Annotated in this window: 54 protein-coding genes, 1 tRNA gene and 1 pseudogene (2 of these 56 only partly in view); 16 read left to right on the forward strand and 40 right to left on the reverse strand. The window is 51.4% G+C overall.

The window, feature by feature from the left end:
- The 6 genes from allE to ACI1P1_RS05285 all read right to left on the reverse strand — a co-directional run.
- On the reverse strand, window positions 1-495 hold the 5' portion of the coding sequence (gene allE / locus ACI1P1_RS05260) for a (S)-ureidoglycine aminohydrolase (protein WP_416215327.1). The gene continues 279 nt to the left of window position 1, outside the view; the window shows 495 of its 774 coding nt (coding positions 1-495); it begins with the start codon at window positions 493-495; its stop codon lies off the left edge, out of view.
- Window positions 496-822: 327 nt separating this feature from the next.
- Window positions 823-2,094, reverse strand: a complete 1,272-nt coding sequence (locus ACI1P1_RS05265; RefSeq protein WP_416215328.1) for a M20 family metallo-hydrolase — start codon at window positions 2,092-2,094, stop codon at window positions 823-825.
- A gap of 36 nt (window positions 2,095-2,130) precedes the next feature.
- Window positions 2,131-3,510 carry an allantoinase AllB gene (gene allB, locus ACI1P1_RS05270; RefSeq protein WP_416215329.1) on the reverse strand — a complete coding sequence of 460 codons (1,380 nt, stop codon included), beginning with the start codon at window positions 3,508-3,510 and terminating at the stop codon, window positions 2,131-2,133.
- 73 nt (window positions 3,511-3,583) lie between these two features.
- Window positions 3,584-4,711: an ABC transporter substrate-binding protein gene (locus ACI1P1_RS05275; RefSeq protein ID WP_416215330.1), complete on the reverse strand. Its 1,128-nt coding sequence runs from the start codon at window positions 4,709-4,711 to the stop codon at window positions 3,584-3,586.
- Between the two features lie 27 nt (window positions 4,712-4,738).
- Window positions 4,739-5,602, reverse strand: a complete 864-nt coding sequence (locus ACI1P1_RS05280; RefSeq protein WP_416215331.1) for an ABC transporter permease — start codon at window positions 5,600-5,602, stop codon at window positions 4,739-4,741.
- 13 nt (window positions 5,603-5,615) lie between these two features.
- Window positions 5,616-6,341 (reverse strand): ABC transporter ATP-binding protein, encoded by a 726-nt coding sequence (locus tag ACI1P1_RS05285; protein WP_416215332.1) that lies wholly within the window; start codon window positions 6,339-6,341, stop codon window positions 5,616-5,618.
- A 197-nt stretch (window positions 6,342-6,538) separates the two neighbouring features.
- On the opposite strand from ACI1P1_RS05285, the gene ACI1P1_RS05290 reads away from it, so the two are divergent.
- Complete coding sequence (locus ACI1P1_RS05290) at window positions 6,539-8,185, forward strand: PucR family transcriptional regulator (RefSeq protein WP_416215333.1); 1,647 nt, start codon at window positions 6,539-6,541, stop codon at window positions 8,183-8,185.
- A gap of 5 nt (window positions 8,186-8,190) precedes the next feature.
- Here the strand turns inward: ACI1P1_RS05290 and sda are convergent, their stop codons facing one another.
- From sda to ACI1P1_RS05305, 3 genes are all read right to left on the reverse strand, one after another.
- On the reverse strand, window positions 8,191-8,343 hold the full coding sequence (sda, locus tag ACI1P1_RS05295; protein ID WP_416215334.1) for a sporulation histidine kinase inhibitor Sda: 153 nt from the start codon (window positions 8,341-8,343) through the stop codon (window positions 8,191-8,193).
- Window positions 8,344-8,653: 310 nt separating this feature from the next.
- Window positions 8,654-9,646, reverse strand: coding sequence for a phospholipase D-like domain-containing protein (locus ACI1P1_RS05300; protein ID WP_416215335.1), 993 nt, complete (start codon window positions 9,644-9,646; stop codon window positions 8,654-8,656).
- Window positions 9,647-10,172: 526 nt separating this feature from the next.
- Entirely contained in the window at window positions 10,173-10,376 is a 204-nt protein-coding gene (locus tag ACI1P1_RS05305) for a cold-shock protein (protein WP_416215336.1), read from the reverse strand.
- Between the two features lie 138 nt (window positions 10,377-10,514).
- On the opposite strand from ACI1P1_RS05305, the gene ACI1P1_RS05310 reads away from it, so the two are divergent.
- Window positions 10,515-11,399, forward strand: coding sequence for a tyrosine-type recombinase/integrase (locus ACI1P1_RS05310; protein ID WP_416215337.1), 885 nt, complete (start codon window positions 10,515-10,517; stop codon window positions 11,397-11,399).
- A gap of 94 nt (window positions 11,400-11,493) precedes the next feature.
- Here the strand turns inward: ACI1P1_RS05310 and ACI1P1_RS05315 are convergent, their stop codons facing one another.
- Window positions 11,494-11,853: a HesB/IscA family protein gene (locus ACI1P1_RS05315; protein ID WP_416215338.1), complete on the reverse strand. Its 360-nt coding sequence runs from the start codon at window positions 11,851-11,853 to the stop codon at window positions 11,494-11,496.
- An 83-nt stretch (window positions 11,854-11,936) separates the two neighbouring features.
- Complete coding sequence (locus tag ACI1P1_RS05320; RefSeq protein ID WP_416215339.1) at window positions 11,937-12,146, reverse strand: aspartyl-phosphate phosphatase Spo0E family protein; 210 nt, start codon at window positions 12,144-12,146, stop codon at window positions 11,937-11,939.
- Between the two features lie 286 nt (window positions 12,147-12,432).
- Here ACI1P1_RS05320 and mqnE point away from each other — a divergent pair, with 286 nt between their 5' ends.
- The 3 genes from mqnE to ACI1P1_RS05335 all read left to right on the forward strand — a co-directional run bounded on the left by mqnE (window position 12,433) and on the right by ACI1P1_RS05335 (window position 15,598).
- Complete coding sequence (mqnE, locus tag ACI1P1_RS05325; protein WP_416215340.1) at window positions 12,433-13,533, forward strand: aminofutalosine synthase MqnE; 1,101 nt, start codon at window positions 12,433-12,435, stop codon at window positions 13,531-13,533.
- A gap of 29 nt (window positions 13,534-13,562) precedes the next feature.
- Entirely contained in the window at window positions 13,563-14,465 is a 903-nt protein-coding gene (locus ACI1P1_RS05330; RefSeq protein WP_416215341.1) for a M23 family metallopeptidase, read from the forward strand.
- A gap of 68 nt (window positions 14,466-14,533) precedes the next feature.
- The gene (locus tag ACI1P1_RS05335; RefSeq protein ID WP_416215342.1) at window positions 14,534-15,598 is read left to right on the forward strand and encodes an NAD(P)/FAD-dependent oxidoreductase; all 1,065 of its coding nucleotides are present in this window, start codon (window positions 14,534-14,536) and stop codon (window positions 15,596-15,598) included.
- Here the strand turns inward: ACI1P1_RS05335 and ACI1P1_RS05340 are convergent.
- On the reverse strand, window positions 15,586-15,822 hold the full coding sequence (locus tag ACI1P1_RS05340; protein WP_416215588.1) for a YuzB family protein: 237 nt from the start codon (window positions 15,820-15,822) through the stop codon (window positions 15,586-15,588). The genes ACI1P1_RS05335 and ACI1P1_RS05340 overlap by 13 nt on opposite strands.
- A 98-nt stretch (window positions 15,823-15,920) precedes the next feature.
- On the opposite strand from ACI1P1_RS05340, the gene ACI1P1_RS05345 reads away from it, so the two are divergent.
- On the forward strand, window positions 15,921-16,163 hold the full coding sequence (locus tag ACI1P1_RS05345) for a NifU family protein (RefSeq protein WP_416215343.1): 243 nt from the start codon (window positions 15,921-15,923) through the stop codon (window positions 16,161-16,163).
- 72 nt (window positions 16,164-16,235) lie between these two features.
- Here ACI1P1_RS05345 and ACI1P1_RS05350 read toward each other — a convergent pair whose 3' ends face one another.
- The 3 genes from ACI1P1_RS05350 to ACI1P1_RS05360 all read right to left on the reverse strand — a co-directional run bounded on the left by ACI1P1_RS05350 (window position 16,236) and on the right by ACI1P1_RS05360 (window position 19,613).
- Window positions 16,236-16,964 carry a Cthe_2314 family HEPN domain-containing protein gene (locus ACI1P1_RS05350; RefSeq protein ID WP_416215344.1) on the reverse strand — a complete coding sequence of 243 codons (729 nt, stop codon included), beginning with the start codon at window positions 16,962-16,964 and terminating at the stop codon, window positions 16,236-16,238.
- Between the two features lie 22 nt (window positions 16,965-16,986).
- Entirely contained in the window at window positions 16,987-18,747 is a 1,761-nt protein-coding gene (locus tag ACI1P1_RS05355; protein ID WP_416215345.1) for a UbiD family decarboxylase, read from the reverse strand.
- Between the two features lie 518 nt (window positions 18,748-19,265).
- Complete coding sequence (locus ACI1P1_RS05360) at window positions 19,266-19,613, reverse strand: thioredoxin family protein (RefSeq protein ID WP_416215346.1); 348 nt, start codon at window positions 19,611-19,613, stop codon at window positions 19,266-19,268.
- A 158-nt stretch (window positions 19,614-19,771) separates the two neighbouring features.
- On the opposite strand from ACI1P1_RS05360, the gene ACI1P1_RS05365 reads away from it, so the two are divergent.
- Both ACI1P1_RS05365 and ACI1P1_RS05370 read left to right on the forward strand, forming a co-directional pair.
- Window positions 19,772-20,614, forward strand: coding sequence for an SPFH domain-containing protein (locus ACI1P1_RS05365; protein WP_416215347.1), 843 nt, complete (start codon window positions 19,772-19,774; stop codon window positions 20,612-20,614).
- 21 nt (window positions 20,615-20,635) lie between these two features.
- Window positions 20,636-20,821: a type II toxin-antitoxin system antitoxin gene (locus tag ACI1P1_RS05370; protein WP_416215348.1), complete on the forward strand. Its 186-nt coding sequence runs from the start codon at window positions 20,636-20,638 to the stop codon at window positions 20,819-20,821.
- 112 nt (window positions 20,822-20,933) lie between these two features.
- Here ACI1P1_RS05370 and ACI1P1_RS05375 read toward each other — a convergent pair whose 3' ends face one another.
- Window positions 20,934-22,382, reverse strand: coding sequence for a copper amine oxidase N-terminal domain-containing protein (locus ACI1P1_RS05375; RefSeq protein ID WP_416215349.1), 1,449 nt, complete (start codon window positions 22,380-22,382; stop codon window positions 20,934-20,936).
- Window positions 22,383-22,780: 398 nt separating this feature from the next.
- Here ACI1P1_RS05375 and ACI1P1_RS05380 point away from each other — a divergent pair.
- A pseudogene (locus tag ACI1P1_RS05380) lies at window positions 22,781-23,683 on the forward strand (DUF2515 family protein); the annotation flags it as partial.
- A 154-nt stretch (window positions 23,684-23,837) separates the two neighbouring features.
- Here the strand turns inward: ACI1P1_RS05380 and ACI1P1_RS05385 are convergent.
- The 9 genes from ACI1P1_RS05385 to ACI1P1_RS05425 form a co-directional block, all read right to left on the reverse strand.
- Complete coding sequence (locus ACI1P1_RS05385; protein ID WP_416215350.1) at window positions 23,838-25,502, reverse strand: putative polysaccharide biosynthesis protein; 1,665 nt, start codon at window positions 25,500-25,502, stop codon at window positions 23,838-23,840.
- Between the two features lie 43 nt (window positions 25,503-25,545).
- Window positions 25,546-26,028: a DUF456 domain-containing protein gene (locus ACI1P1_RS05390; protein WP_416215589.1), complete on the reverse strand. Its 483-nt coding sequence runs from the start codon at window positions 26,026-26,028 to the stop codon at window positions 25,546-25,548.
- Window positions 26,029-26,039: 11 nt separating this feature from the next.
- Window positions 26,040-26,804, reverse strand: a complete 765-nt coding sequence (locus tag ACI1P1_RS05395; RefSeq protein ID WP_416215351.1) for a Cof-type HAD-IIB family hydrolase — start codon at window positions 26,802-26,804, stop codon at window positions 26,040-26,042.
- 296 nt (window positions 26,805-27,100) lie between these two features.
- The gene (gene asnB, locus ACI1P1_RS05400) at window positions 27,101-28,975 is read right to left on the reverse strand and encodes an asparagine synthase (glutamine-hydrolyzing) (protein ID WP_416215352.1); all 1,875 of its coding nucleotides are present in this window, start codon (window positions 28,973-28,975) and stop codon (window positions 27,101-27,103) included.
- A 174-nt stretch (window positions 28,976-29,149) separates the two neighbouring features.
- Window positions 29,150-31,228, reverse strand: coding sequence for a peptidoglycan D,D-transpeptidase FtsI family protein (locus tag ACI1P1_RS05405; RefSeq protein ID WP_416215353.1), 2,079 nt, complete (start codon window positions 31,226-31,228; stop codon window positions 29,150-29,152).
- 121 nt (window positions 31,229-31,349) lie between these two features.
- Entirely contained in the window at window positions 31,350-33,410 is a 2,061-nt protein-coding gene (locus ACI1P1_RS05410) for a peptidoglycan D,D-transpeptidase FtsI family protein (RefSeq protein WP_416215354.1), read from the reverse strand.
- A gap of 9 nt (window positions 33,411-33,419) precedes the next feature.
- Entirely contained in the window at window positions 33,420-34,127 is a 708-nt protein-coding gene (locus ACI1P1_RS05415) for an HAD-IA family hydrolase (RefSeq protein WP_416215355.1), read from the reverse strand.
- Between the two features lie 121 nt (window positions 34,128-34,248).
- Entirely contained in the window at window positions 34,249-35,376 is a 1,128-nt protein-coding gene (locus tag ACI1P1_RS05420; RefSeq protein WP_416215356.1) for a transglutaminase domain-containing protein, read from the reverse strand.
- Between the two features lie 68 nt (window positions 35,377-35,444).
- A complete protein-coding gene (locus ACI1P1_RS05425) occupies window positions 35,445-35,885 on the reverse strand; it encodes a hypothetical protein (RefSeq protein ID WP_416215357.1) in 441 nt (146 codons plus the stop codon).
- Window positions 35,886-36,064: 179 nt separating this feature from the next.
- On the opposite strand from ACI1P1_RS05425, the gene ACI1P1_RS05430 reads away from it, so the two are divergent.
- Both ACI1P1_RS05430 and ACI1P1_RS05435 read left to right on the forward strand, forming a co-directional pair.
- A complete protein-coding gene (locus tag ACI1P1_RS05430) occupies window positions 36,065-37,345 on the forward strand; it encodes an MFS transporter (protein ID WP_416215358.1) in 1,281 nt (426 codons plus the stop codon).
- A gap of 690 nt (window positions 37,346-38,035) precedes the next feature.
- Window positions 38,036-38,146: a sporulation protein YjcZ gene (locus ACI1P1_RS05435; protein WP_416215359.1), complete on the forward strand. Its 111-nt coding sequence runs from the start codon at window positions 38,036-38,038 to the stop codon at window positions 38,144-38,146.
- A 153-nt stretch (window positions 38,147-38,299) separates the two neighbouring features.
- On the opposite strand, the gene ACI1P1_RS05440 is transcribed toward ACI1P1_RS05435, so the two are convergent.
- Together ACI1P1_RS05440 and ACI1P1_RS05445 are read right to left on the reverse strand one after the other, a co-directional pair.
- A complete protein-coding gene (locus ACI1P1_RS05440) occupies window positions 38,300-38,614 on the reverse strand; it encodes an AzlD domain-containing protein (protein WP_416215360.1) in 315 nt (104 codons plus the stop codon).
- Window positions 38,611-39,342, reverse strand: a complete 732-nt coding sequence (locus ACI1P1_RS05445; RefSeq protein ID WP_416215361.1) for an AzlC family ABC transporter permease — start codon at window positions 39,340-39,342, stop codon at window positions 38,611-38,613. Before ACI1P1_RS05445 ends, ACI1P1_RS05440 begins: the two co-directional genes overlap by 4 nt.
- Window positions 39,343-39,457: 115 nt before the next feature.
- Here ACI1P1_RS05445 and ACI1P1_RS05450 point away from each other — a divergent pair, with 115 nt between their 5' ends.
- The 4 genes from ACI1P1_RS05450 to ACI1P1_RS05465 all read left to right on the forward strand — a co-directional run bounded on the left by ACI1P1_RS05450 (window position 39,458) and on the right by ACI1P1_RS05465 (window position 42,083).
- A complete protein-coding gene (locus ACI1P1_RS05450; RefSeq protein WP_416215362.1) occupies window positions 39,458-40,078 on the forward strand; it encodes a nitroreductase family protein in 621 nt (206 codons plus the stop codon).
- Window positions 40,079-40,691: 613 nt separating this feature from the next.
- Entirely contained in the window at window positions 40,692-41,183 is a 492-nt protein-coding gene (locus ACI1P1_RS05455; RefSeq protein WP_416215363.1) for a YbaK/EbsC family protein, read from the forward strand.
- A 36-nt stretch (window positions 41,184-41,219) separates the two neighbouring features.
- Window positions 41,220-41,948, forward strand: coding sequence for an SOS response-associated peptidase (locus tag ACI1P1_RS05460; RefSeq protein WP_416215364.1), 729 nt, complete (start codon window positions 41,220-41,222; stop codon window positions 41,946-41,948).
- A gap of 61 nt (window positions 41,949-42,009) precedes the next feature.
- Window positions 42,010-42,083, forward strand: a tRNA-Arg gene (locus tag ACI1P1_RS05465).
- A gap of 160 nt (window positions 42,084-42,243) precedes the next feature.
- On the opposite strand, the gene ACI1P1_RS05470 is transcribed toward ACI1P1_RS05465, so the two are convergent.
- A complete protein-coding gene (locus ACI1P1_RS05470) occupies window positions 42,244-42,390 on the reverse strand; it encodes a hypothetical protein (RefSeq protein ID WP_416215365.1) in 147 nt (48 codons plus the stop codon).
- Window positions 42,391-43,964: 1,574 nt separating this feature from the next.
- Between ACI1P1_RS05470 and ACI1P1_RS05475 the strand changes: the two genes are divergently transcribed.
- Entirely contained in the window at window positions 43,965-44,339 is a 375-nt protein-coding gene (locus ACI1P1_RS05475) for a transposase (RefSeq protein ID WP_416215366.1), read from the forward strand.
- 129 nt (window positions 44,340-44,468) lie between these two features.
- Here the strand turns inward: ACI1P1_RS05475 and ACI1P1_RS05480 are convergent, their stop codons facing one another.
- The 12 genes in view from ACI1P1_RS05480 to ACI1P1_RS05535 are tightly spaced (at most 47 nt apart) and all read right to left on the reverse strand, a layout consistent with a single transcriptional unit that may run on beyond the window.
- Window positions 44,469-45,482 (reverse strand): hypothetical protein, encoded by a 1,014-nt coding sequence (locus ACI1P1_RS05480; RefSeq protein ID WP_416215367.1) that lies wholly within the window; start codon window positions 45,480-45,482, stop codon window positions 44,469-44,471.
- 47 nt (window positions 45,483-45,529) lie between these two features.
- Window positions 45,530-45,763 (reverse strand): acyl carrier protein, encoded by a 234-nt coding sequence (locus tag ACI1P1_RS05485; protein WP_416215368.1) that lies wholly within the window; start codon window positions 45,761-45,763, stop codon window positions 45,530-45,532.
- Window positions 45,748-47,535 carry an ABC transporter ATP-binding protein gene (locus ACI1P1_RS05490; protein ID WP_416215369.1) on the reverse strand — a complete coding sequence of 596 codons (1,788 nt, stop codon included), beginning with the start codon at window positions 47,533-47,535 and terminating at the stop codon, window positions 45,748-45,750. Before ACI1P1_RS05490 ends, ACI1P1_RS05485 begins: the two co-directional genes overlap by 16 nt.
- Complete coding sequence (locus ACI1P1_RS05495) at window positions 47,529-49,298, reverse strand: ABC transporter ATP-binding protein (protein ID WP_416215370.1); 1,770 nt, start codon at window positions 49,296-49,298, stop codon at window positions 47,529-47,531. Before ACI1P1_RS05495 ends, ACI1P1_RS05490 begins: the two co-directional genes overlap by 7 nt.
- Window positions 49,288-49,746: a hypothetical protein gene (locus tag ACI1P1_RS05500; protein WP_416215371.1), complete on the reverse strand. Its 459-nt coding sequence runs from the start codon at window positions 49,744-49,746 to the stop codon at window positions 49,288-49,290. The genes ACI1P1_RS05495 and ACI1P1_RS05500 overlap by 11 nt, the downstream gene beginning before the upstream one ends.
- Before the next feature lie 21 nt (window positions 49,747-49,767).
- Window positions 49,768-51,075 (reverse strand): hypothetical protein, encoded by a 1,308-nt coding sequence (locus ACI1P1_RS05505; RefSeq protein ID WP_416215372.1) that lies wholly within the window; start codon window positions 51,073-51,075, stop codon window positions 49,768-49,770.
- A gap of 1 nt (window position 51,076) precedes the next feature.
- Window positions 51,077-52,258 carry a RidA family protein gene (locus tag ACI1P1_RS05510; RefSeq protein ID WP_416215373.1) on the reverse strand — a complete coding sequence of 394 codons (1,182 nt, stop codon included), beginning with the start codon at window positions 52,256-52,258 and terminating at the stop codon, window positions 51,077-51,079.
- 15 nt (window positions 52,259-52,273) lie between these two features.
- Complete coding sequence (locus tag ACI1P1_RS05515) at window positions 52,274-53,605, reverse strand: amidohydrolase family protein (protein ID WP_416215374.1); 1,332 nt, start codon at window positions 53,603-53,605, stop codon at window positions 52,274-52,276.
- Window positions 53,606-53,616: 11 nt separating this feature from the next.
- Window positions 53,617-54,231, reverse strand: coding sequence for an HAD-IA family hydrolase (locus ACI1P1_RS05520; RefSeq protein WP_416215375.1), 615 nt, complete (start codon window positions 54,229-54,231; stop codon window positions 53,617-53,619).
- Between the two features lie 23 nt (window positions 54,232-54,254).
- Entirely contained in the window at window positions 54,255-55,721 is a 1,467-nt protein-coding gene (locus tag ACI1P1_RS05525; RefSeq protein ID WP_416215376.1) for a coproporphyrinogen-III oxidase family protein, read from the reverse strand.
- A 29-nt stretch (window positions 55,722-55,750) separates the two neighbouring features.
- Window positions 55,751-57,232: a coproporphyrinogen-III oxidase family protein gene (locus tag ACI1P1_RS05530; protein WP_416215377.1), complete on the reverse strand. Its 1,482-nt coding sequence runs from the start codon at window positions 57,230-57,232 to the stop codon at window positions 55,751-55,753.
- A protein-coding gene (locus ACI1P1_RS05535) for a radical SAM protein (protein WP_416215378.1) crosses the window boundary here: on the reverse strand, window positions 57,192-57,345 show its 3' portion. Its footprint extends 1,424 nt past the window's final position; the window shows 154 of its 1,578 coding nt (coding positions 1,425-1,578); the start codon falls outside the window, past its right edge; it ends in the stop codon at window positions 57,192-57,194. Before ACI1P1_RS05535 ends, ACI1P1_RS05530 begins: the two co-directional genes overlap by 41 nt.

Raw genomic sequence — 57,345 nt, forward strand, 5'->3', positions numbered from 1 at the left:
CAGATCCTTAATGAACACATTCTCCATTCCGTCAAAAATACGGAACGGAATTTCGTTGGCATTGCCCCAGCAAACCCCAGCCTCCGTCCCTTCCAAGGGGATATACCGCTGTTTGTACAACAGAAGCTGCGCCGTTTCCCCCGTTGGATTGCGGAACCGGATGCCGCCTGCTCCCGCCGGGCTGAACACGTACCCCCCGGCAGCCAGCTCCTGCTCTTCCCCCGCCACAGTGGCCTGGCAGCTTCCCTCCACACAATACAGGAAGGACTCCACTCCCGCTTCATCCGCCAGCGCCCGGTCCGTCAGCGCTCCCGGTTCAGCTGCGATGATGTATTGGACGAAGCTGGCCCCCATCTTGGGGGAGGCCACAATGCTCACCTTGCACCCGGAAACGCCGGGAATCACATTATTGACCAGACCTGTAGGCGGGATGACCGCATACAGCCCATGCTTGACCACAGCCCGCGTCGATAAAATATCATTGGGATATCCCATAACTGACCTCCATTATACCGTATTCATCCTGCTGCCGCTTCATCCGGCGGGAACCGGCCAGCTTCCGGATGTGTGCGCTAACTGCGGCGCCATCTAGGAGTTCGTCCGACAGAGTAGTTCGAGTAAATAAATTTTCATTCGTTTCATTCCTTACCGGGAAAGGGGTGCCTTGGATGCTCAAACACGTTTTGTCGGCCTTGATGGAATGGAATGTATAAGGTTTCAAAGCCGCCAAAAAACTCGCCCTCAAGTCACCCCTTTCCCTCCCAGTCTTTCCACATGAATATTTATTCGCTTATTCCTTTCGTCGGACAGACTCCTAGCACCCTAATATGCCCGCTTGTACAGCCACTCCGCCAGCACCTCCACGCCTGTGGCCAGATCGGCGGTGCTGCTGGATTCCAGCGGCGAATGGCTGATCCCATTATGGCTCGGCACAAACAGCATAGTGGACGGGCATAGCCGGCTGATCACCTGGGTGTCATGCCCGGCACCGCTGAACATGTGGCGCCAGGGCAGGCGCTTCGCCTCGCAGATAGCCGCCAGCTCGCTGTTCATGGCCGGGTTCATCAGGGCTGGAGGCATGTTCATCCATTCCTCTACCTCCACCGATAACCCGCGCCCCCCGGCAATAGCCGCGAATGCCTGCCGCAGCTCCAGACAGAATGCCGCCAGCCGCTCCTCCACCGCATCCCGCACATCCACAGTAAAGCATACCTGGCCCGGAATCACATTCGAGGAATTGGGTGAAACCTCCAGCTGGCCCACCGTGGACACGAAGGGCTCCGGCTGGGTTAACGCTCGCCCTTCTATCCAGCCAATCATGGCGCCGGCGCCGGCCAAGGCATCATGACGGTATTTCATAGGGGTGGTGCCGGCGTGGTTGGCCGCCCCCTTCAGCCGCACCGTAAATCTTTTTTGGCCGACAATTCCCTCCACAATCCCTATGGTTTTGTTCTCCTTCTCAAGCACAAATCCCTGCTCGATATGCAGCTCGATAAATTCCGCAATATCCCTTCGTTCCGTCGGGCGGTAACGCTTCTGCCCGAAGCCTGCCCCGCTCATGGCCGCCGCCAGGGTGATCCCTTCCTTATCCGTCACCTCTGGCACCGCGCCGAGGCTGTAGCGTCCCACAATATTGCCGGAGCCCCAATAGGTCAGGGGAAACCGGCTTCCCTCCTCCTCGCAGAAGGAGACCACCTCAATGGTGCGCCGGGGAGAGCCGCAGTTCTCCCGCAGATACCGCAGGGCCAGCATACCGGCCAGAATGCCGTAGGCACCGTCGAACTTACCTCCGCAATTCACGGTATCCACATGGGAGCCGGTCAGGAGCACCCCGGCGTCCCGGTCTGTCCCGGACAACCGGCCATACAGGTTGCCGCAATCATCATAATACGGAGTGAGGCCAAACCGGCCCATCCTCTCCTCCAGAGCCTGCTGTGCGGCAAGCCAGGCCGGGGTATACAACAGGCGGGTGACGCCCCCCTCCGCCGCTTGGCCGAATTGGGCCAGCCATTCCGTGGCTTCTTCAATATCCGAGTAGAGGCGGGAACGGCTGCTCTCGGACATGTGCAGGTGCTGCTTATGAACGTTCCCCATCCCGGACCCCCCTTTCGCCAAGCTGCAGATTCATGGTTATATCGTTACGCGACGTTCCTCCCGGAGTAAAAGCCCCTGCGGGCTTCCGGCAAACCCCCGCTCCCAGTCATACACGACTGTTCCTCTCAGCACGGTTTGTTTGACCTGGCACTCCATGGTCCGGCCCACGTACGGATTTTGCTTGTGGCGGTCGAACAACTGACCGTGCTCCAGCACATACGGAGCAAACTCCACGATAGCCACATCCGCATCGGCCCCGACGGTTATCTCCCCCTTTCGGGGGTGAAGCCCGAAGCGCTCCGCCGGATGGGTGGCCAACGCCCGGCACAGCAGAGGCAGCGGCAGTCCGCGCCGCACATGCCCCTCTCCCAGCAGCAGCTCCAAAGAGCTTTGGGCTCCGGAGATGCCGCCCCAGATCTCAAACCAGCTGGAGGCGGTTTTCATATCCGGGGGACAGGGGGAGTGGTCGGAGGTAATCATATCGATCTCCCCCCGGCCAAGAGCCTGCCACAGCCCCTCCTGCTCCCTGGCGGTGCGCAAGGGCGGGGCGCATTTGGCCAAAGGACCGATGTCCCTCATCGCCTCCTCCGTCAGCACCAGATAGTGGGGGCAGGTTTCCAGGGTCACATCCTGTCCGGCCGCCCGGGCAAGACAGATTTCCTCCACTGCCTCCGGGGTGCTAATGTGTACAAAATGAAGGGCGCAGCCTGTTAACCGGGCATAAAACAAAGCCCGCTTCACCGCCTCCACCTCCGCGTATACCGGACGGGACCGGGCATAATCCAATGCCGACTCCCGGCCGCTTGCGATCGTATGTGCCGCCAGCGCCGAAACAATCTGCTCACTCTCCGCATGGAGCGCCAGGATCTTGCCCAGCCGGGCGATTTCCGCCATCCCCGCATACAGCGTGGTGTCGTCCACCTCCCGGAAGGCCCCCTCCTGCTTGCCGCCGGCTGCGGACAGGAAGGCCTTGTAGCCTACCACTCCCTGCTTGGCCAGCGGCTCCAGCTGCTCCAGGTTGCCGGGCACCAGCCCGCCCCAGAAGGCATAGTCCACACGAGAGCGGTCCTTGGCCAGACTCTCCTTCAGGGCCAACGCTTCTGTGGTAGTGGTGGGCGGCAGCCCGTTCAGCGGCATATCGAAGCAGGTGGTGCAGCCTCCGGCAGCCAAGGCGGCCGTTCCCGTGGGAATCCCCTCCCATTCGGCCAAACCCGGCTCGTTCAAGTGGACATGGATATCGATCATGCCGGGAACCACAGTCGCCCCATCCGCCTGGATGATGCTGTCCGCAGAACCGTCCAGGGTTTCCGCCAAGGTGGCAATCACACCGTCCTTGATGCCGATATCCAGCTTCCGCACCTCGTTTCGCAGCACTACATGCCCGCCTTTGATCACCGTATCGAATGATTGTGTCATGCCCATTCCCCCATAGGATTGAATCGGCCCCGGAACCAATTGTTCCGGGACCGGCTTTGGACGTAAGCGATTCTTATTTCAGCTCCGCCTTAATCAGGTCAGGCGCCACTTCCTTCAGCAGGCCCAGTTGATGGTAGCTTTTCGGATCCTGAAGCTCCTTGATATTGCCCGCACCCTTCAGGTATTCGCCCACGGCAGGACCGTTGCTGTCGTTCAGGTAGTTGTTGTTGACCTCCATGCTGTACTTGTTCCGGTTCATAATCTCCGTCAGCTCCGCCTCGCTCAAGTGAAGCTCCGGCGCCAGAATCTTGATGGCCTCTTGACGGTTATTGTTGATGTAATCGGTGGCTTTTTTGAGAGCGCCCAAAACCGCCTTGATGGTGTTGGGGTTCTTCTCCAGGAAGCCGTCGGTGACCTGAATGGTGGTATGTACACTCATCCAGTTCACATCCCCCTTCTTCTCGGGAAGCTCCGCCTTGGTGCCGCTGAACAGGAACTTGCCGCCGCCTTGAATGGCCTTGGTAATAAACGGCTCCCAAGCGGCCATGGCGTCAATATCGCCCTTTTGCAGCGCTGTTACCGCATCACTAGGGGCCAGATTCACATATTTGATCTTGCTTGCGTCCACACCCAGCTCCTTGGCCATATTGTTGATGGCAATGACTACGTCGGCTCCACTGGGAACGCCGATGGTTTTGCCCTCCAGATCCTTGGCGCTGTTCAGCACCAGGTTCTTGCCCCCTACTACCGCCTGAGTGCCGGCAATTTGGGCCAGAGGAGCTACAATCTTCACCTTTACTTTATTGGAGGTAAGAATAATATCCATGAAGTTGGTTTGGATGCTGATGGGCGCACTGCCGCCGGCAACCATGGGGCCGATGTCCGGGCCGCTTTCGATCAGCTGGCTGGTAACCTCCAGCCCGGCTTCCTTAAAGTACCCCAGCTTGTCGGCAATGATCTGCTGGGAGGAGATTTGAGCGTCGCGTACCCCCACCAGGGTGAAGCTTTTGGTTTCGACGGCGCCGCCTGCCGCTGTGGATGGAGACGGAGCCGTGGAAGCGCCGGAGGCTGTGGTTGGTGCTGCTGTAGCTGCTGCAGAGGGGGATGAAGCGGTTTTCTCGTCAGCTCCGCAAGCGGAAGCAAATACCATCAGGACAAGCAGCATGGACAAGGACAAAAGAGACAAGCGCGATTTCAACATGTAGGTTCCTCCCCGATTTGGATTGATTTATTTTTCTATTGCATTGCGCACGCCGTTTTGCCGCCAGCTCACCATTCGTCTCTCCAGAATCCTCAGGAGATACGAGAAAATGCTGAATTCCAGTCCGATAAGAATAATGGCCACGAACATATTGCCCATTTTGAAATAATTGCGGGCATCCACAATGATGTACCCCAGACCGGATTTGGCCCCCATCATTTCGGAGACGATCAGGGAGGAGAAGCCCAGCCCCAGACTCACCTGCGCTCCCACGAAAATACTGGGAATGGCGGAGGGGAACACCACCCGCCAGAAGATATGGCGCTCCTTGGCCCCCAGGCACAGAGCAGAGCGGATCAACAGCGGATTGACGGATTTCAGGCCGTCCAGGGTATTGGTCAGCACCGGGATGAAGGTGGTCCAGGCAATCAGCAGCACCTTGGGCATTTCGCCGATGCCGAACCAGATGATGAAGATGGGCAGCAGGGCCAAGGCGGGAATGGGCCCCAGGAGATTCAGGACCGGGCTCAGCCAATAATCCACCGCTCTGTATTTATTCATCACCACACCCACCGCAACCGCCAGAATCAGGCCGATGGAGAAACCAAGCAGAATGCGGACGGTGCTGGCCTGCAAGCTTTCCTGGACCAGCCCGGTTTTGGACAACGCCCACATTTCCTGCAGAATGGCACTGGGAGCGGGCAGGAAGGTGGGATTGAACAGCTCCACACGCTCATTCAGCCGGCTGATGGCCTCCCACACCAGAAAAAACACCAGGATGGGCAAAAGTCCCGTTTTATCCTTCCACCGCAGAACAGGTTTGGTGCGCACCTTCGCCTCAGGGACTGCCAGCTTTGCCGGGGTGGCAAATGTCGAAGCCGTTTTGTTCATGGTTTTCGTCTCCTTATTCCAGAGTCAGGACGGACTGGATGCGCTGGACCAATTGGGCGAATTCCGGCAGGGCATTGGAGCGGGGGCGGCTCATGGAAACCTCGAACACCTTGGCTACCTCCCCGTTTTTCATCACCAGAATCCGGTCTGCCAGATAAACCGCCTCTGATATGCTGTGGGTAATAAACAACACGGACGGCTTCAGCTCCAGCCAAATGCGCAGAAGCTCCTTCTGCATCATTTCCCGGGTCAGGACATCCAAAGCGCCGAAGGGTTCATCCATCAGGAGAATATCCGGGCCGCTGGCCAAGGCACGGGCGATGCCCACACGCTGCTTCATTCCGCCAGACAGCTGCTCCGGCATACTCTCTGCCACATCCTCCAGCCCGACCAGGCGGAGATACTCCATGGCGGTTTCCCTTGCTGCTGTTTTTCCCTTCCCTTGCACGATCGGTCCGAAGGCCACATTGTCCACGATGTTGTACCACGGGAAGAGGGCATGCTCCTGAAAAACCACGGAACGCGCTTTGGACGGTCCCTTGACGTTTTCCCCGTTGACGGTAATGCTGCCGCTGTCAGGCTGGAGGAATCCTGCGATCAGATTCAGCAGGGTGGACTTGCCGCAGCCACTGTGGCCCAGAATGCAGATAAATTCATTGGGCTGCACCGTGAAGCTGACCTTTTGAAGCACCTTCCTTCCTCCGTACCCCTTTTCTACGTTTTGAACAGCCAGGCTCATGCTCCAACCTCCTTTATGTTATATTTCTTTACATAACGTTTGTTGATTTCCTCCATATTAGCATATTTTCAAGCTGAATCAATAGACCATGTAAACAATATTACATGTATCCTTTGTGCATCTTGCACATTTAACGGAATAATCATATGATATATAATAAATTGCGTTATGTTTCCTAACATTAAGGAGGCGGATTTATGCGGCTAAAAGAACTGCTGCAGCTTCCCGTCTACCGGGACGTCCGGGTCAGAGCCGGCGAATTGGGGCTGGATCGCCAGGTCAAAAGCGTCAACATGATGGATGCGCCGGATATCATCCATTATCTGAAGCCCGATGAGCTTCTGCTGACCACGGCTTACGCCATACGGGAGCAGCCTGACCAATTGCTGCTGTTGATCGGGCAGATGGCAGAGGCGGATTGTGCCGGGTTGGGCATCAAAACCAAACGTTTCCTTCAGGAGATTCCCAAACAAGCGCTGGAGCTGGCGGATGCCCTTCATTTCCCGCTGATCGAGCTGTCTCTGGAACCCGCTTTAGGGGAGCTGCTCCAGGAATCCCTGCGTTACATGATGGAGAAGAACAATGAAGAGCTGCGGTATGCGCTGAAGATGCACCGGGATTTCTCCACCATCATCATGCAGGGAAAAGGAAATGAGTCCATTCTCCGCATCCTGTCGGATCTGGTGGAAGGAACGGTGCTGCTGGCGGATGGACAGCTGCGGATTCTGGCTCAAGCAGGGGATGAGGGGGCTCCTATGACCGCACGTATGCTGGCCGCCCTCCCGGAAGCGGCAGCTACCCTAAAAAAAACCGCCGCACGCTCCACCAGCTTCTCCCTTTTGCCTGGTGAGGGAGGCACGAATTCGGCGGAGATCCTGGTTTATGCCATCGAGCTGCCCTATCAGCCGGCCTTCCTGATTCTGGTTAACGGCCAAAACAGCCACTCCCCCTATCCGGGTCTGGCTGTGGAGCAGGCCATCAATGTGATTGGGTTTGAGCTGATGAAGCAGCAGGCGCTGAAGGAAAGGTCGAGGCGCTACAAGAATGAATTTTTCGGGGATTTAATTGAAGGAAGATTCGCTTCCGCTGCGGAGATCGCCACGGTAGGCAAACGGTATGGCATTACAGAGGGATATACCTATTGGTGCGCTGTGGGCAAAGCAGACGACAGTCCGGAACGGGGAGAGCTTAGAGGTTTGCTGCACAGCAGCCGCGAGGCGCTGTACGATATTCTGAAGCGGACACTTAACCGCCACGGACTTCCATGTGTCATGTTCAACAACAAGGATTTGTTCGCCATTCTGCTCAAGTGGGAGTGGCAGCGCCCGTTTACGGAAAAGGAGCTGACGGAGTGTCTCAGGGACATTCAAGAGGAGCTGTACCGCTGGAACGCCCTCTCCTTCTCCTTCGGTATCGGCAATCCCGTAGAGCAGTTGACCCATATTCCCGCTTCCTTCCATGAAGCGGTCTCGGCGCTGCAGGATGGCTGCCAATCTTTGCAAACCCGGTTTATCCGAAGCTACCGGACGAAGGAGGCGGAAGAGCTCCTGAAGATGATTCCCGAGGGGGCGTTGACGGACTTTTATCTGGAGAGCTTCCGCGCGGTATTGGAGGAGGAGCCGCATGAGCGGGATGAGCTGATGGCTACAGCCCGGGTATTTCTGGATACCCAGGGCCAAATCGGGGAAACGGCAAAACGTTTGTACGTGCACCGCAATACAGTCAGCTACCGGCTTAACAAATATGAGCAGCTGACCAGGCGCAGCCTCCGGGATTCCAATGATTCGCTCCGCTTCCGGATCGCCTTCCTCATTGGTGAGCTTCTGCAGGAGGGACAAACATAAAGAGCTTAATTGGCCTTGGCCTTGGGATGGGGGGATGGTACAACAAGATTGCGTTCCTGGATTTCCGTACGCAGCAATTCAATGAAGTCTTTATCCAACTGCAGTTCAAGAGCACGGAGATAGGATTCGATCAGCAACTCGTTACTTAGGAGCCTCATCTACTATCACCTTCCGGGTCTTTTTAGTAGATTCATCTTAACATGATAGAGTATGCAGAACAAGCGTTCCGGTTATCCACAAAACCCTGTGCATACACTGTGGATATATTGTTGATAAGGGGCAAAACCTGTCTATTTCTCGGTGTGGATTTGTGGATAGAAGTTATTCACATTCTGTGAACAAGTCGTTTTCTGTCGGATAATTTCTTTTTCGGTCCGCTCTTTCAACAGGTTACGCCAAAAAGCCCTGTCGATAAACGACAGGGCTTTCCGTTACGGTTATGCGAAGCGCAGCGCACACCTGCTCCGCTTATTTCTTCTGGACCACTCCGATTTGCAGATCCTTATAATTCTCCTTGTCCGCCCACATGTCTTCAAACCGTTTTTTCCACCCGGCCACGGTTTCCGTGTTATGGATCAGCACCAGCAGCTCGTCATTGGCGTTACTGGCATTTTCCGTGTAGTTGAAGGATCCGGTGGCTCCCGTATGGTCGTCGAACACCGCCAGCTTCAGGTTCATCAGCCCCTTGCGCGCATTCTCCTTCACCGGAATTCCCGCATTCAGCAGGGTTTTGAGCTTCTCCGCCTGCAGGGTGTTGGTGGATTCGGAACGGTCGGTGATGATCCGGATTTCCACCCCGTTGATCCGGGCTTGCACGATGGCCTTCACGATTTCCTCATGATTGATCGCATTGATGGCAATATCGATGGATTTTTTCGCACTTTGGATGGCTGTGATCAGCAGCTGGTCCGGCTTTTGGCCTGCCTGGGTAAAGGCTGTTTCCACCAGCGGTGCCTGCGTCGGGGCAGCAGCGCCGGTTCCGGCTTTATTGTCCGGTGCCTTCGCGGAGGTTTCCTTGACGGAAGGGCCGGCCAGCAAGTGGCTGCCCAAGGTGATGAATACCACCACAGTCAGAATCCCCGTAATCAAATGGGATGTATCCGGCACCGAGTGGTCCTTGATGCGGGGCAGAATCCGGTGGGTTCTGCCGTAGGCCCCTTCCCATCTGGCCTTTTGGCTGTCGGTTCCCCCTCTGAAATACGGCAGCCACCAGTTGATTATCTGGACCGCCGCGTAGGCCAGAGCCAGCACCAGCGCCACGGCCGATGCCGCGCGGTATGTGAGTAAACTAAGCAGGAAGATCAGCGCCAAGGGTATGTAATGGATCGTGAAATCGCGGCGGCGGCTCCTGGCCGACTTGCGGGATAAGTCGTTGAGTCTGCCTAAAGGTATGTAGTCAAGCGCCAGCCGCCAGATAAGGAGCAGCCCGGTCAAAATCGGTGCCAGTAAGGAAACGGTCATTTGAGTTTATCCCTCCCACGGTCTCATCTATGACTTCTTTCTGCCGATTCTAGAAGTATATCAATTATTCTATCAGATTATCGGTCCCGTTCAAAGATGGGGCTGCCGGCTGTCAGACAAAACATCCGAAAAAGAGCAAATATCCCCCGTACAGCAGACACTTTCGTCTACCGTCGGGGGCTATAGGGGAACCGCTTCACCACAGAAGGGTTTCATCTGGAAGAAACCCGCAGCAATGTTTTCAGCGAATGCATCCTTGCTTTAACGATCCGGTTCGAAAAGGCAACGTATAGCAAACAGCCAAGCAAGAGACAGCCTCCCCAAATAGTGAAAACCAATGAAGTAAGTACACCGGAAAAAAGGATCCGCCACGAATTTTTCTTAGCCGCGCTTACGAGTTTCTTGCAAATCATAGTCATCCTGCCTTCCGTTAAGCCCTTTTTAAGGCTTGCTTCAATATCAAGTCCGGCTGTGAACACAATAATTTTATATAAAAAAGCTGCTCTCTCGAGCAGCTTCGTCGTAATTAATATAATTTAGAAACGTTCTCTGCTTGCGGACCACGGTTGCCTTGGGTCACATTGAACTGGACGCGTTGTCCTTCATCCAATGATTTGTACCCTTCGCCTTCAATCGCGCTAAAGTGGACAAACACATCGCTACCGCCTTCAACTTCGATAAAACCGAAGCCCTTTTCAGCATTGAACCATTTCACTGTACCTGTTTGCATTAAAATCCTCCAAAAAAAATGTATTAACTCGAGCATTAGATTTTTTGAAAATTCATCGTTGATGTCCGCTAATGTTTCGGTTAGTATTAGAATAACATGTCCGCTAATGTAAGTCAAGAATTCTTCGGAGGTTTACTGATGAAAGAAGCAATCTCTGAACATGGTGGTACGATGATTGCTCAGTTCATTCGTATTCTTTCCACCCGTGAAGCGTTAAGCCCCAAAACCTTGAAGGAATATGCCAGTGATCTGAAGCATTTTATAGGCTGGTTTGAAGCCGCCGGCCCTTCCGGGAAAGAAGCAGCAGTCTTTCAAATTGAGGATGTGGCTACTCCCACATTAGTACGTTACCGGAATGCCATGCAGGAAACAATGGTGTTAAAACCTTCGACCATTAACCGACGGCTTGTAACGCTGAAGCGTTTTTTTGATTGGGCGGTATCCGAGGCCAAGGTTAGCCTCGACCCTTCCAAGCCGGTAAAACTGGTGCCAGAAAAAAAATCAAGCCCCAGGCAGATGACCGAAGAGGAGGAAGCGGCATTGCTTGCCGCAACCAGGGAGCAGGGCTCCCTCCGGGATCAGACCCTTGTTTTCGTCATGCTGCAGACCGGGCTGTGGCCTATGGAGGTATGTAATTTGACTCCCGGCGACATCCATTTTGGCGGCAATTGCCTTATTGTCCGTACAGGAATGCGTAATAAGTCGCGGGAGGTTCCCTTGAGTGCAGACTGCAGGGCAGTCCTGGAACATTACCTGGCACAACCCCAATCCGAGTCTATATATTTGTTTTCATCGGAGAAAACCGGCGGACGATTAACGGAGCGGGCATTGCGCCACCTGGTCCACAAATATATGCGGGCTGCTCAAATTGAAGGATTGCGCACCCAGGATTTGCGGCACCGGTTCGGTTATACCATGGCAGCCAGTCTTCCTTTAGAGCGCTTAGCGCAAATCATGGGACATGACAGACTGAATTCCACCATGATTTATGTCAAAGACGATTTGGGCAAAGCAGCAGAATGAATGGAACAAAATAAAACCTTCCGAGACATATGTGCAACGCTGCACATGTCCCGGAAGGTTACTTTTTTTCATTTCATGAACTGATTATCCCGCATCAGTGATCGCAATTCTCCACTTGGCCCTCTTCGTCCTTCATCTTGAAGGAGCTGCCGCAGCCGCAGGAAGCGATGGCGTTGGGGTTATCGATGGTGAACCCACCGCTTAGGCCCTCTTCCTTAAAGTCGATTTCTACACCCTCCAGGTAATGGGCGCTGCTTTCCTCCACTACAACCTTGAGGCCGTTTACGGTAAGAATCTTGTCCTCGGAATGCTCTTCATCGTCGAAGCCCATGGAATAGGAAAAGCCGCTGCATCCGCCGGGGCGCACGCCAAGCCGGAGGAACAGGTTCGGCGTATCCTCCGCCTCCAGTAATTCCTTAATGCGGCCGGCTGCCGAGTCGCTGATTTGAATCATGGTTGATCCCTCCTGTAATTGTCGCCTTTAGCTTCAGTATACCCCCAACAGGGGCACACCTACAAGGCGAACCGGAGGAAAGCCTAGAAGCCGCGGCCCAAGGAGCGTTTAATCCGCATCGCACCGGTCAGGGCATAATATTGAAGCAGGAGCTCGTCCAGCATTTGGCTGGACTTTACCACGGCAGGGTGCCGCACACCCAATTCATCGGCAAGACGGTTCATCTGGGCACGGGCGGATTCGATTTCGGTTTGAATATTTTTTTCCGTATTCGGACATTTCATGCTTAACATTTCTCAACCATACTCCTTATACTCTATCGTATTTCTATATGGTTCGACTGAATACGCCGGTAGATTCTGCTTGAAAGTTCACACAAGAGTATAGTATACAGCAACGTTAGCGCAATGGAAATATTCCATTCGACTTATTTGCAGAATTTGCCTCATTGGGAGATTAGTTCCTTGCCAATTTCGTATTGCCCCTTCTTATGGGGAAGTTTATAATGAAAAGATAAATTTGAATTTTTTATGACAAGTCATATCATTTCACTTCGATAACCATTGGAGGGGTCGCGTCATGAGTATCATTATCCCCACACCTGACACCCGCATGGCGGCAATCGCGGAAAAGGTGCATCATCAAGAGCGGCTGACTCTGGAGGACGGGCTGTTTTTGTACCAGTCCGACGATCTTCTGACCATCGGCCAATTAGCTAATGAGGTTAATCTGCGGAAGAACGGCAAAAACGTTTATTTTATCGAAAATATGACCTTGTATTTCACCAACGTATGTGAAGCTCACTGCGCCTTCTGCAATTACCGGAAGGACGAAGGCCAGGAAGGGGCTTTCACCCATACCGGGGAGGATATGATCCGGTACGTGGAGGAGCATATTACCCCGGGCGTGCGGGAGTTCCACATTACCGGCGGGCATAATGACAAGGTTTCCTTTCAATACTACAAGGACTGCATCCGAGCATTGAAGGATAAGTACCCGCACATTGCCATCAAGGCATATACCGCAGCGGAAATTGATTTTTTCTCGCGGATCAGCGGGCTGTCCTACCGGCAGGTGCTGGAGGAGCTGCGGGAAGCGGGGCTCGACACCATGCCCGGCGGCGGAGCGGAGATCCTCTCCGACCATTACCGCCAGAAGATGCGGGTGGAGAAGGCCAACATGGAGGAATGGCTCACCGTCCACCGGACGGCACACCAAATGGGCTACAAAACCCATGCCACCATGCTGTACGGCTCCATCGAATCCCAACAGCAGCGGCTGGAGCATATGATGCTGCTTCGGGAGCTGCAGGATGAAACGAACGGCTTTATGGTGTTCATCCCTCTGGCCGTCCAGCCCATCAGCCAGCAGGCAGGCATTAAACGCCGCACCTCGGCCTTCGATGATCTGAAGACCATCGCTATTTCCCGCCTGATGGTGGATAATTTCCCCCACATCAAGGCGTATTTCATCAACATCGGCACCCAGCTTACCCAGCTGGCCCTGAGCTTCGGCGCATCCGACGTTCACGGTACTCTGGTGCGGGAGCGGATCAGCCATTCCGCCGGGGCGCTTACCCCTGCTGGTTTGACCCGAGACGAGCTGATCTGGCTGGTGAAGGGCGCCGGCAAAATTCCGGTGGAGCGGGATACCTTTTATAACGTGATTGAAACCTATTAAGGTTTTCTGCAAAGGAGTCAACAGCCCTTATGGAATGGCTGATCGCACTTTGGATTGTAATACAATCACTGGGCTCCGCCGCGGATGCCCAGGCTGCCGCCCTGGAGGAGGCCTACCGGATAGAAGCCTCCTTTTACAGCGGGGAGCAGGCAGCCGAGATGGCCATGGCCGAAGCCGTGACGGTGATGCCCGATTCCGTTTTCCAGGGAGACGCGGTGATGGTCCGGTCGGAAACAGGCGGAGAGCTGGCTTTTGGGGGTAAAAAATACCCTCTGACCCAACTGGGCAACGGCTATTATGCCCTGCTTCCGGTTCCAACCGATCTCAAACCGGGTAACTATACCATAGAGGGAGCTGCAGGGAAGGCGAAGGTTACGGTTAAGTCCAAGGCCTTCGATACGGACCGGCTTACGGTAACCAAGGAACAGGAGAACATGTGGCAGAATACGCAGCGGATCAATGCCGACCAGAAGAAAATCGATCTGGCCCGCAGCAAATCCGTGCCCGAGATCCTGTTCAAGGAGCCTTTCGTCATACCTGTTTCAGGCAGGCTTACCACTCCCTACGGGTACACCCGTTATGTTAATGGAGTATTTAACAGCATCCACCGGGCCATTGACCTTGCTGCGCCTACCGGAACGCCGGTTTTGGCCACGAATGACGGGGTTGTGGTGTTGGCGGAGGAGCTGTATTTGACAGGCAACTCCATTTATTTGGATCACGGCATGAATTTATTTTCCCAATATGCCCATATGTCCAAGCTCCATGTCAAGACAGGAGACAAAGTCAAGGCTGGAGATAAAATCGGCGAAGTGGGCAGCACCGGCTTTTCCACGGGACCGCATCTGCATTTCACCTTTTGGATCGGGAATACGGCCACCAACCCGGACCGCCTGCTGGGCCGGACGCCGTTCCGCTGGCAGGACCGCTGAAGGAGCCTGTCCGTCGGACAGATTCCTAAAGATGCGGATTACAGATGAAGAGAGGGGTGTGAGGAATCATGAAGAAACTGGTCATTCTAGGGGGCGGTTATGGCGGTATGGCCATTGTCCGCCAGCTGCTGGAGAGGGATTTGCCGCCAGACACCGTCATTTATCTGGTTGACCGTATGCCGTACCAGGGGCTCAAAACGGAATATTACGCGCTGGCTGCGGGCTCGGCGGCTGAACATAGGCTTCATGTGGCATTTCCCGTCCACCCCCATCTCATTCTGTTCTTCGGGGAAGTGACGGAAATTAGCCTCAAGGAGAAGCTGGTTTATCTTCAGGACCAGGACCCCATCTCCTATGATTGGCTGGTAATCGGGCTGGGCTGTGTAGACCAGTATTACGGGATTCCCGGGGCGGCGGAGTTCACCCATAGCCTGCAAACTCTGCGGGCCGCCAGGAAGACCTATGTGGCGCTCCAGGAAGTGCGTCCTTATGGGCACGTTACGATTATCGGAGGGGGCTTGAGCGGCGTGGAGATGGCCTCGGAGCTCCGGGAATGCCGTCCTGATCTCCATATCCGGATACTGGACCGCGGCGGCGGAATTCTGGCTGCATTCCCGGAGAAGCTTCGGCTGTTCGTCCATGAATGGTTTCTGGAGCATGATGTGGAGATCCGCTCCCAGGTGGAGCTGGAGGATATCCGGGAAACGGAGATTCTCGAGGGTGGCAAGGTGCTTCGTTCGGAGGCTACTGTGTGGGCGGGCGGCATCCAGCCGGCCCATCCCGTCAAGGCGCTGGAGGTCAACAAGGACGAGGCGGGGCGCATCCGGCTGGACAGCTTCCACCGGATTCCCCAATTTCCCGAGGTTTTTGTGGTGGGCGACTGCGCCAGCCTGGTCTTCTCCCCCAGCGCCCAGGCCGCTATTATCCAAGGCAAACAAATTGCCACGGTGGTCAGGGCTATCTGGGATGGAGTGACCCCCAACATCAGCCCCTTGAGACTCCGGGGAACCCTGGGCTCTCTGGGCAAAAAAAACGGCTTCGCCCTAATGGGCGACAGCACGGTTGTGGTTGGCAAGGTGCCGCGGACATTAAAAAGCGGGGTACTGTGGAAGTCCCGCCATCACTTCGGATAAAGGGCGAGAATGGCTTCCTCCAGGCGGGCGAGCAGCTCTTCCGCCGTAGCCGCCCCGATAAATTGGCCGTCCAGCAGGGCGTAAGGGCCGGCGTAGCATTCGCCGCAATTGCCCAAGCAGCCGTATTCCAGGACGTCATAATCAGGGTTGGCCTCCAGAAGCTTCATCACCTGTGCGGTGCCATGATGCATGTTGCTGTTGCAGAATTCGATCAGAGGTCTCATCATGACTCCTCCCCGGTCATTTTGATGTAAATACAGGAGCTTATTTTTACTTTTGCGCTACTTGTAATATAATAAAGGAAAGAAAGGAGTTGAAGCAAATGAGCGAGAACAAAGAAGTTGCCTATGATGAGGTACTGGAAGTTCTGGATAAGCTTCGCCCCTTCCTGCAGCGGGATGGCGGAGACGTTGAGCTGGTTGATGTGGAAGACGGCATCGTAAAGCTCCGGTTGATGGGCGCATGCGGTAGCTGCCCCAGCTCCACCATCACCCTGAAGGCTGGCATCGAACGCGCCTTGGTGGAAGAGGTTGACGGTATTAAGGAAGTTGTACAGGTATTTTAATTGACTTTCAAAACAAAAACCGTTCCCGGATGTTTGGCATCCGGAGAACGGTTTTTTTTTCGTAAGCACGGTCTACCCTTTGGTCCGGACAGAGCCCTTCGTATGATCGAACACCACCGCAATGGTGCGGCAGACCATCTCGAAGCTTAAGGCCAGGTCGGACAGATTCTGTAGCACATTCTCCACCTTTTGCCGGCCGTCCGCATGGGTCTGCCGTTTCACCCGGATCATGTCATCCACCATCTCCGCATTAAGCAGATGGATTTCCATATTCCGCTGGCTGCGCAGCCGCCTCAAGGGCTCCTGGTACTTCTGCTTCAGCTCATAAAGCCGCTCCTCCAGCTTGACCTCTACCTTCCGGTCATGCATCTGGCGGAGCACGGTGAAGTAGGAGAACCTTGCTTTTACCTTGCCTGTTCCCAGGCTGTACAGCTCGTCCAGGAAGTACCCCAGCTTGTCCAGAATGGAAAACACCCGGATAAACGCATTCTTATAAAAATACAAATAGCGGCGGTATTTCAGCCGTTCCTCCGGGGACATCTCCTCCACAAAGGAAGCGTGGATGCCGCGGCCGAAGGTTTCCGCACAGAATTTGCTCTCCTCCAGCTCATCCAGGGCATCGGCGAAGCCACGGGTCCACAGCTCCAGCCGGGGAATCTCCTCCCCGCTGCGGCTTGGGGAGACGCGGCCTCCGGGGCCAACCCGCTCCAGCTTCTCCAGATACAGCTCCAGCGCACGCAGCGCCTTCTGCATATCGCCCTGTTCAGCGCGCGGGGCAGCGTTCAGCAGTTCTCGAAGCAAAGGCCCAATCTCCTTCCCGGTGCTACTTAAAATATTCGTTCCAGCGGCTGTCCACCAGCTTCACAATATCCTCCCGGGGAATGACCTCATCGGGATACCCCGGCTTCATGCGAGCATCAATAATTAGGGGCAGGCGGTAGGCGATGTGGTTCTTCTCCACCCGGCTTTGGGCATGGATGTCCGTAGCCGGATTAAAGCGGGTGAACACTGTCCACAGGAAGGCAGTCTGGTTCCCGACAATGGCAGCATCGTCTGCCAGGATCACCAGCGGCCAGCGGGCCAGCTGATCTGTAGCGGTTTCGGCCAGACGGGTGGCCAGCTCCGGGTCCTCCGTGAAGGAAGCACCGGCGACCACGAGGCAGCCCTTGCAGTACATCCGGGCATCCCGGATGCCGGGGATGACGCCGCCGTCGTAGGAGCCCGGCAGAGAACGGATAGGCTCCCCTACCCCCAACAGCAGCGCCTTGCTGCCATGGTTCAGCCGCCCTCCTGTATAGTCCAGGGTATCGTGGGAGGTATGGTTGAAGATCAGCAGATCAGTGGCGGGGTTAAATCGCTCCAGCACCGTCTCCAGCAGCAGGTCGAACCGCTCCAGCTCCACACTGCGGTCGGTAACCACCAGGAATTTGGTCAGCGTCAGCTGGCCTTGGCCGAAGATGGCGAAGGCTGAAGCCAGCGCCTCCCGGCGGTAGCTCTCCCGGACCACGGCAGCAGCCAGCGCATGGAAGCCCGTCTCCGCGTAAGTCCACAGGTCCTTCACCCCTGGCATGGCCATGGGGAAAGCCGGAGACAGGAGCCGCTGGAGGAATTCACCCAGGTAATAATCCTCCTGCCGGGGCTTGCCCACCACAGTAGCGGGATAAATGGCGTCCTTACGGTGCCAAATATGGTTTATGTTAAACACCGGGAAATCATGCGTCAGGGAATAATATCCGTAATGGTCGCCAAACGGACCCTCGGGACGCCGGATATGCGGCTCCACTCTCCCGGAGATGGCGAACTCCGCCTCCGCCACTACCTTGTGGCCGCCCAGGGGGTTGTCCGCCAGCTTCAGCTTGCCGCCCAGAATCAGGGACGCCACCAGAAGCTCCGGCAGCTGCTCCGGCAGCGGCGCAATGGCCGAGGCGATCAGGGCCGGCGGGCCGCCCAGGAACACCGTCACCGGCAGAGCTTCGCCACGCAGCTCGGCTTCATGGTAATGGAAGCCGCCGCCCTTGTGGATTTGCCAGTGCATCCCGGTTGTTTCGCTGTCGAACACCTGCATCCGGTACATGCCCAAATTATGCTGATGGGTGACGGGATGCTCCGTATACACCAGCGGCAGCGTCACGAAGGGGCCGCCGTCCTCCTGCCAGCTGGTGATCACCGGCAGCTTGGACATTCTGTCTCTGCGGTCGCAGACCTGAAGCACAGGGGCCGCGGCCTGGCTAACGGTCTTGGTCCCTACCTTGACCAAGTCCAGCAGCAAGGAACGCTCTTTCCACAAGGCTGCGGGCTTCGGGGGAAGCAGAGTATGCATCGCCTCCACCGCCTGCTGCATCAGCTGCTCGGGGCGAGTGCCGAAGGCCAGATCCACCCGGCGCTTCGTGCCGAACAAATTGGTAGCTACGGGGAAAGCGCTGCCTTTCACATTGGTGAACAGAAGCGCCGGGCCTCCCTCATCGATAACACGGCGGTGGATTTCCGCCAGCTCCAGATTGGGGTCCACCTGAGCGTCGATTACGGCAACATCCTTTTCTTTTTGCAGAACCTCAATGAATTGCCTCAAATTCTCAAACACCACGGACAAGGGCCTCCCTGCTGGTTATGTATACAGCCATTATATCGGCTTTTGGAGGATGAAGCCAATTTTCAGCCTTCTCCGTCTGCCTCGGCCGCTCTGGCCGTGAACCAAAAAGCCTGTCTCCGCAAAAAGGGGGACAGGCAGTTGTTGGTTAACGTAACGGACACAGGGGACATTATTTCAGCAAAAAACGTGGCTTGGCCGAGCTAACGGACCGAGGATCAGTTATTGGGCGAAAATCGGCTGGTTTAGGAGCTTAGGGACCGCAATAGCATACCCTGGGTCCGTAAGAAACTGCAAAAGGCTAAAATGGGGCAAATAGCGGATCCTCTGTCCGTAAGGCCACCTGGAGGGGAGCACGGATGGGCTCCCACTCCGACTGATGTCGAGTGAGCCACCACACGGGGTCACCCGACTGGATCCGGGCAAGCCACCCGCGCGGGGACACCCCGTTGGTGCTCCGGCCGGTCCGCCCCACGAGGACAACCCGACTGGTTCCAGGGGGCGTTCACTCCCCCTTAGTTCTTACCCAAAGCATCCGCAACCTGCAGGGAGCGGTCCAGGAATTCCTCGATCTCCTCCCGGGTTTTGCGGAGCTTGGAGACGAAACGGGTAATCTCCTGGCCCTCCCGGAACACAATAAAGCTGGGAATGCCCAGAATATTCAGCTCGGCGCACAGGTCAGGCAGATCATCCCGGTCCACATGGACAAATTCCAGCCGGCCTTCATATTGGTGAATCAAGTCGGGCATAAAGGGCTCTATATAATGGCAGTCCTTGCACCAGACGGCTTTGAAAACGGCTACTACCGGCACCGATCCGTTGATGACGCTTCGGAATTGTGCTTCTTCCTTAATCTGCTGCATCGTAATTCCCTCCTGACCGCATGGTATGCGTATTTACGCTTCTTTTATAGCACCGGACAGCCGCATTGTCAAATTTGGGTAGTTTACATTATATAGAAATAGTGATATCATTTATATATCAAAATGATTTAACCAACATGAACGGGAGGAATCAATCGATGACAGAGAAAACGACTTGGAAAGGAAATGGCTTTATCGGCCTGTTGCTGTTCCTTTTGCTGACGGGAGGCGGCATCTACGCCTTTGTTGTGGAGTGGATTGTAGTGGGCATCCTGGCGGAAACGGCGGCTCTAGTGCTGCTCACCATGTTTACGGTGGTGCAGCCCAACGAGGCGAAGGTGATTACCCTGTTCGGCGACTACAAGGGGACCATCCGCGACAGCGGCATCTGGCTTACGGTACCCTTCTCCGGCAGGAAAAAGGTGTCCCTGCGGGTCCGCAATTTCAACAGCGTGAAATTGAAGGTCAATGACGTGGAGGGCAACCCTATCGAGATTGCCGCTGTAATCGTCTTTCGGGTGGTTGACAGCGCCAAAGCCCTGTTCCATGTGGACAATTACAAGCAATTTGTGGAGATCCAAAGCGAAACGGCCCTGCGTCATGTCGCCAGCAAATACCCCTACGATAACTTCGAGCTCTCCGGCTACTCCCTGCGGGGCAATGCCGACGAGGTTGGCGGCGAGCTGCTCCGCGAGCTGCAGGAGCGACTGAAGGCTGCCGGTGTGGAGATTCTGGAAGCCCGCCTGACCCACCTGGCCTATTCCACCGAAATTGCCAGCGCCATGCTCCAGCGCCAGCAGGCTGCCGCCATTATCTCCGCGCGGCAGATGATCGTGGAGGGAGCGGTAGGTATGGTGCAGATGGCCATCCAGCAGCTGCAGCAGCAAGGTGTCATTGAGCTGGACGATGAACGCAAGGCGGCGATGATCAACAATCTCATGGTGGCGATTGTCTCGGACAGAGCAGCCTCCCCCGTGATCAATACCGGCTCGGTTTATTAGAGAGCGGCATAAGGCCCTGCCATGGCACCGAAAAAAAGCTTCCCCCTGCGTATTGATCCGAAGCTGTATGAAGCGCTGGAGCGTTGGGCCGCCGACGAATTCCGAAGCGTAAACGGGCACCTGGAGTATGTGCTGCGGGAAGCGCTGCGCAAGGCCGGGCGCCTTCCCAACCAGCCGCCGTCTCCAGAGGAGAATACGGACAGCTGAATACGTCCAAGATTTCTGTGTTATAAAAGAAAAGCCGGTGCATCCATCCCTGGAGAGGGACGGTGCACCGGCTTTTGCTGTTGAATACGTCACATGGAGGAGGAACGCCGCATTAATTGCGGACGATGGTCACTACATAGGTATCCTGGTTCCAGAGCACTTCCGCCCCGAAGGTTTCGGCGATGATCCGGACTGGCACATAAGTGGTGTCTCCGCCCAGCACGGCGCTGGCGTCCAGTGTTTGCTCGGCGCCATTCACCTTCACGGTGGTGCTGCCGATTTTGAACTCCACCTTCTTGCCGGACCAGATGTCGGTTACGGTTACCTCATAGGTATCCGGATTCCAGCCTACCTGTGCATCCAGCTGCTCGGTCACCAAGCGGACCGGCACCATGGTGGTGTCCCCTTGCAGGTACGGACGCACCTCGGTTGTGGGGGTTTCGGAGCCTACCGGGGGAAGCACGATATGCTTGCGGTTCACCTTCAGCTCCTCCATCAGGAACTTGTAGGCAGTGGAGTTTTTGTCCAGAGCAAGCAGATATTTGGCCAGCCCGCCGCCTTCGGACAGCTTGATGCCGCCTTCAGCAGACAGCTTGTCGGCGGTTACAGTACCGTTGATGTTCCATCTGTCGAAGGAGCCGGTGATCGTCACCGCGCTTACGCCATTCTCCAAGTGGGGAAGACCGTTCAGCGCCAGCTCAAAGCCGGTGCGGCGGATCTGGGATTCCCCATCCACATACACATCCAGTTTCAGTACATTGCTGTTATTCAGGAAATCTCCCGCCGGGAAAAGAACATCCAGCGCGGAAGCATCGGTTGCCAAACTTCTCAGCGATTCCTTCACGATGCTGAACATAAACGCATTGTTGCCGTCATAACCCAGATCGCCGATGATGGAGCGGATCAATGCATCCCCTTTTTCCCCGTCAGCCAGAAGATTGGACAGGGTTTTCTGGAGGATGCCGATCAGCTCGCCACCCTTCAGCTCCGCATGAATTTTCTTCAGAGCGAGGCTTTCACCGTTGATGGTGGCATTGGTGTCGGACACGGCAAACGAATCAAGCGTCGGCGCATAGCTCAAAATAGAGCCAAGATGATTCTGCAGCTTTTCCATATTGAGGGTGGAGAAGTCCAGGCCAAAGCCGGGAGCAGCGGCGCTCTCCTTCTGGGTTTGCCCATGGGCATCCTCAAGCACCAGCGGCTTGGATGCGCCTTCGGCTTTGATTACCCACTCCTTGTTCACTTGGGCCGCTTCAAAAGGAATATTGCCGGAGCCGGTTTTGAAAACGCCGGTCACAGAGCTGTTTGTCTTGTCCTGCTGCTTCACATGAGTCAATTCCACCACGGCATTATTCAGCTTCGCCGCATCGGGATACCCCTTGGACGCTGTGCCTGCCGTCACCTGGAAGGATAGGGAGCCAGAACCCTCATAAGACACTACCCCAAAGGCATTCTGCAGCACCTTGTCCGGTTCCACACCGCCGGCAGCCGCGCAGCCTGCCACAAGAGAGGAGGCCAGGGCAATGGAACAGCCCAAGGCCGCAAATTTACGCTTCAACATAAACCGCTCCTTTACAATATATTTAATTAATTCACCTTTATCTTACCATGGGAAAAGCGGGCATGAAAGCGAACCCCTTCCACCCGTGATGCCAGGAAGGGAGAATCGCCATGCCAACCGGTAAACTGTCAACTCCCCGCCGTCCCCTGTCTCTAACCCAAAGGCTGCTCTATTGGCTCAAATCCGCACCAGGCATCCTCCGTGAAGCCCGTTCCAGCCGGAGATACTCCAAGGTGCTGCGTCGGCAGTCCATCCCCCTGATACCCTCTGCCGGGACCACCTTCGGTCTCCGCCACGCCTGGCAGGAGATGCTGCAAGGAGCGGGTGAACATGAATCTACCCAGGGCTCCGGCATGGAAAACGCGGATAGCGTGAGAGAAGCCCTATCCAATAAGGAAATGAATCTGGTCCTGGAGATCCGCAGGCAAACCGGCGAAGCTAACCGGAACAATGTCACACGGACCGCTGCATATTGGGCCTTCTATCAGCAGCATCCCGAAATCCATTGGGCCTTTCTTGCCCACATGGTCTCCCGCAACGGGGGCTGGAGCATGACGGATTTGGCGGGTGAGCTGATGGCACAGCTCCTGTCCCCGGAAGAGCGCGGGCACATATTCGGGTTTCTGGAGCGCTCCAACGCCCTGATCTTCCATGACGCCTATCCCCAGCTGCTGCTGTACCGGGAAAGCCGTTTGGCCGGCAGGCCATTGTTCCATCTGCTGCCACAGCTGGGGGTTTCCCGTTTTATGCGTCCGGTTTGGGAGCACTTCTGGAGCAGCCCCGAACCCGCCTCCCTCACCATCTGCCTTATCATGAATGAACAGCATTATATCGAAGGCCGCGTAGTGCAGCATCCTTATTTTCGGCAGCATGTGCTGGAGAGACCGGCCTTCCGCTTCCAGGCCCAGCTCCAGGAAACCCAGGTGGTATTTCCGTACCGGCGGATCACGCAGGACGGAACGGACAGTTGCAAGCCGTGGCGGCTCAGCGGCTTGACCCTGGAGCGTTTCTCCGATTTGCGTGAGCGGATCGAGGTGGGCAAAACCCTCTACGGCATTTTGTTCGGCAACCCCATCATCCGTGATGGGGTCCATGCTTTTGCCGCCGCCCGTCCCCACACCGGCTCCAGAGCGGATTACCATCCCGCCCTTTATACCGCAGCCGCGCAAAAAGCCTCCCCACCGGATGTTCCGCCAGCAGAGAGGCTTCATGGATATGATGTACGGGCAGGTGCCCGGCCCTTCTATAGTCCGCGGCTCACCGAGGTGTGGGCGGATCAGCCCTTTGCCGCTCCCGGCGGTGCCGACTGGTTCGTGGAGCAAGCCCAAACCCGGCCCTTCGGCCCTGCCAAGGGTCCCTGGTCCATGGATATGACCGGGGAGGTTTGTCTTGGCTTGTACAAGCTGGAGCTGGCGGCCATCCTTAAGGCAGCCATACCCCAAACCCTTGGCGGGGCTAAGCCCGTTTCCCCATCCCAACCAAACGGCCCAGCTTCGCCAGCAGCTTGCGGACAGCAGGTGGCAGATCCTCCGCATTCTCCCGGGTATACACCCGGCTTGCCATCAGCAGCAGCGGATACAGAAGAATCGCCACACCACCTGTGATCGCACCGCTTACGAGAGCGTCCAGCTTATCCGGGAACCAGGTAATGGTCCGGTGGGTCAGCCATTCCAAGGGCAAACACACCGCTACAATAATGCAGGTGGTGGCAGCAATGCCCAGCCACTTCCGCGGCGGATAAATCACATATTCCACCTTGCGGCGAAGAACCCACAGATTCAGCACCATCATCACAATAAAGCACAATGCGGTGGCGGACATGATTCCATAAATCCCGAAGGAGGGAGCCAGAAGATAGCTGCCAACCAGCTTGCAGGCCAGACCGATGAACACATTAACGACCAACGGCCGCATATGACCCATCCCCATAAGGATGGAGCCGGAGGTTTGCATCACGATTTGGAACATGGCAGTAACCGTGAGGAAGGCGATAATGCCGTTGCCGTTTTCGTTGACCAGATACTTAAACTGGTCCATGGGGAACAGCATGGTATTAATGGGACGGGCGGCAATGGCAATAGCCAGCACCACAGGCAGTCCGGTAATCACCGACAGCTGGAGAGCCTTGGCCGCCTGCTGCCGGACCTGTGCCATATCCTTGCGGGCATAAGCCGAGGATACAATCGGCACGATGGATTGGCTCAGGGCGATGGCCAGAATAATCGGAATACCCGCCAGAGACTGGGCCCGTCCGGCCAAAATGCCCAGGAGCTCCTTGGCTGAGCCGTACCCCATCTGTCCTTCCAGCAGGGAAATGACCGTAGACGAATCAATAAAGTAAATCAGCGGAACCGTCATGGAAAACAACACGATAGGCACGGATACCCGGAAAATATTGGCGTAGATCCGCTTGTAGCTCACCGCTTCAGCGGCGGCACGCCCTTCCTTGGCCGCTTGGATGATACCCTCCCGGGCATCCTCGCGGCGGAGCTTCAGCATGTACCACATCAGCACAGCCACAGCGCCTACGCTGCCCATCACCCCGCCGAAGGAGGCGCCGGCTACGGCCCACACATGGCCCCAGCCGATCTCAAGCAGCAGGAATGCTAAGCCTACTCCGGTAATCAATCGGGCAATTTGCTCGATGATCTGAGACATGCCGTTGGGCATCATCATCTGGCGGCCCTGGAAGTATCCGCGCATCATGGCGATGAGCGGGAACAGCAGCAGTGCCGGGGCAAGCGCCCGGATGGACATCACGGCGTCCGGGTCCTTGGAGATCTGCTCCCCGTACCACGGGGCCAGCACGATCAGGAGGGCGGTCATGACCAGACCCGCCACCAGCGCAAACCGTACCGCCGCCTGATAAATCCGGTCGGCCTCGGCGTATTGGCCCAGCTCCATCTTTTCCGAAACCAGCTTGCTGAGCGCACTGGGAATGCCCGCTGTGGCAATGGTCAACAGGGGCGTATAAATATTAAAGGCAATCCCGAAGGTTGCCATTCCTGTATCTCCGATGAGATAAACCAGGGGAATCCGCTGGACAACCCCAAGAACCCTGGCCACAAGAGCGGCCAGAGCCAGGATCAGGGTGCCTTTTACAAGTGAATCCTTCGACATGTTGGCTTCCACACTTTCTCAGGCCGTGTTTGCAAAACCCGTCCTACCAGATTACTGCAATAATAAAAACAATGATCATCAGAAGCTGCAGCAAAATCTTGGCTACGGTGCTGGAGAAAAAACCGACCAGCGCGCCAAGCCCTGCCTTGAAGGCCGCGTTCCAATCCTTGACCACGATAAATTCCCCGATCGCCGCACCGAGAAACGGGCCGAGCAGCAAACCGAAGGCAGGAATGACGAAGGGGCCGAGAATGATCCCGATGGTACTGCCGATGACCGAAGCCCGGGTCCCCCCGAATTTCTTCACACCCCAGGCGCTTATGGCATAATCCGCCACAAATACCGCGACCACGATGGTGGTCTGGATCAGCCAGAACCAAAATCCGAAATCACTGAACCGGATCATAAACCCATACACGAAAAACGCCGCATAAATCGCCAGCACTCCCGGAAGCACAGGGAAAATGGCCCCTGCCAGGCCTACTGCAAAAAGTGCCACAACCAGAATCCACGCAATGACTGTCATGGTCATAAGCATCACTCCATATGGAAGATGTATTTGCGGATAATTTCGGCTACGCCGTCCTCTTCATTCGTGGAGGTAACCACGTCCGCCTGGGCTTTGATCTCCTCTTGGGCATTGCCCATCGCCACCCCAAGTCCGGCCTCCCGGATCATGGACAGGTCGTTGAAGCTGTCTCCCATGGCAATGACCTGCGACATTTCTATACCCAACAGACCGCACACCTGACGCACGCCGCTGCCTTTGTCCGCCCCAAGGGGGTTCAGCTCGATGTTGCAGGGATGGGAGTTGGTGATGGACAGATCTCCCCGCGCTTCCAGGGTAGTCCGGAGGGCAGTAAGCTTCCGCTCATTTTCCGTATAAAAACCGAACTTCAGCCAGATCAGACCATCCTCGGTCTCCGCCTTGGCCGGCCAGTTATCCCGGTTCAGAATACCCTCCACCGTGTAGGCCCAGTACCACACATCGTAGTCCAGAGCCATCTGCCGGAAGGTTCTTACCCACTCCACAGGCATTTCCGTGCGCTTCAGGAGCGTTTCGGGGTTCTCCCAAATCTCGCTGCCGTTCACCAGCACCAACGGGCTGTTCAAAGCCAGCTCCTCCACATAATTCATGGCGCTCTGGCGTCCCCGCCCGGTGGAAAACATAACGGTTACCCCCGCCTTCCGGGCTTCGGCAATCCACTTTTTGTTCTCGAGGGAGATTTCCTTCTCTTCACTCAACAGCGTTCCGTCCAAATCCAGCGCAATCAGCCGGTAGGGTCCATGATTTGTTCCCATACTGCCTCCTTCTTCCTGGGGAGTCTGTCCGACGGGGCTTAGTTGAATTAATATTCATCCGGTTTCATTCCTTACCGGGAAAGGAGTGCCTTGGATGCTCAAACACGTTTTGTCGGCCTTGATTGAATGGATTTCATAAGGGTTCAAAGCCGCCAAAAAACTCGCCCTCAAAGCATATGCTTCCGAAGCCAGTTTTCCTCACGGAAAACTTTCAACTCCTTCCCTCCCAGTCCTTCCACATGAATATTAATTCACCCTTTGTTTCGTCGGACAGACTCCTGGCATCTGTTCCTCTCTTACACAGCGGCAAAAGAAGCCTTGGGCTGTTCCTGGATATATGTGGCATGCCAGAGGGCGAACATATAGATTACCCACAGCCGTCTGGCGGAATCCTGCACACCGTCGCGATGGAGCTTAAACAGCTGCTCCACCTCACCCATATGCACCAGGGTGTCGATGCCGCTGGCTTTGATTTCCTCCAGCATCCGGCCCGCATTGGGGCCCTTCAGCCAGTCGCGCAGCGGAACCGGGAACCCCAGCTTGGGGCGGTTCAGGATAAAGTCGGGAATAACACCCTCCATGGCTTTGCGGAAGACGTACTTGGTGGTGCCCCCGGCAATGCGGTGATTTACTTGAATCCGCCGGGCCAGCTCGAACAGCTCCTTATCCAGGAACGGAACCCGCAGCTCCAGGGAATGGGCCATGGTCATTTTGTCTGCCTTCATGAGAATATCTCCGGGCATCCACAGGTTCAAGTCGATATACTGCATCCGGCTCACCGGGTCCAGATGGGCCGTTTTATTGTAATAATCGCCGGCAATCTGTACCGGATTCCGGTAGCTGCGCAAAAGCTCGCGGTTCATGCTCACAAGCTCCGCCTTCATATCCTCGGAGTAGATTTTGGCATTCCCCAAAAACCGCTCCTCCAACGGCGTCGTTCCCCGCAGCAGATAGTTGCGGCCCTTCATCCCTGCAGGCAGCATGGCGAACATCCGGTGCAGGGAACGCTTCATGGAGAGCGGCATCCACTCCATCGCCCGCAGCGCCTGCGGCTCCCTGTAGATCCGGTAACCTCCGAACAGCTCGTCCGCCCCTTCACCGGAAAGCACAACGGTCACATGCTCGCTGGCCAGCTCGGCCACATGGTACAGGGCAATGGCCGAAGGGTCGGCAACAGGCTCATCCTGATGCCACACCGCCGAGGGGATGGCGTCGAAGAATTCCTTCTCGGTGATGACCTTGGAATAATGCTCCGTCCCCAAAGCAGCAGCCGTTTCCCGGGCGATGATGGTTTCGTTGTTGTTCCCCTCGAAGCCGACGGAGAAGGTGCGGATCGGCTCAATGGCGCGCATATGGGCGGCAATGGCAGTGGAGTCAATGCCGCTGGACAAGAAGCAGCCGCGTTCCACGTCACTGACCATATGGTGCGTTACAGAATCCTTCAGCCGCTCCCGCAGCTCCTCAATATCCTCAGTAAGCGTTCGTTTAACCGGCTCGAACATGGGGTCCCAATATTTGTTCAGACGGTAAGTGCCGTCGGGATTAACGGTAATGGTTGTGGCCGGAGGCAGCTTGGAGATGCCGTCGAACATGGTGTCCGGGTCTGGCACATACTGGAAGGTCAGATAGTTCAGGAAGCTCTCCGGGCGGATGCTGCGGCGGACCTCGCCGGTAGCCAGAATGCTCTTGATCTCCGAGCCGTACAGAAACTTCCCGCCGGAAATATGATAATACAAGGGTTTGATGCCGAAATGGTCACGGGCAATAAACAGCTGCTTGCGGTTCCGGTCCCAAATGGCAAAGGTAAACATACCCCGGAGCAGCTTCACACAATCCTCGCCATGGTCCTCGTAGAGATGGACAATAATCTCCGTGTCCGTATTGGTCCGGAAGATATGGCCCCGGGCCACCAGCTGGGCGCGCAGGCTTTTATAGTTATAGATTTCACCGTTAAAGGTGATCCACACAGACTCATCTTCATTGGCCAACGGCTGATGGCCTTCCTTCAAATCGATGATGGACAGGCGTCTGAAGGCCAGCCCGATTCCCGGGTCGGTCCAAAATCCCACATCATCGGGACCCCGGTGCACGATTACATCGCTCATCCGGCGCAGCACGCTCATATCGGGAACACTACCATCGAACAGCATCATACCGGCAATACCGCACATTTATGCTTCCACTCCAAACTATTGTACCGTCTCTTTAATTAGGGCGTGTCTGAAAAAAAACCCTAGGACCGGTATCCATAATGATACATAAGTATACCACAGTTGGGGGCATACACCAAAGGCTTCAACACGGCAAAAAACAGGCCGGAGCGTCCTCCGGCCTGTCTGAATGGCTTATTGCTGGGGCAATCCCTTGGGAACGCCGTCCAGCCCTATTTTTGCATCATAAGCATCGAATATCTTGCGGGCGATGGGAGCGGCTCCCCAGGAGCCAAAGCCTCCTTCGGGTACAACCACCGCTACAGCCAGCTTGGGCTTCTCCGCCGGCGCGTAGGCGATCAGCACGGCATTGTCCACTTTGCCTCCGGCGATGGACTGCTCGGAGGTGCCCGTTTTGCGGACGAAGGTGTAATTGACGCCTTCAAACCCTTGTACGTTAGACTGCATACCTTCCTTCAGCACATTCCAATAGGCCTCCGGAAACTTCACCTCATCCAGCAGCTCCGGCTGAAAGGTCTTCACCACTTCCTGGTCATAGGTGGTGATCCTGTCGACGAATTGGGGCTTGTAGCGTTTGCCGTGGTTGGCCAGCATGGTTGTGTATTGTGCAAGCTGAAGCGCCGTATACTTCCCCTGTTGTCCAAAGGAGGAATATATGAGCGTCGGCTGCGGACCGTCCCGCTTGGCGGCGGGAATGTAATCCGCAAGCCCTTCGCTTTCGCCGGGAAACCCGCTTCCCGTGAGCACACCCAGACCGAATTTTTTCATATAGCTGTCCCATACCTCAATTGCATTTCCGCTTTGCGGGTAAGCCGGATAATTTTTGCTGAAATAGAGCCTGCTTCCGATCATCTCCGCCATATAGGTATTGGAGGATTTCTGAATGGCAGTGGCGGCGGTCAGAATGCCGAAGCTGCTCCCGTCCGAATTGCTGACACTGGATTTACGGTCCCGCCCAAAGTAGAAGGTGACCGGGTCGGAATATCGTTCATTGGCTGTAATAATTCCTTCGTTCAGGCCTACCAGCACACTGAGGGGCTTCATGGTGGAGCCCAGATAAACCAGTGAGCTGGGGTGCTTGCGGAACTCCAGCGGGTCGGCAAACTCTCCGAAGCGCTCCCGCACAGCCCCGTTAGTGTAACGGTAGTTGATAGCCGCCATATTCTCCGTAGAGATGCGCCCGCTTTCCCATATTCCGGGATCATAGTCCGGATAGCTGCCTACAGAAATGATCTTGCCGGTATCCACCTCCATGGCTACGGCGTAGCCTGCCACCGCCTTGGCGCCTCTGGCGGCATAAGAGCCGGCAGGAGCTTTTTTCATGGCAGCCAGCTGATCGGCAATGGCCTGCTGGGTGATAAGCTGCACATCCTTGTCGATGGTCAGATGCAGATTGTTCCCCTTTATCGGGGCCGCCAGCTCCACCTGCTCCATAATTTGGGCCTTGGAGTTGATGCGGTAGGTTTTTTTGCCGGCTTTGCCGCGAAGCTCCTCCTGGTACATAAACTCCAACCCGTCAAAACCCACCAGCTCGTCGTTCTGATAAATGTCCTTCATGCCGTCGGCCTTGTAATAGTCCAGGAAGGACTTGGGCAGGGTGGGGTTGATGGCGGTGGAGAACTGCCGGAGATACCCGATGGTTTGCACAGCAATGGTTTTGTCATCATACTTCCGGGTGCTTTCCTCGGTGATTTCCACACCGTCGAATTCATCCCGGTGTTCCGTGAAATAAGCAATCTCCGCCTGGGTCAGATCCGCCTTGAGACGGCGGGGGCTGAAGGAATAGCCCATGCTCTTGTCCGCAGCGCTGCCGTCCAGCTTGAAGCCGGTGTCCATACGCAGCAGGACCTCCTCTGCGCTGGGCGACGCTGCTTTTTTGTCCTCGGGAGCCAGCATCAGGAATGCAGCCGACAGGCGTTTGGCCAGCTCAATGGTTTCTTCAGGCTTTTTATCCAGCCGCAGCTGGTAGAATAAGGACTGGGAAGACAGGGAATATGCAATGGGGTATCCGTCTGCATCATAGATATTACCCCGGATAGGAGCGATCGGGACATCCTTGTTCTGCCAGATCCTCTCCAGGGCGGAGAGCTGCTCATGCTGTACAAACTGGAGTACGGCCAGCTTTCCCAGCAGAGTGGAGAACAGCAGAAAAGTGGCAAAAAAGAACATGTTAATGCGTATGGAAAACTGGTTGCGTCTTTTGCGCTGCTCCAAATTGTCGTTTGTCTCCCCTGTGGTGAGCGGGGTTTTCATGCTTCGACCTCCTTCAATGTGATGTTCCACTATCTAGTGTAACAACTTCGCGGAAGGATGCCAACTGCAAGAAGGACCTGCCTTCCGGTGGGAAGACGGGTCCTCTATAGGGCTTTAGGCTTTATTGGCTGTTTTTCGGTACACCATACAGACCGTAGTGCTCATCATATGCGTCGAAAATCTGCCGTGCGATGGGAGCCGCTCCCCAGGAGCCGAAGCCGCCCTCCGGCACGACCACCGCTACCGCCAGCTTGGGCTTGTCCGCCGGAGCATAGGCGATGAACACCGCATTCTCCACAAACTGGCCGGCCACCTGCTGCTGGGAGGTTCCGGTTTTGCGCACGACGGAATAGCTGACGCCATCGAAGCCGGTAACGAATACCTGCTTCATGCCATCCTCCAGCACTTTCCAGTAAGCTGCAGGATAATCCTCCTGGGCCAGCAGCTCCGGCTCCACATGGCGGACAAGCTGTCCGTCATAGGTGGTGACCCGGTCCACAAAGATCGGCCGGTACCGTTTCCCGTGATTGGCCAGCATGGAGGCGTATTGAGCCAGCTGCAGAGTGGTGTAGCGGCCCTGCTGCCCGAAGGAGGCATAGATCAGCACGGACTGGGCGGATTCCCGCTTGGCCGTTTCGAAGTAATAGGGGTCCCCCGCATATTCCCCCGGGAGCTGACTGCCCGTCAGCTGGCCCAGACCGAACTTTTTCATGTAGGAGTCCCAAACCTCGATGGCGTTGCCCGCCTTGGGAAACGAGGGGTACTTGGAGCTCATGTACAGCCGGTTGCCCACCATTTCCCCCATGAAGGTATTAGCCGAATACTGGAGCGCCAAGGCGGGTGTCAGAATGCCATAGTTGTGCTTGTCCGAGTTGCTGATGGAGCTTTTGTCCTTGCCGAACACAAAGGTGGTCGGGTCCGCATACCGCTCATTGGGCCCGATAATGCCCTCGTTCATTCCCAAAAGCACAGTCAGCGGCTTGATTGTGGAGCCCAGGGGAACCAGGGAGCTGGGATGCTTTCCCCGCTCCTTGTTATCCAGGATATCGGCATACCGCTCCCGGATGGTGCCGTTAATGTACCGGAACTGGATGCTGTTGTACTCCTCGGTGGGAATCCGTTCCTTGGACCAAATGTTGGTGTTGTAGTCGGGCATGCTGGCCATGGCCACCACCCGGCCCGTATCTACCTCCATGGCCACGGCATAACCGGCCAGAGCGTTTTTGCCCAGAGCGGGGTACTTCAGCTGCTCCGCTTCCCGGCTTTTCATGTACTCCAGTTGCTTGAGGATGGCATTCTCCGTCGCCAGCTGGACATCCTTTTTGAGCGTCAGATACAGGTTATGCCCTTTATCCGGCGGGGTAATGGTCACCTGTCCGATAATCTGGGAGCGGGAATTGACCGGATAGGATTTACTGCCGTTTTTGCCCCGGAGCTCATCCTGATACAGAAATTCAAGCCCGTCGAAGCCTACAAACTCCTCATTCAGGTACTCCCCCGGGTTATCCTTATAGAAGTTCAGATAGGACTGGGTCTGGTTGCGGGCGGTGGAGAAGGGGCGCAGGTACCCCACCAGCTGGGACGCAATGGTATTCTCGTCATACACCCGGGCGCTTTCCTCCACAATGCTCACGCCGGGCAGTTCGTCCTGATGCTCCACCACATAGGCAATCTCCTGTTTGGTCAGCCCCGCCTTCACCCGTCTGGGCTGGAAGGTATAGCTGGGTTCCTTGGCGGAATTGCCCGCAATGTCAAAACCCACGTCCATCCGCTTGATAATTTCCGCCGCATCCAGCGCCCCGTATTGGGGATCGCCGTGGGTAGCCGCCAGTTCGGCGATTTTATGGGCCAGGGCGATTTTCTCCTCCTTGGTCTGCTTCGGCACAATCTGGTAAAACAGCGATTCAGCGGAGGTAGTATACGCGATCGGGTAACCGTCCAGATCGTAGATATTCCCACGGATGGGAGAAATGGTGATTTTCTCCTTGGTCTGGCGGTCTTCCATAGCCGACAGCTCCTCCCCCTGCACAAACTGGAGGAAAGCCAGCTTCACAATCAGCAGGGAAAACAGCAGGAAGGTGCTGAAAAAAAACATATTGATCCGGATGGAAAAATGGGTCCTCCTGGACCGCTCCCGGATTTCCTTTACCTCTTCAGTCTCATACGAGAAGAAGCGCTTCATGCTCTAGCCTCACTTTAAAAGTTCCTGTAAACCGGTAAAGCCTTCGCCTGTCATATAGTCGTAACGGAGGATCTTCACGGCGTCCATCCCGATCTGCCGCGGCGCCCACAGATCATTCAGATCATGATCCCCCACATACAGCACCTCGGAGGCCTCAAGCCCCGCTTCAGCCAAAGCCAGCCGGAAAATAGCAGGATTGGGCTTTTCCAGTCCTACTTCGGTGGATACGATCACCGGATCGAAATAATGAAGAATTCCTTTATCCTGCAGAATGTCCTTCAAGGTCGGGGAAAAATTGGAGACCACCCCCAGGCGGAAGCCGCGCTCCCGCAGTGCCTCCAGGGTTTCCACCACATCGTCAAACAGCCGGTAGTTGGCCGGACTGGTGAACATCTCGTACAGCTCATGGCAGCAATGGTGGATTTCCTCCTCCGCCCATTCTCCCCCGGCGCCCAGCTCATCCAGCATAAACCGGTACACCCCCGTCCAGAACTGCCGGTCGGATTCCGGCGAGCAGCATTCCTCCGGGTTCAGCTCCCGATCCACATAAAACTGGCGGAAGGCCTGCTGGAACAGCTGCCCCACCTCTTCCTCCTCGCGGACCAGGGCCTTCTCCGCCAGATGACGGCAGATGACTGCCTGGGCGGCGGGAATGTACATCAGGGTATCCCCCACATCGAAAAAAACGGCCTGGTAACGGCCGGGTGACAACAGCATTGCGCACGCTCCTTTATAGTTAATCCCCCAAAAGTGACGTGAAGCTCCGGAGTGAATTCCGATACCTTTTGGGGGAGCCCCCGAATGAATGAAACCAATCGCGTTTTATCCGTCGGATAGGTTAGGCTTCCTTAATATGCGTCTTATAGAAATCGGCCGGATTAAACCAGTTGCCTCCGCTGGATACCCACGTAGAATCCAAAGGCACCCAGGTCTGCTTTTCACCCAAATACACCTCGTTCCAGGCATGGGAGCCGGTGCCGCCTCGTCCGTCGGAGCCAAGGCCCGTTACTACCTTCACGTCTAATCCCACCGTCCGGGCCATAGCGGCGTACAGCCGGGAATAGTCGATACAGACGCCCGTCCGGGTGAGAAAGGTATCCTCCGGCGTCTGCTCCTTCCAGATCCGCTTTTCCTCATACAGCCGGACCTTCTCCCAGTCGTACTTCACCCGGGTGCCGACCCATTGATACAAAGCCTTGGCCTTTTCCTCATCCGTCTCCTTACCGGCTGTAATCTCCAGCGCGGCGCTGGCCACATCCTCCGGCACATGGGCGTCCAGCACCTCATACTTGCGCTTGAGGATTTGGTCCATCTCGGTTTGTACGGATTGTGTAAATACGGGCAGCCTGGAGAGCATGTTACCCGTCAACGGGGTAATCACCCGCTCCGCCCCCTGGCGGTACAGCGGCGAATTGGCCGCCTGTGCACTGACGGGCGAGTCGGGGAACAAGGCCCCCACCACCATCAGCCCCGCGATCAAAAGAAGCCCGCGCACAGCGCCCGTCGCCACACCAATGGCTCCGCCCACGGCGGCGCTGGCCCACTGGGAGGCGGACGCCTGGTCGGGACTGCGCATAGCATCGCCCAGCCGGATATTCAGAAGCGGCAGCGCGATCCGGTTCAGCAGCCCCTTGATGGAGCTGTACGCAATCACAAACAGAATGGCGCTCCGCATCAGCGAAAAATCCCTCAGACTAGTAATGAAGGTATAATACAGCTGCTGCCACACATTCAGCTCTCCGGAGGGGATGACAATGCCCAAGGATACCAGCCAGTCCCCGGCCAAGGGAGACGCCCATTGGGTCACCCTCCAAGCCAACAAAATAGAGATGGCTGTCCCTGCCCCCTCCAAGCCCAATGCCAGCAGCTGGCGGGAGGAGCCTGCCGCTCCCCGTTTGGCCCCTTGCAGCACCGAGAGCACCAGGACAGCAATCAACAATACCGTAATCCAGTTCCAGCCGTCCATGGCTCTCCCTCCTCATTCATCACATGCCGGGCATCCGCGCCGGTTGGCCCCAGCCGTCCGATGGTTGGTTATTGGCTTTTGCGCGCCGCCTCCAGATAAGCATTCACCGCATCCACCGTCTTCATATTGAAGGATTGTCCCGCGATGGTTACCTTGACCGTATCCGAGCCGGGTTTACCGTCCACTTGAATGGTTTTGCTCTTGACGGTAAAGCTGCCGTCCGCATTGGCGGTATAGACGGCATCCTTGGCTTCATTGCGGATGGCGTTGGCCGCCTGCTCCTTCACCGCATCGGTCAAGGCTCCTCCCGCATTTTCCACTACCGCATCCTTGATACTGGTCAGTGTATCCTTGTAATTGGCGCCATAAACGAATATGCCCGCTACAATAAGCAGAATAATAGCCCATTTGATCGCCGTCTTTACCAGCTTGACCACTACAATCAATACCACCAGCGCGATGGCGATGATCATCCATTGCTCCTGCAAAAACCCTTGAAGCTGCTCCATTCTCACTGTTCCCGCCCTTCCCTATCCATTTTTCCAACAGCAGTGCATGCACGCCTATTTTACCATATCGGACTGTCCTGTACAGGACCAACTTGTGTAGGGGGACACGTGCATAACAGATGGACAACCGGCGTAGACATGTACATAAGCAATGCTTGTCACGAAAGGAAGGGTGGCCGGTGAAAACCGCTATATGGCTGTACCTGTTTATGTTCGTCGCCTTCTTCGATTTGCACGCCCAATATCCGATCCTCTCCCCGTTCGCCGTTTCGCTGGGCGCCGCCCCGTCCTTCATCGGCCTGATTCTGGGCTTGTATTCCATCACCCATCTGCCAGGCAATCTGCTGGCCGGGGTGGGCGTTGACCGTTACGGCAGCAAGGTGTTTATCTGCATCAGCCTGATGGCCGGAGGCATTCTGCTTCTTCTCCAGGCCCAGGTGGAGAATCCCTGGCAGCTCCTGGTGATCCGCTCCGTCAGTGGGTTCGTGCTGGCTTTCCTCTCACCCGCCTGTATGACTCTGCTGGCCAAGCTGGCCCGGGACAGGGTCCATCAGAGCAAGCTGATGTCCGGCAACGGTCTGGTCCATACCCTGGCATCTGTTGTGTCTCCCGCCGCAGGCGCTTATCTGGTGGCCAAAATCGGGTTTTCCACCTCCTTTACCGTACTGGGCTGGGGGCTGGTGGTCACCGGTATTCTGGCTATTTTCGGCATCCGGGATGTCCCGATTCAGGCGGGCGAGAGTCTATCGACGGCAGCGGGTAAGGGCGGACACACGGGGCATACAGGGCACGGGCATCATACCGGACATGGCGTCCATACTGGGAAAAGCGGCAGCGGAGCTGCGGGTGTGAAGCAGTCCGCCTCCTCCGGACAGACTTCCGGATTGCCATGGCTGTTTTTTATGCTGCCTATGGCCATTTCCTGCTCCCAGGGCATTCTGTACTTTGAGCTGCCTATGCTGAACCATCACGGCCACGGTCACGCCTCCGCCACGGAGCTTACAGGCGCCGTGCTGAACTCGGGGATGCTCTTTTCCCTGGTGAGCCTGGGAGCGCTTCTGTCCTTGAGCATGGTGTTTCTCAACCGGGTGTCCCCCCTCCTGCGCACCATGGCCGGGTGCCTGATGCTGGCTGCAGCGTTTTTTGCCATGGCGGTCCATGCTCCCGTATCCCTGTATGTGCTGCTCTTCTTCATCGGCATGGCCAAAGGAGTGATCTTCCCGGCCATCGCCAGCCTCCTGGCTGCCTCCACCAGCTCCACCCGCTACGGGCGGGCCTATTCCATCCTGTCCATCGCTTATTCGCTGGGTTCGTTTATCGGGCCGGTAGCGGCGGGACAGTGGCGCGGGGTTGTTTCGCCGTACTTCATCGCTTTTTCCGTGCTGATGGCCGGACTCTGCTTCCTTCCGCTGGACCGGCTGCACTGGCAATCCGCCAAGCTGGAGCCTCCGGGGCCGTAGCCTCCTCCATCGGCTTCCGGGTGGGGGCAGCGTTCTACGCTGACGGGGGCGGATTCTTCACTACAGGAGCTGGATTCCACAATACAAGAGCTGGATTCTGCGCTACGGGAGCGGATTCCGCACTACAGGAGCTGGATTCCACACTGACGAGGGCAGTGCCTACGCTAACGGACTCCACAGACGCTATTTGGACCAAAATGGCACTTTCTACTTTCTAACGGACCCTAGCGCCGCTATTCACACCAATATGCCGGTTTTCAGCATCTTCGGGGGCGAATAAGCGCTGCTGGGTCCGTTAGTTTCCGAGAAAGAGCTATTTGGCGAAATAAGGTTTCTGGGGTCCGTTACAAATTGCGGCATCCTCACGACTTGCTGCATCCCTACGAGATATCCACGATCTGCGGTACCTTCACGACGTTAATATGCCTCCTGCAATCGCCGCACTCTCCCTCCCCACTAATACGCCGCCTCCAATCGCCCCCCTCTCCTGCGCCACTAATACGCTCCCTCCAATCGCAGTAAGCGCCTTCGCACACCCGCCTCTCCCCTCTTACGCAGGCGTTTGACACCGGGACAGCTTCCCATAGGTTGGTTGGATGCCCATGGGTAAGCGCACAGTCTGGTGGAGGGCCTCCGCATATACTGCTATTGTAAATGACCTACAGGGTCAGGAAAGAGGGGTGTACAACAATGGGCGCTTGTAATCCTTGCGGAGGAATCGGCGGTTTCGGTACTTCCACTGCCATCATTCTCGTATTGTATATTCTCCTGGTGATCATTCTGAAAAGCGGCTGGTTCTAATCCCGCCCGGCCGTGAAGCAGTATGAACGCACACAAAACAACCTTAGTCCCTTCCGGCGGGCTAAGGTTGTTTTTGTATGTTCGGCATCGCCGTATGCGTGGAAGACAGGTTTGAAGCACCAGCCAGCCGGGTAAAAACTCGTACAGGTCCCGCTATCCCAGCCTCATCAGGAGGAACATAGTGCCGATGCCGACCATAACGGCCAACAGCAGGCTGCGGGTAAAAAATGCCGCCGCAAAAGCCGGAATCGCCGCCAGCAGATTGTTGGGCCGGAACTCCAGGCTTCCGTCGGGCACAAACAGTGCCTGGGCCAGCAAGGCGGCCATCACCGCCACTGGAATATGACGTAGCCAGCGCATACTCCACTCCGGCAGCTCTACCCGGCTGAGGAGAGACAACGGCAGCACCCGGGGCACCAGCGTAACCAGGGAGGCGCCTGCAATAATGAGCATCACGTCCCATCTCATCGGCGCACCTCCGCCAGAAGCCCGGCTGTGGCTGCAACTACGACTGCGATCAAAACACTGACGCTGGGGGAAAACCACAGGCTGCATACCAGGGTGCACAGCACAGCAACTGTCAATACAAGGATGTCCACCCGCCATTTGCGCCGGGATAATAATTGAAGGGCCAAGAGGCCGATGAACATGCCGGGCAGGGCAAAATCCAGTCCGAACTCCTGCGGGTTGTCAATCCATTGGCCAAACAGCGCGCCGATTACGGTGGCCAGAACCCAGTTGGCCTGCGCCGTCATATTGAGGCCCAGCATCCACCAGCCGTTCCCCTTACCCTCCCGCTCCAATCTGGTGACAGCGACACCGAAGGTTTCATCCGTCAGCTGTGAGCCGAGAACGGCATTTTTCCACATGGGCAAATGCTTGAAGTAAGGAGCCAGGGCAGCACTCATGAGCAGATGCCGGAGGTTGACGAGAAATACCGTCAGTACTACCGCAATGCCTGAGCTGCCGGCCAACAGCATCCCCGACATAATAAACTGGGCGGAGCCGGCATAGACGAATAATGACATACAGACAATTTCCAGAATACTTAACCCCGACGTCCGTCCGATGACGCCTGCGGCGAAGCCAATGCTTAGATAACCCAATACCGTCGGAAGACAGTCCTTCACCCCTTCGGTAAATGGACCCAGCCTCCATGCCGGATCATTCCGGCTTTGCGGGACAAGCTTTTCCATGCGGGATCTCCTGTATATTCAGATTATTTCTCCTATTTTACCCGGGGCCGGGCGGGAACGCTACCCTTTTTTGCATGATGTGAATCCGGCAACTATTCCCAAGGAGGCGAAGCTGATGAGCCAAGTGGAACGAATAAGAAGCCGCGAGTATCTGACCGCCGTCAAAGCCCGTAGGACGATTTATGCCATCCAGAACCATTCCCCCTTGTCCCAGGAGGAAATTGAGGAGATTGTGGGAGAGGCCCTGCTGCACACCCCCTCCGCCTTCAACTCCCAAAGCGCCCGGATTGTGCTCTTGTTCGGGCAGGAGCATCTGCAGCTGTGGGATCTGACCAAGGAAGCACTGCGCCCGGTTGTGCCGGAGGATCAATTCTCCAAAACCGAGGACAAGCTGAAGTCCTTCGCCAACGGGTACGGGACGGTGCTGTTCTTCGAGGACCAATCTGTGATCGAAGCCATGCAGGCGCAATACGAGCTGTACAAGAACCAGTTTCCGGTGTGGTCTGAGCAGTCCAATGGCATGCTCCAGCATGTGATCTGGACCGCCCTCCGGCTGGAGGGGCTGGGCGCATCGCTCCAGCATTACAATCCCCTCATCGACGATGAGGTGCGGCGCACCTGGAATATTCCGGCGGAATGGAGCCTGAAGGCCCAGATGCCCTTCGGCGCCATCGGCAAGGATGCAACCACCAAGGAGTTTAAGCCGCTTGACCTGCGTCTGAAGGTGTTCCGCTAGAAGGATGAGTGAGAGGATAGGGAGAGCCTGTTTTCCGCATTGTTTGCGGGGCAGGCTTTTTTTGCGTGCGGATGTGGTTGGAGGGAGATTGGAGTGCTGTCCCACGACCATTGATGTGCGGGAACAGCCTATGCTAAAATATCTTTAATCAAGTGAATCGGCAAAGCACAGCTGCGGGAACGGCAGAATTTTCTGGCGGGAGGCCCCGCTGATAGGCATGGGCAGAGCCGGGAGAGAGTTTCAACCGAAGGGATGCCTGAGCTGGGGCCGGGAGAAGTCCGGCAGAGATGCCTAGAGGGAGCCCGAGGCGGTTGCCGAAGTGATGCGGCGGGCACGGATTGCGTAACGGACCCACATTCCGCTATTTAGGCAAAAGTGGCTTTTTCGCCAATTTCACGGACAGACGATCCGTTATTCACCGTTATTTCCCCGGAAATATGTCAATATTCGAGAGATAACGGATCTGTGGTCCGATCGAAGGGGAAAAGGCGATTTTTGCTGCAAATAAGGTATCCTGAGTCCGTTGGAATCACCGGCAGAATGGGAACGGATTCCCGATGTTGCTTCAACAAATATAAGGCTTTCCGGTGGAAAGCATAAGGAGGTTATTATTGTGTCCCTTGATAATGTAAAGGCCCACTTCCGTTCGTATAATAAGGAGCAGGATATCCTGGAGTTCGACACCTCCAGCGCCACCGTGGAGCTGGCCGCCCAGGCTGTTGGCACCATTCCGGCGCGGATCGCCAAAACCCTCTCCTTCCGCAACGATGACGGGGGAGCCATCCTAGTAGTTGCAGCGGGAGACGCAAGGATCGACAACAAAAAATTCCGCGAGGCTTTTGGCTACAAAGCAAGGATGCTGACCCCAGAGGAGGTTGTTCATTTTACCGGACATGAGATTGGCGGGGTGTGCCCCTTTGGCTTGGTCCAGCAGTTGAACGTCTATCTGGATGTATCCATGAAACGCTTCGATACCGTGTTTCCTGCCTGTGGCAGCCTGAATTCTGCCATCGAGCTAACCTGCGAGGAAATGTACCAATACTCGGGCGGGACAAGCTGGGTGGATGTCTGCAAGGACTGGAGCGCGGATCAGCAGTCCGCTTAACGGATCACGGGTTTCCCGAGGAAGGAGGAGCAGCATATGTGCGGCAGGTATACCATAACCGTAACGCTGGAGGAACTGATGGAGATGTTCGACGCGGAAGACGCCACGGGGGACGGTCTTCTGCTTCCCCGCTTCAATATTGCTCCCACCCAACCCGGTCCGGCCATTATCTCCCATGGCGGGCACAACCGGATGGGGCAGCTCCGCTGGGGCTTGATCCCTTCTTGGGCCAAGGATGAGAAAATCGGCTTCCAAACTATCAACGCCAAGGCCGAAACCGTCCAAGACAAACCCGCCTTCCGTACGTCCTTTCAGAAGAAGCGCTGCTTGATTCCGGCTGACGGCTATTATGAATGGCAGACGCAGGACAAAACCAAACAGCCCTACCGCATCGTGCTGAAGGACCGCCCGGTATTTGCCTTCGCGGGCCTCTACGACACCTGGGTTTCCCCCGACGGCAAAAAAATCTCCACCTACACCATCATCACCACCGTGGCCAACAGCCTTACGGAAAAGCTGCATCCCCGGATGCCCGTTATTCTGCCGCGAGAACTGCAGCAGAACTGGCTGGACAGCACTGCTTCCCCCGCTGCTCTGATGAGCCTGCTGGTTCCTTACGAATCCTCGCGGATGGACCTGTATCCCGTCGCACCCACCGTCGGAAATGTGCGTAACGAAGGCCCGGAGCTCATCCGCCCTTACCAGCCCAACGAGGATGAGAAAAAAACCGACCCGTCCCCCATACAACTAACTCTTGATTTATAAGGCGCCTTCGGCTATAATCATTACTTGTCGGCATTACGAAGCATCTCGCGCCGCCACCTATGTTCCAGTAGCTCAGCTGGATAGAGCAACGGCCTTCTAAGCCGTCGGTCGGGGGTTCGAATCCCTCCTGGGACGTTTAGTGAAAATGCAAAGACCCGCGTATGACGCGGGTCTTTTGCTTTGTCACGAGACCGCATATCGCGCCGCGCGGCAATGGTGGTTGTCCTGTTGGCAACAGGAGGACAACAGAGAGACAACAGGGGTGGAAAAGAATATTATTTAACAGCGAATAAAATTACTTATTTCTTTCATTGTCATTTTCATTCTTACCCTTTGTGAATTGCTCCAAACGAATGCCTTCGTTGGCCCCTTCATTTAAAAGCCGAATTTCAGATTCCTCTTGATCATTATCATCCTCAAATGGATCGATACTTTTTACCATAATAAATGCCCTCCTTATAAAGTTATGGAAATTATAAATAATAGTAGTAAAAGAGCTGATGCGATACCTGTGCACTTAACTCCAATATTAAAGTATTTGCTTTTCTTATCATTTTGTTCCGTATTAATGGCAACCGTCTCTTTATAGTAATTCAATATTTTGTAAGCAATTGCATCTTCTTCCGACTGCGCTCTACCCTCCGTAAAATTCTTCATATCTAAACGGGCATATGTTTTACTAATAATAACGTGAGTGAAACAATAAAATGCAATTGACAATAAGATCACAGGAGCTAAATAAAATATTCCAAATAAAAGGGCATAGAGGGTAAAGCGATTTTGAGATCATTTGTAAGCTTAGATATATCTACGTTCTTAGTAGCAAATGTAAGCATAACACCTATAAAGGCAACATAAATCCCTGACCGAGTTTCAAACGTCTTCTTCGATCAACCTCATATTCATATTCCTTTTGAGCAATGCTTAACATAGTTTTTGCCGCGGGATATTTGTTTTTTTTCCATCAAAACTTGTTGATCATTTACTCCCTGATCTTTATTGTCCTGTCCCATGCCATTCCTCCCGCTAAAAATTTCACAGGATACATCTTAATTAGCTAGATTGGAATTAATTAAATGTGTACATACCTCCGCCTGGGCCTGTGTAAAGTCCACCGCCGGGACCTGTGTACATATTTCGAACCCAAAGCTTTGCATTGCCCATTTTTAACCCCTCCATCTACAATTTTGTGTGGGTCCAATAATCTAATATGTATTGATTTGAGATTATCTGTATTTTTGCTTCTGTGTAGAACTACTGCAATCCTATTTTTCTGGTAAAATTATGCAATGCTCTAGATTAGTTTGACCTTCCATGGGGTGCTTTCTTATGAAAAATTTTCAAATACTGAGCTAATAATTTCAGTTTAATTTAAAAAAAGGAAATTTCTACATAAAAATTCTTTTGATCATATTGATGGTTGTATGAATAAATCAATACTGAAATATTATCCGAGAAACGACGTGGTACTTCTCTTAACCTTTGGAATATTCGGGAATATTAACATAGCGAAGCAATATCAGAAGCCAAGGAAGATACCCTCCCGGGCTTCGGAGCAGATTAAGATCAAAAGAACCACCCCTTCGTTTTAATTGTCGAAAAAGCAACCTCGTAGTAAAAATATCCGCTGTAAACTAACCCTTTTGACCGTATCGGAAACATTCAATGGGTTAGGATACTTGGTATGCCGCGGCACACATGTTGTCAAAACCACAGAAAACCTGGCCTTAAAGTCTTGGACCGTAAGCTGCTGAAACAGTCGAGGGAGAACCGGACAGTTTAAAGAACGGCCTCAAAGCAGCAAAAGGTCCAGAACGTACGTTCGTATTCAATACAGTGTGCCTTGAGGTTCCGGTGACAGTCAGGTGACAGAAGAGCCACAATAACTGTCACCTTAACCTGACTCCCTCAGAAGGATTCCGGCAACAAATTAATAAAAAGAATAAGTGACAAACTTAAAATTATTGTGTCACCATCATTGTGGCCTCTCTTTAGGATCTGTGCAGTACCGAAATCGTGGCCTACGAGATCAGTGGTCGCAATGACAACAACCTGGTCCTGGAAACGTTTAAAACCGCATTTGAAGCGCAAAAAGACGCGACTGGACAACTAGCTGGATTGATCGTTCACAGCGACCAAGGCTTCCAGTACACGTCTCATGCCTACCACGACATACTGCCTACGGTTGGCGCCCAAATCAGCATGTCCAGACGGGGCAATTGTTTAGACAATGCCGCCATGGAGAGCTTCTTCTCCCATCTGAAAACAGAAGCGCTCTATCCCTGTGATATCCGTACTTTGGACGAGGCACAACGGAGAATAGAGGAATTTTTACATTTTTATAACCATGAACGAATCCAACGAAAAATGAAAAAGGCTGACACCGGTTGAGTTCCGGCGCCAGCTTACACAACCATGGGCTTTTTCTACTGTCCACAAAAATGGGGCTTGACCAGCGCGGATACGCTGGTTTCTTAATTGTTTAAACTTTTCACTGTCCAGTATTCTGTCATTGGGTTGTTATATCAAGTTTCTCTCTAATCTTACCTTGATTTCTTTTAGTAAGCTAATCTCCTGTTTTTCAATATGCAGTAAATATTCAATCATTGCTTTGAGTGTAGCTTCACTTTTTTTTATTGTATACATGATTGCAAGACTTCTCAATTTTTCAGTGGATTTCTCAATATTATAATAATCTCTGATCAGTTCAGCCGATTCAATCAGATAGTTTTTTGATTCAAGAAACTTCAATCTTTGAGACATCACTTTCTTATGTTCCATTAATGCATGATATCCTCTTATGTCAACTTTACCTATCCCATTTAATAATAGTTTCAAAGAATTTTGAAGAAATCGATATACATCCACCCCGTATGTTGGTATATTTTCCACTTCATCAGATTTTTTTTCAGCTCCTAAACTGTTAATTCCATTTATATAGTCATTCATAAGTAAAACTATTCGTTCAATATCAACCCCAGGTTTGTATTTTATATCGGGAACACAAAATCGTTTGATTCCTTCTTTGTGGTTTATATTTAACGGAATATCAGAATAAAATGCACTCTCCAATTCGTTAAAAGTGCATGTAGTTTCACCATAAGTTTGATTCTTCCTGTATCCGACTATATAAAATATTTCATCAAGAGCATCATAACCGTATACCATTACCTTATGATAGTAATGATTCAAACCTCCCATTCTTAAATTAGATAAATAAAACTCGTCTAGAGAGCACTCTACATAAAACTTATTATCAATACTCTCCATTAAATCCCGGATTATTTCCATGTTATTTCCATCAATTGTGGTATGTTTATTTAACCATGGATTAAAATCAACTTTTCCTTGGAAAAATTTTATTGAATTCGTATTGTTTGTGATTAAATCAGAAGGATATGCTTTAAGCTGGATAAAGTTCGAATAAAACCAAGGGTATGTTTTTTCATTCATTAAGGTGATTGTAAGGTGATAGCTATACATCATTTGCACATTTATTGGAGGATTAATTATCTTTAACACATTCTTAGCCATTATATTCCCCCTAAAATCTTACATATCCTTACTAACAATCACACTGGCTATAAAAGACGTAAGCTTTTGGCTAAAACAAATAAGTCTTCTAATTTTATTATTTTTGAAAGATCCAAATCTTCGTCGCTAATTTCGATCCCGAGCTCTTCTTCTATTCTTACCATGATTTGAATAATTGTCAGTGAGTTAATCCCTAAATCAATAATTAAAGAACCACTATGCAACCTTTCCTTGCTGCAACCACTTATTTCTCCAACAATATCCATTATGGTTTGTTCCATATTGCTCCCCCTCTCTCACTCAAGTAAGATAAATGTTGTTCAGCAAACAACTCATCATAAGCAGCACAATGACCGAGCAAATCCAGATGATGCGCCATTCCAGCAATCTTTCCACTTTCCAAGACCAGTACCCGATTAGCAATCAACACGGAAGACAAGCGGTGGGCAATAATCAATACTGTCTTGCTCCTACTCAACTTCTGTATAGAATCATGTATGAGTGCTTCAGATTCCTGATCAAGTGCAGACGTAGCTTCGTCCAACACAATCATTTCAGGCTGTTGCAGGAATACTCTGGCAATAGCCAGACGCTGTCTTTGTCCTCCGGACAACTTGACGCCTCTTTCTCCAATGATTGTGTTATAGCCATCAGGAAGAGCATCAATGAAATTGCAAATACCGGCCAATTCACAAGCCTCTACAATCTCTTCATCCGTTGCACTCATTCTGGCCAACTTCAGATTCTCCCTAATACTGAGATTAAACAGAATACTATCTTGCATCACTACTCCAATGCTTCTGTGTAAAATCACTGGCGAACACTTACTGATATCCCGTGTATCGATTAAAATCCTACCCTTAGTACATGAAATCATATTTAGCAGCAGCTTTAAAATTGTTGTCTTACCTGCACCGCTCTTGCCGACGATAGCAATTGTTTCCCCCTGCTTGATTTCGAAGTTGATGTTCCTGAGCACATCGCCTAGATCATTGTTATATTGAAAAGAAACCTGCTCAAAGCGGATTCCACCTGATAGCTTGGATCTACTTTGACCCTTGCCTACCTGCACTAGTTCTAACGCAATTAATTCGAATACACGTTCATATGAGGGCATATTTTCCTGCAATGCGATATTACGGTCATTCACTTTGTTGATACTGTTGCAGAACACATCGAAATATCGCATAAATACCAATAGAGTCCCAATCGTAAAGTGCCCCTGCATAATCAGTAAGCCTCCGATAAAGTACAAAGAGAATTTCATTAGAAATTTATCCTTGATTATTGGGATAACAAGGGCTTGCATGACCCAATAATAAACCCATTTGGCGTCGATCAGCGCTGTTTTATGAATGTAGCGAACGAAAGAGATATGCTCATGCTTCTCTAGATTTAGTGCCTTTACTTCCTTCCAGCCCGCCAGAGAGCTGCTTAGCCAGTTATCTCGTTCCCCGTTCACTTTTCTGCGTTGCTCGTTTAATGCCCGTTCGCCTTTACCAATAGCGCGGCCCATAAAAAAGGTGATGGGAACGATGGCCATAGACATCAAAGCAAGCTGCCAATTCATCACGAAAAGTGCGATTCCTGTAACCATCATTGTTAAATAGGCAATGACCCAATCACTTGTCTGCAATTTGGCAAAATCATTAAGCTTCTCCACGTCTTCATCCAAACGAAGCTTTAGGTCACCAACTCCATAACGTTCATATGCTGCAAAATCCATTCGGCTGTATCGTCTCCATAACTCCAGCCGAATGTTAAAAGACATTCTGTTCAACAGCTTGTTAGACGAATAATTAGACAATGAGTCAAGCAGAAAGCCGATCAGAAACAAACCGGCATATCCGGCACATACGGGAATCAACATCATGATCCTCTTGTTTATCATGACATCATCCACCATAATTCGGAACAGCAATGGCGTTGCCAACGAAATGAGCATGTTACATAGGTTTACTAGAGCCAACAGCCAGAAGAATTTTTTTAGTTTATAGGTAAATGGCATCAGCCTTCTAAATATTTGCAAGCGAGTATTGATGTTGTTTAACATACGACTCCTTCCTCGCGGCTTTTGTTTTCATTCTTGAACAGCTTTTGATAATAGGGGCAAGTCTCGAATAGCTTTGTATGACTGTCATAGGAAACGATTCTGCCCTCATGTAAGACTGCTACCTTATCACAAATCATAATGCTGCTTAAGCGATGGGCTATGGTGATGCTTGTTCTGCCCTGGCTTATTTGCTGCCAAGCCTCATGTATTATCTTTTCCGACTCGTTGTCCAAAGCAGAGGTGGCTTCATCGAATATTAAGATTTTAGGATTTTTCAAGTAGATTCTAGCAATCGATAACCGCTGCTTCTGACCACCGGATAGCTCAATGCCCTCCTTCCCAATGACAGTATCGAGACCGTCAGGAAGCTGCCGAATAAAGCCACCGATTGCCGCGTGGTCGCAAGCGGCCCAAAGCTCCTCATCTGAAGCGCGGGGATTGCCCAGCGACACGTTCATGCGGATGGTTCCCTCAAACATCAGTACCTCCTGCTGAACTGCACCGATCTGTTTACGCAAAGATTTCAACGAGGTTTCTCCAATGTTCGTACCATCAATGGATATAACACCTTCCTTGGGTTCGTAAAAACCCAGGATCATATTGACCATCGTGGTTTTGCCGGAGCCGCTTGTTCCTACCACAGCGATATGCTCGCCTGGCCGGATATGCAGATGAATATCGGAGAGAATTGGCTTCGTGTCGGAATAATGAAAGGATACATGAGAAAACCGGATTTCTCCACTATGGATGTTGAGAGAAGCGGTGCCAGGCCAAGCATCCTCTGTCTCAACCTGCAGGAAATCATGGATTCTCTTAATATTTCCGAGTCTATTATGCATATCCATATTATTCTCACTAAGAAACTTCAACTGTGAATTAGCTAGGCTAAAGTACTCCATCATCGCAATAAAAATACCAATTGTGATTTCCCCACGAACTGCAAGAAAACCAGAAAGTAGGTACATGCTGATCAATACGATCAAATTAATCATTGAGATGAACTGAGACGCTTTCAAGTTAATGATCGAGGTTCTTATCTTGACATGAATCATTTCTTTGAAATACTTTACGAAATATATCTCAGAACTTTTCTCTGCTGCCAGAAGCCGAATTTCCCGTAACCCTTTCAACGCCTCAAGAACCCAACTGATATAGCCACCATACACTTGCCTGTAAACAATAGATTGTTTCCGTGTTTGTCTACCGAAATACCGAACAACAGCCAGCGTAAGGGGTAGAGATACTACCATAAGAGCGCCCATCTTCCAGTTGCTCAACCATACAAATAATACATAGAATACCAACCGTAATGACCCGTTCACGAAGTGAATGATGTTGCGGACCAGTAAGTGCATACCATGATCCGCATCCTTAAACATAAGTGTCATCAAGTCTCCCATTCTGGCACCTGACAGATAGGAGGCTCGGGCATGAATAGCATGCCTGTATACTTTGGACTTAATTTCAAAGGTGTACATAGACATTAAATAACTCCATATCGTGTACAGTACAACATATAGAATACAGGCAAACAATGCTGTGATAACGAAAATCAAGCTAATCCTCAGAAAAAAGGTCGTATTCCGGTAATAGACAACTTCGTCTATCATTAGGGCAAGGAAAATAGGCATGATGGATTCCAGCAATGTTTGGGTCAGCCACCCCAAGTAAAAAAGCACGAAATTTCGCTTGAATTTCCTGGCGAATTGCCACAAAAAACGGATGCCTTCGAACAATGAAAATTGGTTATCTTCACCAGACACTCGAACTCTTTCCTTTCCCGAGAACACGATCTGCAATAGTCGCGTTGCCTACTGCGATATCTACGCTAATTCCACTTTGTCCGATATTTTGAAGAAGTTTGTCCGATCGTACATTATCCCTAATTCTAATAACCGTTCCTTCGTCCTTTACAATACATTCATAGTCCTGTGCCCTATACAACGTATCTTGCCTGTCGGTATACCAGTAAATCAAAGCGTTGTTATCCAAAGACTCATAGACACCATCAAGCACAACCTCAATATACGGTTCTCCTCTATTGTCCATTACCACTTCAGCAGAGAAGGTTCGATACATATCTGTATCGGTGGCCGTTAATAGGTACAGAAGCGAAATGAAGCCAATTGCAATTACCGATAATATGGCTACAGGCGTTTTTACAGTTAAAAGCATATAGATTCGGACCCAGGAACGGCTTCGTCGTTTCACGTTAACACTCTCCTTGCATGATCATCTCTCCATAACAAAAGAGATGGCATGCCCCATTGCAATCAATGGTTTGTTGTTTACATTGTAAATAAGGCTAGAATATTTAGATTCTCCAACAAAATTAAACAAAATGATATTCCAGATGCTACATAAATAAATGTAGGAAGACCCCCTTTGGTATTCGATCGAATACGGAGTCTTATCGATTCGGGGATAGATGTATGGCCCTCGTGAGAAATCCACTCCTTGTTTAGTTTTGGAAAGATATACTTTTTTATAAAGCTTCATCTCATCAGCATCAATGATATGCAGTTGATTCGGATACACCGATACTGCCAGCAACTTTTGTCCGTCGTAATCAAAAGGTTTATGGGAGGGAATTCTAATGAAATCATCATCAGTATAAAAACCAAGGGAAGCAACTTCAGAATCAATTCTTATTTTTTCGATTCTTGCTGTGCCAAAGCAGCAATTATCCGTGTTGTTCGTGCACAGATTATGCATGGAGACATAACAAATACCGGGGGCGGACAGATCATACTCAATATGTGCAGGTCCATCTTTGAGATGGTGAACATGATACTGTTTTTTTTCTAAATTATATACTATAAATTGGGAATCACAAAGACCATTTTCCAATGTTTTTAACAAATAATCATCATTTGTTTCCTCCCCTTGTTTAGGGAAGCGGTGCACTGGGTCCTGTGCCATCTCAATAATAATCAAATTCTTCCCATCAGGTGTAATAGATGTATAATGAACATCATCGGGTCCATCGATCGTATCTATTATCTCAAACGAATCGGCTTCCAGACTGTATCTTCCAATCTCTAGCCGAACCGGCAAGTTTCTATTCTCAATATGCCGGAAGCCCTCCTCCATCTCCCATCTTGTAAAATATAAATTGTTATTATAAATATCATTTGTAGCAGAATACACTTTTACCGGATCTCCTTCAATGTCTTCACCAATGAGGCTCCAAGAGTCATCTACTATACTCAGACATAATATGAAGGTCCCATAATTTGAGCTTACGTATAGTTTTCCGTTATCATATTGTGCAGAATGCCCCAAAAGGATTGTTTGTAGGTAATTTTCAAAATTTTTGTTCCAAGGAACTCCTGCAATATCATCCTTTTGAATTTTGTTAATCAAGTAATTCTTCATTTCCTCCGTATCAATATCCCAGCATATTATTGTTTTGCTCTTGAAATCGACCAGATAATAATATTGTTTTCCGTCCGTTCCATAGGCAGGGATGAATATGCTCCGGTCGCACTCAGGAGGGACATTCATATGATCAGGAAAATGATATTTTTCCTTCTTCACTTTAATGAGTTCCTTCATATTTCGGGTTTGTCCTTTCATTTATACGAAATGCGACAGCATCAAATTCAAAAAGAAGATCATCACGGCAAACATGTCCCTTTACTAGTGACGCCGGGAACTCGCCCAAACAAAGTTCCTTCAAAACAGCCTGATAATATGAGTAGTGATGAGGCTTCTTAAAAAAACATGTAGACAATGCAATATTTTCAAAGCTCATATTGAATTGATTTAATATAGCTAATACATTCAGCATTGTTTTTTTAATTTGATTATATGGATCGTTGACAAATACAGTTTTTCCTGCTTCGTTTATACTTGCCGTTCCCGAGATTTGAAGTTCTGTCCAGTCGTGGCTGCATATAGAAATGGCTCTAGCAAAAGTAGGTTTGTATAGATAGGAATTACCTTCCGCTTCATTCTGGTTTTGATTAAACACTCTTTTGACAGAAATACTAGCCGCGCTTTTGTCAATGCAAACCAAATCTATCACGCTATTGTGTCTCTGTGAGGATCTTCCTTCAATACATGTACTAGCCGGCAACTGATCAGAATAAGCAGAGTAATCGATCCTCGCCTTGTCAAAGAAATCTCTTCTGGCCTCGTTTAGGACGATGTAATCTTGTTTGATATCATCAAGATAAATCCATGTTCTCACAATATCACTAGATGAAAAGCGATATTGCTCCATGTACGAGTGACAAACTTCAAACATTCTTCTAAACTCACTATATCTGTCTGATAAAAGAGCAGACTCCGAAATATTGATAAGATACAAATAATTTACATCTCCAAAACTCAAAAATGTCCCTGTGCTGTCTCCCTCGATGTCTTTAATGTACTTTATATGTATTTGGGACTTATGCTGCTTCACCCCGTAAACTGTAATGCTTGATAGAGGAGAATCTGTAATCGGCATCCCGTCAATATATGATACCGGAGCCACTTCAGCTCCTCGGGACCATGCTGCTCTTGCATGCAATAGGCTTTCTTTAACGGCTAATCTGCCAAAAACTTTTTCATATACGATTTGTAACTGGAGTTCTTCTATATAATCATACAAATAGCGATAAAGATGAATCGTCTCTTCCAATGAATGAACTTGATTGAGATCCAAAGTGATGTAATATCGTATATGTGTTTCCGCTTGATATTCCTTAACCGTCAACTCTTGTAAGAGGATCATTTACATAAACCCCTTTCATTCCGGTATTTTGACACGACTATAGATTGATAGTGGATTGGAATAAAACCATTGTTGTAAAATTTCCAATGCCTCTGAGAGACTCATATATCCGCTGTCAACGCGCTTTGCAAAGCTGTATGCGAGGTTTTCCTTTGCCATATACAAATGACCCGCGATATTTTCAACTTGCAGTTTATAGTCTCCACCAAAGGCTAAAATTTTGTTCATAGGAACCATATCAATTATTTCATCAATTGCAGAACGAGTCTGCATCGGAGAAATAATATGACTCCAGCATAGATTAAGAAAAACATTCGGGTAATTCTTAGCGATCATTATTGCGTCCCGGATAAAAGGCATACCCAGATGAAAAAGGTCAAAGTTAGCTGTCGGATGTTCAGGCGCAAGATTAAGCAGATATTTAGGATCCATTTCACGAAAGTCATCCCAAATCCCCGTATGGACTGCTATAGTCAGGTGATGTTTCGCAGCAGAATCAATCATATAATGGAGCAAATAATTGTATAGATGATTGAACTTTGGGATATTCATCAAAAACGTCGCACCATACGAATTTGTGACTGGTACATCCATAACGTTTTCTCCAGCAAGAAGCCGATCGTATTGCTCCCGCGCACATGGATAATCCGGTGGTCTGTTGTAAATCGATGTTATTTTGATGCCAACTGCGCCCTGAGTGGCCCACATGGCAATGACTCTGTCAATCAGCGACAAATAACCATCTAGTGTTTGTGGTATATCTTCTTTGCATATTTGAACAATTCTCTTTAACTCGCTTAACGAGTGGATTCTGCATAGCATAAACCCAGGCATCACCGGTATTAGCGGATGTTCCAGTTTTACGAAACTATCAATCTGGGAAAATACTGCCTTGATATTACATTTATCCTGCAAAACAGATTTATAGAGACCAGGTTTATTGGCATCTCGAATTTTTTCAGATAATTCGTAATACGTACTATCATCAATCTTGTTTATTCCATAAACTATACGAACAGCGTGTTCAACTGCCTTGGCATAGGAACCGAACCTGATGTTGTTCCAGTAAGGCCTAAAAAGATTCCATCTATCTTCCAGCGGAATATTGGTATCAAATAGCTTACGAAACATTGGCTTTGGAACATTATAAATAGGCTCGGTACTAAAGCTATCTCGGTCCATACCAGAACTAAACAAATCCAGATCGATAAAGTGGGAGAAAAGTATAAAGATATCCGGCTTATACATGGTCCTGCATTTTTCCGGGAGTAAATGTTCATGGCTGTCAATGATCTGCATTCCGTCCATAGCTTCCATTAAAGCTTGCTGCGACTTTGAGTAGATCATAAATCCACCTTCTATTGTTCCAAAATTATATTTAATTCGGTTAACTTCTCCAATAACTCACGTGCCCCGGAAACTTTGTATGCTTTCATGCCTATTTCATTTCCCATATTGACATTTGCCTGACTATCATCAAAGAACAAAATCTCCTCCGCTTCACATCCAAGCTGCCGGACAACATACTCATAGGCTTGTTTATCCGGCTTCATTAGACCAATTTGATAGGATAAAAAATTGTTATGGAATAATTGTTCAATTCCATAATCGAGATTGAGGCGATCCCATTGCAAACTGTTAGTATTGGAGAAGCTGGCAACCGTATAATTGGAAACTATCTTCTTGAGTATATCCTTTGCTTCGGGGAAAAAATCCTTTGGAAAATGGACAAACTCTTTAAGGAATTGATCAGGCTGTACAGAAAGCTTTAATTCAGTCACAATAGCCTCTGCAAAATGAATCGGTTCACAACGCCCTGTCTCAAACCGGGTTACCGCTTCACTGTTGCCCCATTTATGATTTAACTCCTCCATTGCCACTGAGCCGCCCATCCAGCCTAAAATTTTTGGTGCCCCGACAAGTTCAACCAAGACACCTCCTATATCCAATAAAACCACTTTAATAGCGCTCATTGGTTCCTCCCTATTCATGGACATCAACTTAATATTTCCTTGCAAACATGTTTATAAAATTCATCATCTTGATCAGCAACCTGTTCGAGCCTTAACCGTCTCTTATATGGTTTGTCTACCAATAAGAGTCTAACGACTTCCAAATAGTGCTTTCCCATATCGGTAAGCTCAAATATTTTTCTATCACCACTTTTGTTTCCCCTGTAACTATAATACATTCCGTTAGGCACTCGTAATTCCATTAATCCAGATTGTTGCAGCGCGGCGAACAAATTGTGAAATAGTTCATCTGCATCAATCGTAAATCTTTTCTTAAACTCGTCTGCATCAAATCTTCCCCAAATAATTGAGGTCACAACATATCTCATTATCACATCAACTGTGTCTAGATTTTTTATTGATTTTACAGGAAAGCTGCCGCCATCAAGTTTTGATTTCCATTGCTCATACTCTTCATTAACATATGCCGATGAATTTTTAGTATACCCTCTTGCTCCTGGACCAAATGCCAACTCGATCGATGATATAGTCCGTAAATCCGCGTACCATAGAGGTGTTTGCGGTTTTGTAAATGTGGTATCCTCAATTTGCACGTAACCTGCAGAATTTAACTTGCCAACAGCATGATAGTAGCATGACCTTCTATTAGTGTAGCTTGGAAACTGATTTATTTTTTTTCTGATTGCCGCATTCCGGTATTCCGCATAAGAATAAGCAATTTGGTCTGGATCGAGACTAATAATTTCACTGATGTCGTTTCTCGTTCTGACATATGACTGATTAGGAAGATCCCCCAGCAAATCAATACAACATACTATATTTTTTTCTTTTAGGCTGTTAACAATCTGCTTGTACCTGTCAATATATTTGACTTTACGCTTGTAATCATATTTCAAAGCATCTTCATCAAAAGTTTGTATTCCCATACTAACCCGGTTAAACCCTAATGCTTTTAATGTATTAATATAGTCGTCTGTAAGAAAATCAGGAAATGCCTCTAGTGAAATCTGCTCAATTGCTGTCATATCAAAACATTGCTTGATCGTTTTCATGATGTCAGCAAGATTCTGCGAACTCAATAAGTTGGGGGTACCTCCACCGAAGTAAATGCTCTTCAGTGTTTTTCCGCTCAAATTCACTGCTCTGGAGTACATTTTTATTTCTTTCATCAAATATTCAGTATAAACGTCTGTTTCAGCTTCAGGTCTAATTATGGTGTAATACTGGCAATATCCACATTTTGTTTTGCAAAATGGAACATGAATATAGATGGATAGTTCTTCCGATTCGCAGTGTCCTTCCTTCCAACTGTTAAGAATTGTGTCATTGGAATGATCCGAAGGCTGATTAAATATATAGTACGGATACCAATATGGAATTACACGAATTTTTTGTTCATTTCTAATTAATCTCTCGATCTCGATGCTATATTCGTCAACAGACATCTCCCTATCACGCTTCTTAAAAAATGCAATAGCATCGCTTAACATCGATATCCCTCCAGAGATGGTATTTGGATTTACAAGATATCTTTACAAATCTCTTTATAGAAGCTGTTGCTGTAGTCAGAAAGCTGCTCAATCTTTAGCCGTCTTTTGTATTTTTTATCGATTAGCAATAATCGCATAACTTCCATATAATGTTTTCCCATCTCAGTAAGCTCTATCATATCGATCTTCTGCTTTTCTTTATTCATATAATTATAATAGTCATGCACCTTCTCATAGTCTCTTGTTTCGATAAGTCCAGATTGCTCACAGGCCTTAAAAAAATTAGGGAAAATATCTTGGGGAGAACAAGAAAATCGGCTTTTAAATTCATCGATATCAATACGTCCATAGTAAGTGCCTGTTGTCAGATACTTCAATATCAGATCTTCATCATTAAGCTTTTCTATCGAAAAAACGGGGAACTGCCCTTTTTCGAGGTTTTCTTTCCAGAAATCATAGTCTCCGTTCATATAAGCAGAACCATTGAAAGTGTACCCTCTCCCGTGGGGACCAAAAGCAATTTCAACAGAGGCGATAGATCTTAAATCCACCCAAAACAGGGGCACATGTTTTTTTGAAAACATCATATCATCGATTTGTGCATAACCATCAACTGTCAATCTGTTCGCAGTATGAAAATAACATGCTTTTCGATTTGTATAAGTAGGGATATAGTCTAAATCCTTTTTTATTAACGCGTTTCTGTATTCAACATAGGCATACGCAATTTGTTCAGGTGATATCGATATAATTTCATCCAAATCTTTTCTGATTCTTCCGAAGGTTTGGTTCGGCAAATCAGCCAGCATATCGATACACAATATCATATTATTCTTTTTAATGTTAGAAATAATATCCAAGTACCTGGCTTTTGCATCTATCGCTCTTCGTTTATAATCATTTTGGAGAGCATCAGTGTCAAATGTCTGCACTCCCATGCTCACCCGGTTAAATCCAAGGCTCCTTAACCCCGCCACATACTCTTCTGTTAAAGCATCTGGGAATACTTCAATGGAAAATTCCTCAACAGCAGATGTATCAAAATGCTTATGCAACGTTCTGGCAATCCTCCCAATCTGGTCAATAGTCAGTAAATTCGGAGTTCCCCCACCAAAAAATATGCTTTTCACTTTTTTTCCGCTCATATTAATAACTTGGGAGTACATTTCAATTTCCTTGATAATATAGTTGGTATAAACCTCATATTCCTCTTCCGGTTTAACGATCGTATACCACTGGCAAAAGCCGCATTTCTGTTTACAGAAAGGAACATGGAGATAAATAGCCATCGTATCCGATTCATACCGTCTCTCCAGCCATGCACTTTTTACCAATTCATTGATATTATTGCTTTTTGTTTGATAGTTATATACATAATAGGGGTACCAATACGGAATAACTCTAACTCTTTGATCATTCCTTACCAACCTTTCGATCTCTGCATTATATTGATCGACAGAAAGCTCATTGTCACGTTTTTGCAGTTTTAGGATTGCATCCGAGATGCTCATAATTATGATTCCTTTCCAATTGTCGATTTTTTCTGTATTCATTAAATTTCGTTACCAAAGATTTAAGCTCCATTATAGACAATCCCTTATCAAGCAAAGTAATTAACCCTTTA

This window comes from Paenibacillus mesotrionivorans, assembly GCF_046098205.1.
Classification (GTDB): domain Bacteria; phylum Bacillota; class Bacilli; order Paenibacillales; family NBRC-103111; genus Paenibacillus_AR; species Paenibacillus_AR mesotrionivorans.

What these genes read in the sequence shown, in the direction of transcription:
- ACI1P1_RS05440 (WP_416215360.1), bottom strand. Translation starts at nt 38,614, where the DNA reads ATGAGATGGGACGTGATGCTCATTATTGCAGGCGCCTCCCTGGTTACG.
- allB (WP_416215329.1), bottom strand. Translation starts at nt 3,510, where the DNA reads ATGACACAATCATTCGATACGGTGATCAAAGGCGGGCATGTAGTGCTG.
- ACI1P1_RS05420 (WP_416215356.1), bottom strand. Translation starts at nt 35,376, where the DNA reads ATGGACGGCTGGAACTGGATTACGGTATTGTTGATTGCTGTCCTGGTG.
- ACI1P1_RS05330 (WP_416215341.1), top strand. Translation starts at nt 13,563, where the DNA reads ATGGAATGGCTGATCGCACTTTGGATTGTAATACAATCACTGGGCTCC.
- ACI1P1_RS05340 (WP_416215588.1), bottom strand. Translation starts at nt 15,822, where the DNA reads ATGAGACCTCTGATCGAATTCTGCAACAGCAACATGCATCATGGCACC.
- ACI1P1_RS05525 (WP_416215376.1), bottom strand. Translation starts at nt 55,721, where the DNA reads ATGTTAAGCGATGCTATTGCATTTTTTAAGAAGCGTGATAGGGAGATG.
- ACI1P1_RS05530 (WP_416215377.1), bottom strand. Translation starts at nt 57,232, where the DNA reads ATGAGCATCTCGGATGCAATCCTAAAACTGCAAAAACGTGACAATGAG.
- mqnE (WP_416215340.1), top strand. Translation starts at nt 12,433, where the DNA reads ATGAGTATCATTATCCCCACACCTGACACCCGCATGGCGGCAATCGCG.
- ACI1P1_RS05275 (WP_416215330.1), bottom strand. Translation starts at nt 4,711, where the DNA reads ATGTTGAAATCGCGCTTGTCTCTTTTGTCCTTGTCCATGCTGCTTGTC.
- ACI1P1_RS05410 (WP_416215354.1), bottom strand. Translation starts at nt 33,410, where the DNA reads ATGAAGCGCTTCTTCTCGTATGAGACTGAAGAGGTAAAGGAAATCCGG.
- ACI1P1_RS05310 (WP_416215337.1), top strand. Translation starts at nt 10,515, where the DNA reads ATGAAAGAAGCAATCTCTGAACATGGTGGTACGATGATTGCTCAGTTC.
- ACI1P1_RS05285 (WP_416215332.1), bottom strand. Translation starts at nt 6,341, where the DNA reads ATGAGCCTGGCTGTTCAAAACGTAGAAAAGGGGTACGGAGGAAGGAAG.
- ACI1P1_RS05280 (WP_416215331.1), bottom strand. Translation starts at nt 5,602, where the DNA reads ATGAACAAAACGGCTTCGACATTTGCCACCCCGGCAAAGCTGGCAGTC.
- ACI1P1_RS05360 (WP_416215346.1), bottom strand. Translation starts at nt 19,613, where the DNA reads ATGCAGCAGATTAAGGAAGAAGCACAATTCCGAAGCGTCATCAACGGA.
- ACI1P1_RS05485 (WP_416215368.1), bottom strand. Translation starts at nt 45,763, where the DNA reads ATGGAACAAACCATAATGGATATTGTTGGAGAAATAAGTGGTTGCAGC.
- ACI1P1_RS05345 (WP_416215343.1), top strand. Translation starts at nt 15,921, where the DNA reads ATGAGCGAGAACAAAGAAGTTGCCTATGATGAGGTACTGGAAGTTCTG.
- ACI1P1_RS05520 (WP_416215375.1), bottom strand. Translation starts at nt 54,231, where the DNA reads ATGAGCGCTATTAAAGTGGTTTTATTGGATATAGGAGGTGTCTTGGTT.
- ACI1P1_RS05445 (WP_416215361.1), bottom strand. Translation starts at nt 39,342, where the DNA reads ATGGAAAAGCTTGTCCCGCAAAGCCGGAATGATCCGGCATGGAGGCTG.
- ACI1P1_RS05390 (WP_416215589.1), bottom strand. Translation starts at nt 26,028, where the DNA reads ATGACAGTCATTGCGTGGATTCTGGTTGTGGCACTTTTTGCAGTAGGC.
- ACI1P1_RS05305 (WP_416215336.1), bottom strand. Translation starts at nt 10,376, where the DNA reads ATGCAAACAGGTACAGTGAAATGGTTCAATGCTGAAAAGGGCTTCGGT.
- ACI1P1_RS05385 (WP_416215350.1), bottom strand. Translation starts at nt 25,502, where the DNA reads ATGTCGAAGGATTCACTTGTAAAAGGCACCCTGATCCTGGCTCTGGCC.
- ACI1P1_RS05490 (WP_416215369.1), bottom strand. Translation starts at nt 47,535, where the DNA reads ATGTTAAACAACATCAATACTCGCTTGCAAATATTTAGAAGGCTGATG.
- ACI1P1_RS05370 (WP_416215348.1), top strand. Translation starts at nt 20,636, where the DNA reads ATGGCACCGAAAAAAAGCTTCCCCCTGCGTATTGATCCGAAGCTGTAT.
- ACI1P1_RS05435 (WP_416215359.1), top strand. Translation starts at nt 38,036, where the DNA reads ATGGGCGCTTGTAATCCTTGCGGAGGAATCGGCGGTTTCGGTACTTCC.
- ACI1P1_RS05300 (WP_416215335.1), bottom strand. Translation starts at nt 9,646, where the DNA reads ATGACCGTTTCCTTACTGGCACCGATTTTGACCGGGCTGCTCCTTATC.
- ACI1P1_RS05425 (WP_416215357.1), bottom strand. Translation starts at nt 35,885, where the DNA reads ATGGAGCAGCTTCAAGGGTTTTTGCAGGAGCAATGGATGATCATCGCC.
- sda (WP_416215334.1), bottom strand. Translation starts at nt 8,343, where the DNA reads ATGAGGCTCCTAAGTAACGAGTTGCTGATCGAATCCTATCTCCGTGCT.
- ACI1P1_RS05415 (WP_416215355.1), bottom strand. Translation starts at nt 34,127, where the DNA reads ATGCTGTTGTCACCCGGCCGTTACCAGGCCGTTTTTTTCGATGTGGGG.
- ACI1P1_RS05265 (WP_416215328.1), bottom strand. Translation starts at nt 2,094, where the DNA reads ATGGGGAACGTTCATAAGCAGCACCTGCACATGTCCGAGAGCAGCCGT.
- ACI1P1_RS05375 (WP_416215349.1), bottom strand. Translation starts at nt 22,382, where the DNA reads ATGTTGAAGCGTAAATTTGCGGCCTTGGGCTGTTCCATTGCCCTGGCC.
- ACI1P1_RS05290 (WP_416215333.1), top strand. Translation starts at nt 6,539, where the DNA reads ATGCGGCTAAAAGAACTGCTGCAGCTTCCCGTCTACCGGGACGTCCGG.
- ACI1P1_RS05460 (WP_416215364.1), top strand. Translation starts at nt 41,220, where the DNA reads ATGTGCGGCAGGTATACCATAACCGTAACGCTGGAGGAACTGATGGAG.
- ACI1P1_RS05395 (WP_416215351.1), bottom strand. Translation starts at nt 26,804, where the DNA reads ATGGGAACAAATCATGGACCCTACCGGCTGATTGCGCTGGATTTGGAC.
- ACI1P1_RS05450 (WP_416215362.1), top strand. Translation starts at nt 39,458, where the DNA reads ATGAGCCAAGTGGAACGAATAAGAAGCCGCGAGTATCTGACCGCCGTC.
- ACI1P1_RS05470 (WP_416215365.1), bottom strand. Translation starts at nt 42,390, where the DNA reads ATGGTAAAAAGTATCGATCCATTTGAGGATGATAATGATCAAGAGGAA.
- asnB (WP_416215352.1), bottom strand. Translation starts at nt 28,975, where the DNA reads ATGTGCGGTATTGCCGGTATGATGCTGTTCGATGGTAGTGTTCCCGAT.
- ACI1P1_RS05480 (WP_416215367.1), bottom strand. Translation starts at nt 45,482, where the DNA reads ATGGCTAAGAATGTGTTAAAGATAATTAATCCTCCAATAAATGTGCAA.
- ACI1P1_RS05515 (WP_416215374.1), bottom strand. Translation starts at nt 53,605, where the DNA reads ATGATCTACTCAAAGTCGCAGCAAGCTTTAATGGAAGCTATGGACGGA.
- ACI1P1_RS05365 (WP_416215347.1), top strand. Translation starts at nt 19,772, where the DNA reads ATGACAGAGAAAACGACTTGGAAAGGAAATGGCTTTATCGGCCTGTTG.
- ACI1P1_RS05405 (WP_416215353.1), bottom strand. Translation starts at nt 31,228, where the DNA reads ATGAAAACCCCGCTCACCACAGGGGAGACAAACGACAATTTGGAGCAG.
- ACI1P1_RS05320 (WP_416215339.1), bottom strand. Translation starts at nt 12,146, where the DNA reads ATGTTAAGCATGAAATGTCCGAATACGGAAAAAAATATTCAAACCGAA.
- ACI1P1_RS05510 (WP_416215373.1), bottom strand. Translation starts at nt 52,258, where the DNA reads ATGATCCTCTTACAAGAGTTGACGGTTAAGGAATATCAAGCGGAAACA.
- ACI1P1_RS05335 (WP_416215342.1), top strand. Translation starts at nt 14,534, where the DNA reads ATGAAGAAACTGGTCATTCTAGGGGGCGGTTATGGCGGTATGGCCATT.
- ACI1P1_RS05315 (WP_416215338.1), bottom strand. Translation starts at nt 11,853, where the DNA reads ATGATTCAAATCAGCGACTCGGCAGCCGGCCGCATTAAGGAATTACTG.